This is a genomic window from Nocardia exalbida NBRC 100660, assembly GCF_000308575.1.
Taxonomy (GTDB): domain Bacteria; phylum Actinomycetota; class Actinomycetes; order Mycobacteriales; family Mycobacteriaceae; genus Nocardia; species Nocardia exalbida.
In genome coordinates this window covers 170785-226252 of record NZ_BAFZ01000089.1, presented here as the reverse complement: position 1 = coordinate 226252, position 55468 = coordinate 170785, and the positions used below count along the sequence as shown (strand labels likewise).

At 69.1% G+C, this 55468-nt stretch carries 57 protein-coding genes, 1 tRNA gene and 1 pseudogene (2 of these 59 running past the window's edge); 25 read left to right on the top strand and 34 right to left on the bottom strand.

From position 1 onward, the window contains the following. A protein-coding gene (locus tag ON29_RS21920; protein ID WP_040869089.1) for a UPF0182 family protein crosses the window boundary here: on the top strand, nt 1–95 show its 3' portion. The gene continues 2908 nt to the left of window position 1, outside the view; 95 of the gene's 3003 nt are visible here — the last part of the coding sequence; its start codon lies off the left edge, out of view; its stop codon occupies nt 93–95. A gap of 88 nt (nt 96–183) precedes the next feature. On the opposite strand, the gene ON29_RS21915 is transcribed toward ON29_RS21920, so the two are convergent. Next, on the bottom strand, nt 184–729 hold the full coding sequence (locus ON29_RS21915; RefSeq protein WP_040868953.1) for a transglycosylase family protein: 546 nt from the start codon (nt 727–729) through the stop codon (nt 184–186). A 526-nt stretch (nt 730–1255) separates the two neighbouring features. Here ON29_RS21915 and ON29_RS21910 point away from each other — a divergent pair. Beyond that, a tRNA-Met gene (locus ON29_RS21910) sits at nt 1256–1329 on the top strand. 95 nt (nt 1330–1424) lie between these two features. Here the strand turns inward: ON29_RS21910 and ON29_RS21905 are convergent. Genes ON29_RS21905 through ON29_RS37815 form a run of 4 tightly spaced genes read right to left on the bottom strand, consistent with a single transcriptional unit; the run spans nt 1425 to nt 3179 of the window. Then, complete coding sequence (locus tag ON29_RS21905; RefSeq protein ID WP_040868951.1) at nt 1425–1754, bottom strand: hypothetical protein; 330 nt, start codon at nt 1752–1754, stop codon at nt 1425–1427. After that, a complete protein-coding gene (gene scnC / locus ON29_RS21900) occupies nt 1751–2461 on the bottom strand; it encodes a thiocyanate hydrolase subunit gamma (protein WP_040868949.1) in 711 nt (236 codons plus the stop codon). The genes ON29_RS21905 and scnC overlap by 4 nt, the downstream gene beginning before the upstream one ends. After that, the gene (locus ON29_RS37820; protein WP_040868947.1) at nt 2458–2757 is read right to left on the bottom strand and encodes an SH3-like domain-containing protein; all 300 of its coding nucleotides are present in this window, start codon (nt 2755–2757) and stop codon (nt 2458–2460) included. The genes scnC and ON29_RS37820 overlap by 4 nt, the downstream gene beginning before the upstream one ends. Then, nucleotides 2754–3179, bottom strand: coding sequence for an SH3-like domain-containing protein (locus ON29_RS37815; RefSeq protein ID WP_040868945.1), 426 nt, complete (start codon nt 3177–3179; stop codon nt 2754–2756). The genes ON29_RS37820 and ON29_RS37815 overlap by 4 nt, the downstream gene beginning before the upstream one ends. A gap of 647 nt (nt 3180–3826) precedes the next feature. On the opposite strand from ON29_RS37815, the gene ON29_RS21885 reads away from it, so the two are divergent. Then, nucleotides 3827–4633 (top strand): VOC family protein, encoded by an 807-nt coding sequence (locus tag ON29_RS21885; protein WP_040868943.1) that lies wholly within the window; start codon nt 3827–3829, stop codon nt 4631–4633. Between the two features lie 103 nt (nt 4634–4736). On the opposite strand, the gene ON29_RS21880 is transcribed toward ON29_RS21885, so the two are convergent. Further along, nucleotides 4737–5393 carry a response regulator gene (locus ON29_RS21880; RefSeq protein ID WP_083863975.1) on the bottom strand — a complete coding sequence of 219 codons (657 nt, stop codon included), beginning with the start codon at nt 5391–5393 and terminating at the stop codon, nt 4737–4739. Continuing rightward, nucleotides 5390–6547, bottom strand: a complete 1158-nt coding sequence (locus ON29_RS21875; RefSeq protein ID WP_245549062.1) for a sensor histidine kinase — start codon at nt 6545–6547, stop codon at nt 5390–5392. The genes ON29_RS21880 and ON29_RS21875 overlap by 4 nt, the downstream gene beginning before the upstream one ends. A 223-nt stretch (nt 6548–6770) precedes the next feature. On the opposite strand from ON29_RS21875, the gene ON29_RS21870 reads away from it, so the two are divergent. Next, the gene (locus tag ON29_RS21870; protein WP_083863973.1) at nt 6771–7691 is read left to right on the top strand and encodes a sterol desaturase family protein; all 921 of its coding nucleotides are present in this window, start codon (nt 6771–6773) and stop codon (nt 7689–7691) included. A gap of 41 nt (nt 7692–7732) precedes the next feature. On the opposite strand, the gene ON29_RS21865 is transcribed toward ON29_RS21870, so the two are convergent. Continuing rightward, nucleotides 7733–8539 carry a nuclear transport factor 2 family protein gene (locus ON29_RS21865; RefSeq protein WP_040868939.1) on the bottom strand — a complete coding sequence of 269 codons (807 nt, stop codon included), beginning with the start codon at nt 8537–8539 and terminating at the stop codon, nt 7733–7735. A 115-nt stretch (nt 8540–8654) separates the two neighbouring features. On the opposite strand from ON29_RS21865, the gene ON29_RS21860 reads away from it, so the two are divergent. Then, on the top strand, nt 8655–9446 hold the full coding sequence (locus ON29_RS21860; protein WP_040868937.1) for a phosphatidylethanolamine N-methyltransferase family domain-containing protein: 792 nt from the start codon (nt 8655–8657) through the stop codon (nt 9444–9446). A gap of 148 nt (nt 9447–9594) precedes the next feature. Next, nucleotides 9595–10944 carry a TIGR01777 family oxidoreductase gene (locus ON29_RS21855; protein ID WP_040869085.1) on the top strand — a complete coding sequence of 450 codons (1350 nt, stop codon included), beginning with the start codon at nt 9595–9597 and terminating at the stop codon, nt 10942–10944. A gap of 319 nt (nt 10945–11263) precedes the next feature. Here the strand turns inward: ON29_RS21855 and ON29_RS21850 are convergent, their stop codons facing one another. Then, nucleotides 11264–12109, bottom strand: a complete 846-nt coding sequence (locus ON29_RS21850) for a MerR family transcriptional regulator (protein ID WP_040868935.1) — start codon at nt 12107–12109, stop codon at nt 11264–11266. A 167-nt stretch (nt 12110–12276) separates the two neighbouring features. Between ON29_RS21850 and ON29_RS21845 the strand changes: the two genes are divergently transcribed. Continuing rightward, nucleotides 12277–12900: a lipocalin family protein gene (locus ON29_RS21845; protein WP_245549059.1), complete on the top strand. Its 624-nt coding sequence runs from the start codon at nt 12277–12279 to the stop codon at nt 12898–12900. 160 nt (nt 12901–13060) lie between these two features. Continuing rightward, nucleotides 13061–14386 carry a cryptochrome/photolyase family protein gene (locus ON29_RS21840; RefSeq protein ID WP_040868933.1) on the top strand — a complete coding sequence of 442 codons (1326 nt, stop codon included), beginning with the start codon at nt 13061–13063 and terminating at the stop codon, nt 14384–14386. A gap of 13 nt (nt 14387–14399) precedes the next feature. Here ON29_RS21840 and ON29_RS21835 read toward each other — a convergent pair whose 3' ends face one another. Together ON29_RS21835 and ON29_RS37210 are read right to left on the bottom strand one after the other, a co-directional pair. After that, nucleotides 14400–14996 carry a hypothetical protein gene (locus tag ON29_RS21835; RefSeq protein WP_040868932.1) on the bottom strand — a complete coding sequence of 199 codons (597 nt, stop codon included), beginning with the start codon at nt 14994–14996 and terminating at the stop codon, nt 14400–14402. 378 nt (nt 14997–15374) lie between these two features. Beyond that, the gene (locus ON29_RS37210) at nt 15375–15821 is read right to left on the bottom strand and encodes an NAD-dependent epimerase/dehydratase family protein (protein ID WP_051175450.1); all 447 of its coding nucleotides are present in this window, start codon (nt 15819–15821) and stop codon (nt 15375–15377) included. Between the two features lie 196 nt (nt 15822–16017). Here ON29_RS37210 and ON29_RS21825 point away from each other — a divergent pair, with 196 nt between their 5' ends. From ON29_RS21825 to ON29_RS21815, 3 genes are all read left to right on the top strand, one after another. Then, on the top strand, nt 16018–16224 hold the full coding sequence (locus ON29_RS21825; protein ID WP_040869081.1) for a hypothetical protein: 207 nt from the start codon (nt 16018–16020) through the stop codon (nt 16222–16224). Between the two features lie 79 nt (nt 16225–16303). Beyond that, complete coding sequence (locus ON29_RS21820; protein ID WP_245549057.1) at nt 16304–16699, top strand: hypothetical protein; 396 nt, start codon at nt 16304–16306, stop codon at nt 16697–16699. 22 nt (nt 16700–16721) lie between these two features. Beyond that, on the top strand, nt 16722–17522 hold the full coding sequence (locus ON29_RS21815; protein WP_040868931.1) for a PIG-L deacetylase family protein: 801 nt from the start codon (nt 16722–16724) through the stop codon (nt 17520–17522). Nucleotides 17523–17642: 120 nt separating this feature from the next. On the opposite strand, the gene ON29_RS21810 is transcribed toward ON29_RS21815, so the two are convergent. The 5 genes from ON29_RS21810 to ON29_RS21790 form a co-directional block, all read right to left on the bottom strand. Beyond that, a complete protein-coding gene (locus ON29_RS21810) occupies nt 17643–19184 on the bottom strand; it encodes a sensor histidine kinase (RefSeq protein ID WP_051175449.1) in 1542 nt (513 codons plus the stop codon). Next, nucleotides 19181–19897 carry a response regulator transcription factor gene (locus ON29_RS21805; RefSeq protein ID WP_040868930.1) on the bottom strand — a complete coding sequence of 239 codons (717 nt, stop codon included), beginning with the start codon at nt 19895–19897 and terminating at the stop codon, nt 19181–19183. Before ON29_RS21805 ends, ON29_RS21810 begins: the two co-directional genes overlap by 4 nt. Before the next feature lie 484 nt (nt 19898–20381). Next, nucleotides 20382–22508, bottom strand: a complete 2127-nt coding sequence (locus ON29_RS21800) for an ArnT family glycosyltransferase (RefSeq protein ID WP_083863969.1) — start codon at nt 22506–22508, stop codon at nt 20382–20384. Nucleotides 22509–22633: 125 nt separating this feature from the next. Continuing rightward, nucleotides 22634–23290 (bottom strand): class I SAM-dependent methyltransferase, encoded by a 657-nt coding sequence (locus ON29_RS21795; protein ID WP_040868928.1) that lies wholly within the window; start codon nt 23288–23290, stop codon nt 22634–22636. 110 nt (nt 23291–23400) lie between these two features. Continuing rightward, on the bottom strand, nt 23401–23628 hold the full coding sequence (locus ON29_RS21790; RefSeq protein ID WP_157114249.1) for a hypothetical protein: 228 nt from the start codon (nt 23626–23628) through the stop codon (nt 23401–23403). Between the two features lie 433 nt (nt 23629–24061). On the opposite strand from ON29_RS21790, the gene ON29_RS21785 reads away from it, so the two are divergent. Together ON29_RS21785 and ON29_RS33960 are read left to right on the top strand one after the other, a co-directional pair. Further along, nucleotides 24062–24892, top strand: a complete 831-nt coding sequence (locus tag ON29_RS21785; RefSeq protein WP_040868924.1) for a mycofactocin-coupled SDR family oxidoreductase — start codon at nt 24062–24064, stop codon at nt 24890–24892. Between the two features lie 135 nt (nt 24893–25027). Further along, nucleotides 25028–25417: an STAS domain-containing protein gene (locus ON29_RS33960; RefSeq protein WP_083863967.1), complete on the top strand. Its 390-nt coding sequence runs from the start codon at nt 25028–25030 to the stop codon at nt 25415–25417. 79 nt (nt 25418–25496) lie between these two features. Here ON29_RS33960 and ON29_RS21775 read toward each other — a convergent pair whose 3' ends face one another. Further along, a complete protein-coding gene (locus ON29_RS21775; protein ID WP_040868922.1) occupies nt 25497–26561 on the bottom strand; it encodes a DoxX family protein in 1065 nt (354 codons plus the stop codon). Between the two features lie 191 nt (nt 26562–26752). Between ON29_RS21775 and ON29_RS36020 the strand changes: the two genes are divergently transcribed. Beyond that, the gene (locus ON29_RS36020; protein ID WP_157172852.1) at nt 26753–27037 is read left to right on the top strand and encodes a hypothetical protein; all 285 of its coding nucleotides are present in this window, start codon (nt 26753–26755) and stop codon (nt 27035–27037) included. A 7-nt stretch (nt 27038–27044) separates the two neighbouring features. Here the strand turns inward: ON29_RS36020 and ON29_RS21770 are convergent, their stop codons facing one another. From ON29_RS21770 to ON29_RS21745, 6 genes are all read right to left on the bottom strand, one after another. Further along, nucleotides 27045–27893, bottom strand: a complete 849-nt coding sequence (locus ON29_RS21770; RefSeq protein ID WP_040868920.1) for an alpha/beta fold hydrolase — start codon at nt 27891–27893, stop codon at nt 27045–27047. 84 nt (nt 27894–27977) lie between these two features. Then, nucleotides 27978–29729, bottom strand: coding sequence for an N-acyl-D-amino-acid deacylase family protein (locus ON29_RS21765; protein WP_040868918.1), 1752 nt, complete (start codon nt 29727–29729; stop codon nt 27978–27980). A gap of 4 nt (nt 29730–29733) precedes the next feature. After that, a complete protein-coding gene (gene casG / locus ON29_RS21760) occupies nt 29734–31380 on the bottom strand; it encodes a steroid-24-oyl-CoA synthetase (protein ID WP_040868916.1) in 1647 nt (548 codons plus the stop codon). A 28-nt stretch (nt 31381–31408) separates the two neighbouring features. Then, the gene (locus ON29_RS21755) at nt 31409–31600 is read right to left on the bottom strand and encodes a hypothetical protein (protein WP_245549056.1); all 192 of its coding nucleotides are present in this window, start codon (nt 31598–31600) and stop codon (nt 31409–31411) included. 8 nt (nt 31601–31608) lie between these two features. Continuing rightward, complete coding sequence (locus ON29_RS21750) at nt 31609–32766, bottom strand: EstA family serine hydrolase (RefSeq protein WP_040868912.1); 1158 nt, start codon at nt 32764–32766, stop codon at nt 31609–31611. Between the two features lie 7 nt (nt 32767–32773). Further along, the gene (locus ON29_RS21745; protein WP_040868911.1) at nt 32774–34141 is read right to left on the bottom strand and encodes a flavin-containing monooxygenase; all 1368 of its coding nucleotides are present in this window, start codon (nt 34139–34141) and stop codon (nt 32774–32776) included. Nucleotides 34142–34351: 210 nt separating this feature from the next. Between ON29_RS21745 and ON29_RS21740 the strand changes: the two genes are divergently transcribed. After that, complete coding sequence (locus tag ON29_RS21740) at nt 34352–34972, top strand: TetR/AcrR family transcriptional regulator (protein ID WP_040868910.1); 621 nt, start codon at nt 34352–34354, stop codon at nt 34970–34972. 338 nt (nt 34973–35310) lie between these two features. Then, nucleotides 35311–36072 (top strand): DUF6319 family protein, encoded by a 762-nt coding sequence (locus ON29_RS21735; protein ID WP_040869072.1) that lies wholly within the window; start codon nt 35311–35313, stop codon nt 36070–36072. 1 nt (nt 36073) lies between these two features. On the opposite strand, the gene ON29_RS21730 is transcribed toward ON29_RS21735, so the two are convergent. After that, complete coding sequence (locus ON29_RS21730) at nt 36074–37606, bottom strand: GGDEF domain-containing protein (protein WP_083863964.1); 1533 nt, start codon at nt 37604–37606, stop codon at nt 36074–36076. Between the two features lie 517 nt (nt 37607–38123). Between ON29_RS21730 and galK the strand changes: the two genes are divergently transcribed. The 3 genes from galK to ON29_RS21710 all read left to right on the top strand — a co-directional run bounded on the left by galK (nt 38124) and on the right by ON29_RS21710 (nt 41473). After that, nucleotides 38124–39248: a galactokinase gene (gene galK, locus ON29_RS21720; protein ID WP_245549055.1), complete on the top strand. Its 1125-nt coding sequence runs from the start codon at nt 38124–38126 to the stop codon at nt 39246–39248. 266 nt (nt 39249–39514) lie between these two features. Continuing rightward, on the top strand, nt 39515–41206 hold the full coding sequence (locus tag ON29_RS21715) for a sodium:solute symporter family protein (RefSeq protein WP_040869066.1): 1692 nt from the start codon (nt 39515–39517) through the stop codon (nt 41204–41206). 12 nt (nt 41207–41218) lie between these two features. Further along, the gene (locus ON29_RS21710) at nt 41219–41473 is read left to right on the top strand and encodes a hypothetical protein (protein ID WP_040868908.1); all 255 of its coding nucleotides are present in this window, start codon (nt 41219–41221) and stop codon (nt 41471–41473) included. Nucleotides 41474–41706: 233 nt separating this feature from the next. Here the strand turns inward: ON29_RS21710 and ON29_RS21705 are convergent. Beyond that, nucleotides 41707–42165 (bottom strand): annotated as a pseudogene (locus ON29_RS21705) (SRPBCC family protein); the annotation flags it as partial. Nucleotides 42166–42298: 133 nt separating this feature from the next. Then, nucleotides 42299–43495, bottom strand: coding sequence for a helix-turn-helix domain-containing protein (locus ON29_RS21700; protein WP_217999265.1), 1197 nt, complete (start codon nt 43493–43495; stop codon nt 42299–42301). Between the two features lie 314 nt (nt 43496–43809). Between ON29_RS21700 and ON29_RS21695 the strand changes: the two genes are divergently transcribed. Beyond that, nucleotides 43810–44106: a hypothetical protein gene (locus ON29_RS21695; protein WP_040868904.1), complete on the top strand. Its 297-nt coding sequence runs from the start codon at nt 43810–43812 to the stop codon at nt 44104–44106. A gap of 86 nt (nt 44107–44192) precedes the next feature. Here the strand turns inward: ON29_RS21695 and ON29_RS21690 are convergent, their stop codons facing one another. After that, nucleotides 44193–44552: an Rv2640c family ArsR-like transcriptional regulator gene (locus ON29_RS21690; RefSeq protein ID WP_040868902.1), complete on the bottom strand. Its 360-nt coding sequence runs from the start codon at nt 44550–44552 to the stop codon at nt 44193–44195. A gap of 98 nt (nt 44553–44650) precedes the next feature. On the opposite strand from ON29_RS21690, the gene ON29_RS21685 reads away from it, so the two are divergent. From ON29_RS21685 to ON29_RS21670, 4 genes are all read left to right on the top strand, one after another. Continuing rightward, nucleotides 44651–45175 (top strand): ArsI/CadI family heavy metal resistance metalloenzyme, encoded by a 525-nt coding sequence (locus ON29_RS21685; RefSeq protein WP_040868900.1) that lies wholly within the window; start codon nt 44651–44653, stop codon nt 45173–45175. A 69-nt stretch (nt 45176–45244) separates the two neighbouring features. Next, nucleotides 45245–45622 carry an ArsR/SmtB family transcription factor gene (locus tag ON29_RS21680; protein ID WP_040868898.1) on the top strand — a complete coding sequence of 126 codons (378 nt, stop codon included), beginning with the start codon at nt 45245–45247 and terminating at the stop codon, nt 45620–45622. Further along, a complete protein-coding gene (locus ON29_RS21675; protein ID WP_040868896.1) occupies nt 45619–46350 on the top strand; it encodes an aquaporin in 732 nt (243 codons plus the stop codon). Before ON29_RS21680 ends, ON29_RS21675 begins: the two co-directional genes overlap by 4 nt. A gap of 15 nt (nt 46351–46365) precedes the next feature. Further along, complete coding sequence (locus ON29_RS21670) at nt 46366–46776, top strand: arsenate reductase ArsC (RefSeq protein WP_040868894.1); 411 nt, start codon at nt 46366–46368, stop codon at nt 46774–46776. 112 nt (nt 46777–46888) lie between these two features. On the opposite strand, the gene ON29_RS21665 is transcribed toward ON29_RS21670, so the two are convergent. From ON29_RS21665 to ON29_RS21640, 6 genes are all read right to left on the bottom strand, one after another. Beyond that, the gene (locus ON29_RS21665; protein ID WP_245549054.1) at nt 46889–47623 is read right to left on the bottom strand and encodes a DUF8020 domain-containing protein; all 735 of its coding nucleotides are present in this window, start codon (nt 47621–47623) and stop codon (nt 46889–46891) included. 147 nt (nt 47624–47770) lie between these two features. Then, the gene (locus ON29_RS21660; RefSeq protein ID WP_040868891.1) at nt 47771–48529 is read right to left on the bottom strand and encodes a DUF8020 domain-containing protein; all 759 of its coding nucleotides are present in this window, start codon (nt 48527–48529) and stop codon (nt 47771–47773) included. A gap of 100 nt (nt 48530–48629) precedes the next feature. Beyond that, a complete protein-coding gene (locus tag ON29_RS21655) occupies nt 48630–50099 on the bottom strand; it encodes a PepSY-associated TM helix domain-containing protein (protein ID WP_040868889.1) in 1470 nt (489 codons plus the stop codon). A gap of 337 nt (nt 50100–50436) precedes the next feature. Continuing rightward, nucleotides 50437–51000 carry a hypothetical protein gene (locus tag ON29_RS21650; RefSeq protein ID WP_169332596.1) on the bottom strand — a complete coding sequence of 188 codons (564 nt, stop codon included), beginning with the start codon at nt 50998–51000 and terminating at the stop codon, nt 50437–50439. A gap of 74 nt (nt 51001–51074) precedes the next feature. After that, entirely contained in the window at nt 51075–52733 is a 1659-nt protein-coding gene (locus ON29_RS21645; RefSeq protein WP_040868887.1) for an acyl-CoA synthetase, read from the bottom strand. 176 nt (nt 52734–52909) lie between these two features. Continuing rightward, the gene (locus ON29_RS21640; RefSeq protein WP_040868883.1) at nt 52910–54535 is read right to left on the bottom strand and encodes an acyl-CoA synthetase; all 1626 of its coding nucleotides are present in this window, start codon (nt 54533–54535) and stop codon (nt 52910–52912) included. Nucleotides 54536–54785: 250 nt separating this feature from the next. Here ON29_RS21640 and ON29_RS21635 point away from each other — a divergent pair, with 250 nt between their 5' ends. Next, nucleotides 54786–55388, top strand: a complete 603-nt coding sequence (locus ON29_RS21635; RefSeq protein WP_051175442.1) for a carboxymuconolactone decarboxylase family protein — start codon at nt 54786–54788, stop codon at nt 55386–55388. Here ON29_RS21635 and ON29_RS21630 read toward each other — a convergent pair. After that, nucleotides 55356–55468: the final stretch of an ArsR/SmtB family transcription factor gene (locus ON29_RS21630; RefSeq protein ID WP_040868881.1), read on the bottom strand. Its footprint extends 388 nt past the window's final position; 113 of the gene's 501 nt are visible here — the last part of the coding sequence; its start codon lies beyond the right edge, outside the window — the gene reads right to left on this strand; it ends in the stop codon at nt 55356–55358. The two genes, ON29_RS21635 and ON29_RS21630, sit on opposite strands and share 33 nt — an antisense overlap.

Here is a 55468-nt window from a genome sequence, read left to right as displayed (position 1 = left end):
GAAATGCCATGCGCAGCGGGAACTTCCAAGAGTTCGGCCGGGCACTGGACGAGCTGGAAGCCGCCGTCAAGGCGTACCAGGACGCCGGTCGCTGAATAGCGACGCCGTCCGAACAGCCCTGAACACCGAAGACGCCGCCATCGTTCACGATGGCGGCGTCTTCGCGTTCGTGACGCGGGAGGGTCAGCGACCGAGAGCGTCGATCAGCGTGCTGTTCTGGCTGAGGATCTGCTGGAACTGGTCCTTCACGCCGTACTGCTCGGCGAGCTCGTCCGCGGCGGACCGGACCTGCTCGGCCGCCGACTGCGCGGCGCCGACGGCAGGCTGGGCGGGCTCGGGCACGGCGGGCAGTTCCTCGGCCTCGACGAGGGGCTCGGGCTCGGAGGTGCCCTGGCGCAGGTACTGGCCGCACACCGGCCACGCGCCGGCGCCCTGGGTGGCGAGCACGTTCTCCGCCACCCGGATCTGCTCTTCCTTGCTCGCGTTGTGCGCCGAGCCCCTGCCGCCGTTGGCGGCCCAGGTGCTCTGCGAGAACTGCAGGCCGCCGTAGTAGCCGTTTCCGGTGTTGATCCCCCAGTTGCCACCGCTCTCGCACTGTGCGACGCCGTCCCAGTTGTGGGACGCCGCGGAGGCGGAAGCGGTGGAGAATGCGAACGGGACGGCAACAAGTGCGCCGGTGATGGCGGCGAAGCCGAGGGCGCGGGTGCTGATCTTCCGGTTCTCAGTCATGGTCGTTTCCCTCCCTGCGCCCGCCGGCACGGCGATGGAACTCTGCCGCGTCCCTGTCCCCAGGTCGTCGGGGATCCTCGAACCGCGGGACAGGGTTGCCGGTGTTCGGCGGTTCGAGTTCGAGCCCGTCTCGGATGATCCGGGCCGTGGATTGACGGTAACGAAGAAATCTCAGCAGATCACATCTGGATAACGCCGGAATTGCATGAAGCGAATAACAGAAATATCCCCGTTTTTCCAGGTGGGAAACGGCATCAACACGCCAGAGCAGTGGTAAGTTATCGCATCGTTATGTGAGTGAGATCACGTCGAAATAGTGAAGTACGTCACGTTTGAAGTGGTCAACGTGTGGCAAATCTTGCGGGCGCGGTGTGGAATGTGCTTCTCGCCGAGTTCGCATCGCGCGTTTCGGGGTTGCTATAGGGTCCCGTCGACGGTTCCGATGGTCCGTCTATCGGGTCGAAACCGCTGCTGAGCTGGTGATTTGCAGTCTGCGTGAACCCGTGTGTAATGTTGTGTTCACCGACGCGGGGTGGAGCAGCTCGGTAGCTCGCTGGGCTCATAACCCAGAGGTCGCAGGTTCAAATCCTGTCCCCGCTACTAGCGAAAGGCCCGGAACCATGAGGTTCCGGGCCTTTTCGTTTGCGATGCTTCGGTTCGGCCGTCTCCGGGGCTCTCCGCCGGTTCTGGTTGGCCTACTGCCGGTGGAACCGCTCCCGGACCGCTTCCATGCGGGCGTGCAGTTCCTCCGGGCTGATCACGCCCAGGTCCATCAGCGCGTGCGCGGTGACCACCGCAGATCGGGTGCGTACCGGGAAGTCCCGGTAGATGGTCTCGCCGAGCTCGTCCTCGGCATGGCGGCGCTCCAGGTTGTCCAGGGCGCCGCGCCAGGAGAGGCATTCGCACGTGGCTTGCATGCTGGACTCCCACGGGTCCGGCTTGCGATCGAGTTCGGGCAGGGTGCTCTCCCGGCGCGACGCGGGACCCAAGGTTTTCAGCAGCACTTCGTACGGACCGCTCGTCACCGGCGTCCCTCCTGCCCCGCCGCGGTCTCGACTCGGTTCGGCGGCTGCTGCGCGGTCCAGTCGACCTGGGGCAGCGCCACTCCGATCATGGTGTCCCGGGTGACGATGGCGGCCAGCTGCTCCTCGGTCCAGCCCTCGGTGCCCTCTGGGCGCATCGGCAGCACCATGAACCGGGATTTCTGGTTCGAATCGTGCACCCGGATCTCGACGTCGGGCGGGAAGTGCAAGCCGAACTCGGCGAGCACCTCGCGGGGCCAGCGCACCAGGCGGCGGCGGTAATTGGGTGTGCGATACCAGTCGGGGGACATTCCGAGAACCGGTCGCGGATAGCACGAACACAGCGTGCACACGATGACGTTGTGCACCTGCGGGGTGTTCTCCAGCACGTAGAAGTAGGTGTAGTCGCTCGGCGTCCCGGAGCCGGTGGGATCGTGCCAGTCGATGCCGACCTCTTTGCACGTCTCGGTCCCGTCGGCGAGCAGGCGCGCCTTGAAGTCGGGATCGGTCCACGCCTTGGCGACCAGTCTCGATCCGCCGTGCGGACCGACCGATTCGGCCCACTCGGCGAACCTGCGGTGGTCTTCGTGGGAGAAGAGCCCCTTCTCGATGGCCAGTTCGCGGACCGCCGTCTCGAGCACTTCGAATTCGCTGATCTCGTCGCTCGTCCGGATCGGCGCGTGCGCGTCGTGATCGTGGGTCCGGCTCACTGGGCGTCCTCCTCTGCGGGCTCGAGCCAGCGCTCGGAGACCTCCGTCTCCAAGGTGTCGGCGTCGAAGCCGGTGTATTTGGGCCACAAATCCTTCTGATGGAATCGCACGACGTAGAACGGCTCGACGCGACCGTCCTCGCGTCCCCACGCCTCGTCCTCGGGGATGATCCACTCCGGCCGGTGCTCGACGACGACGCCGGTGTGCCCGCGCGTGTAGGCCTGGGTACGGGTGTGGAACATCGACGTAGCGTTGCGCACCCGGACGCGATCGCCGATCCGATACTTCCTGCTCATGGCCGCGCCTCCCTGCGGGCGCGCACTTCGTCCAACTTGGCCGAGAGTTCGTCGGGGGTGATCAGTCCTTTGGCGACCAGGGTCTTCGCCGCGACGGTCGCCCAGCGCGCGTAGTAGGGGAGACCGAAATACAGCGTCGCGCCGAGATCGTTCTCCGCTCGCCTGCGTTCCTCGGAGTTCCACACCCCGCGCCACCCGAGGCATTCGCACGTGACGTAGGTGCTCATCTCCCAGGGCTCTTCCTCCTTCTCCCGGTACTCGACCGGGATGTCCGGTTGGCCGCCCACGTCGTGCAGAACGTGCCGAAGTGCGGCGAACAACTCGTTGGAGATCTCGTAGGGCGAGTCCAGCGGCTCGCGGAAGACCGGTGCGAGGTCCGCGACGCGATGCTGCAACTCGTCGAATCGGTTCGGTGCGCTCATGATGACTCCGTAGCGACGGATCCGGTGTCCCCGGCGGGGCGGTTGCGGTGGATGTGCGCGCGCACGCCCGCACTCGTCGAGACGGGACCGAGGACGAGCGCCATGGGGACTCCAACGGGACGGTCTGCCCGGCCATCGGGCAGACGGGAACAGTCGGGCGACGGGGCTGTGACCCCAGTCACAATGGCATGGTTCGGATGCCAAGAGTACACGTCAAGATCGATTTGCTGAAGGATGTCTGGGGTGCGCGGCGCGGCCCGCGCACCGGCTCGGAGAATCGGCGGTTCGGCCTCTTGACTAGCGGAAAATGTGGAGGAGACTGGTCATTACACCGGAGCACCGGTAGGTGAGCGCACTGTCAGCCGAGACGTCGACAGGCAGTGAAGACACCGACCCAGGATCCGGCTAGGCCCCCGGCAAGCCAGTCGAAACACCGGAGTCGTCAGCGACGACCGACGCTCACGGTTTCGATAAGACTACCGGGGACTGATCTGTGTAAGGGGTCTTTCCCCTGAGTCCACAACGCTCGTGAACCCGATCGAGCGGTCGGCCGAATCGGCTCACTTCCACGGAGTGCTGGTGGTTGACTAGCCGTGTGCCGGCTGTCTCGGCCGCACATCGGCAACCCGTGTCAGGAGGCACTCGCAATGCCCACTCATGACGGAAGCTGGCCGCAGGGAACGCCGTGCTGGGTCGACTGCCAGGTCGACGATCCGGCGCGCGCCCGCGAATTCTACGGCGCCCTCTTCGGCTGGGAGATCCAGGACAGCCCGCCGGAGGCGGGTGGATATCTGATGGCGATGCGCAACGGCCGCGCGGCCGCGGGCATCGGACCCAAGCCGGAAGGCATGCCGATGCCGTCGGTGTGGACCACCTATATCGCCGCCGACAGCGCCGACGCGATCGGGGAGAAGGTCGGCGCGGCGGGCGGTGCCCTGATGATGAAACCGTTCGACGTGCTCGATGTCGGCCGCATGTTCGTCGGAGCCGACCCCACCGGCGCGGTGTTCGGGGTCTGGGAGGCCAAGGCCCATGCGGGCGCGGGCATCTACAACGAGCACGGCGCCTACTGCTGGAATGAACTGCACACCAGCGACTACAAGCGGGCGCAGGAGTTCTACGCCGACGTGTTCGGCTGGCACTACACCGAGATCGGTGACGGCGAGCACTTCGTCTACTCCACCATCAGCCTGACGCCAGACGGCGACGCCGTCGGCGGTGTCAACGACTCGACGAAGATGCCGGGCGACAACCCGTCGTATTGGCTGACCTGGTTCCAGGTCGACAACACCGACCAGGCGCTGTCCCAGGCGGGCGATCTCGGCGCCACCGTGATGTCCGGACCCGACGACAGCCCCTTCGGGCGTATGGGCATCGTCCAGGGCCCGCAGGGCGAGGTCTTCGGCATCATCGATCCCACGACCACCGTCGGCGAAGCGCCGAGCGGCACCTGAGCCGTGTCGGCGGAGCGGCGAGGTGGGCGCCGCTCCGCCGTAGTGGGCCGGCGTCGAGGAGTTGTCGGGTTGTCCCGCGTCTCAGAGGCCCGGGCGAGCGCGCCTATTCCGGCGTGACCAGCCCGTGCTGATGGGCGTAGACGACGGCGTGGATGCGATCGCGCACACCGAGTTTGGCGAGGATGCGGGAGACGTGGGTCTTCACCGTCTCCTCGCCGACGCCCAGTTGCGCGGCTATCTCGGCATTGCTGCGCGCGTCGGCCAGCAGGAGCAGTACCTCGAGTTCACGAGCGGTGAGCTGGTGGACTTCCTGTGGGGTGCGCGGCGGTGCGAGCGTGCTCGCGAAGCGGGACACCAGGCGGCGGGTCATCGAGGGATCGATCAGCGCGTCGCCGCGTGCCGCGATCCGGATGGCCGTGACCAACTCCTCGGGCGGCAGGCTTTTCAGCAGGAACCCGCTCGCACCCGCCTGCAAGGCGCGATACAGGTTGGCGTCGCTGTCGTAGGTGGTGAGCACCAAGACGTGCGTTCCGCCCGCGGCGACGATCGCACCGGTGGCGGCCAGCCCGTCCAGTTTCGGCATCCGGACATCGAGGATCGCGACATCCGGTCGCAGCCGGGCGGTCTCGGTGATGGCGGCGCGGCCGTCGCTCACTTCGGCGACGCAATCGAGGTCCGCCTGGCTGTCGACGACGGCGCGCAGGCCGGAGCGGAACATGCTGTGGTCGTCGGCGATCAGGACGCGGATGGGTGGGTTCACGATCCTCCGATCGGCACGGACACCGTGGTCTGCCACTGCGCGGCGTCGCTGCCGTAGTCCAGTTCGCCGCCGAACAGCTCGGCGCGGCGGCGGATCCCGTTGAGGCCGCGCGGGACCGAGGTGTCGGCGGCGGCCGGTTCGCGGGCGAGGGGATTGGTCGCCCGCAGCACCACCCGCTTCGGCAGGTACTCCACGTCCAGTCGCGCGTGCGTGCCGTCCCCGTGCCGCAGCGCGTTGGTCAGCATCTCCTGCACGATGCGGTACAAGGTGATGTTCAGCGAGTCGGGCAGTTCGACCGCGTCCCCGCGCACGGTCGTCTCGACCTCGAGCCCGGCCGCGCGGACGTGCTCGATCAGCTCGTCGATGTCGGCGAGTCCCGGCTGGCGCTGTCCGTCGTCGTCGCGTCCGTGCAACAGATCGAGCTGGCGGCGCAGATCGACCATCGCGGCCCGGCTGCTGGATTCCACCGCGGACAGCGATCGGGCGGCGGCAGGGGGCGCCGTGCCGCCCAGCGCCAGCCTGGCGGCGCCGGCGTGGATGCCGATCGCGCTGACGTGGTGCGAGATCACGTCGTGCAGGTCGCGGGCGATGGCCGCCCGCTCTTCGGTGACCGCTCGCTCCAGAGCCGCCCGGTGCTCCTGCTGTCGCAACCGGGCCCGCTGTTCGAGGTCGGCGATGTAGGCGCCGCGCGCGGCTGTGTAACGGCCGACCAGCCAGGGCACGCATCCCGCGGCCACCGTGGAGGCGAGCAGCAGCCGCCAGTCCTGGGCGGCATTGCTGCCGGTGAGCACGTGGGCCGTGGCCACGCCGCCGCACAGCAGCAGCATGGTCAGCACGGATTTCGGCCCGGCGAGCCATGCCCCCGCGCGATATCCGGCCACCAGGAAACCCACGTCGGCGAACCGCACCGGGAACCCGTGGCGGTGCAGCAACAGTGCGGCCAGCAATCGCACGAGCACCTGCGCCACCGCCACCACCCCGGCGGTCCGGGGCGGCGCGGCCAAGGCCAGATCGGCGGCGACGATCGCGGTGATCGCGGCGGCCGTCTGCCACGGTGCCACGGCGAATACGCCGCACAGCCCCAGCACCACCGCGTCGATCAGGGCCGCCGCGACGGCGACCACCACCGATTGCCGGGCCAGCGACCTGCTCACATCCAACAGTTCGCCACCGCCTCCGTCCGGTTCAGCGTCGAGTCACGCGGCGATCCTAGCGAGCGCGCCCGGCCGCGCCGGGGACGCCGACCACTCACTGTGCCCGCCGGCCGAGCCGCCCGCGTCCCCCGCGCGGGGGACGCGCGATCCCTCGTCGGCGCGATGTTCTCGCGGCCGCGCAGCCGTAGCGTCGAAGCCGACGGTGGACGATGAAGGAGAACTCATGGGCCGTGTGGAGTTGTTGAGCTATGCCATTCCCGCGTTCGCGGTGCTCATGCTGGTGGAATGGATCGCCTACCGGCGAGATCCCGACCGATCCGGCAACAGCGGGTCGGCCCGCGACACCGCGTCCAACATCGCGACGTTCACCCTGGGCCGGCTGGTGAAACCGCTGATGCAGTATCTGTTGCCGTTCTCGGCGGTGGTCGGCGCCGCCGCGATCACCCCGCTGCACCTTTCGCCGCGCTCGTGGTGGGTCTGGGTACTCGGCCTGATCGTCACGGATCTCTGCTACTACTGGGCGCATCGCGCCGACCATCGGGTGCGGCTGATGTGGACCGCGCACAACGTGCACCACTCGAGCGAGTACTTCAACCTCTCCACCGCGATCCGCCTCTCCTGGCTGCATCCGGTCCCGAACATCCTGCGCGGGCTGGCGTGGGTGCCCGCTGCGCTGCTGGGGTTCCCGGCCTGGATGATCTTCTTGTTGCAGGGCATCGGGCTGCTGTACCAGTTCCCGATCCACACCCAGCGCGTCCGGACGCTGCCACGCCCGATCGAGTTCCTGTTCAACACGCCGTCGCACCATCGGGTCCATCACGGTTCGAACAAGCCCTACATCGACAAGAACTACGGCGGCATCCTCATCATCTGGGATCGCATGTTCGGCAGCTTCGCCGCCGAATCGGAACCGGTCCGATACGGCCTCACCAAGAACATCGGTACCGACAACCCGCTGAAGGTCAACTATCACGAATTGGCCGCGCTGATCCGCGACGTGCGCGCAGCGAGCACCTGGCGCGGGCGGCTCGGATACGTTTTCGGTCCGCCCGGCTGGACCGAGCATGCGGCACCGGTGTCCGAGGTGGTCGAAGTTCCGGCAACCGGCCGCACGGTGGAACGCATGGGACAGCTCACGTCCTGAACGCGGTGCGGTAGCCGGGTGCGGCGGCGGATGATCCGGTGTCAGTCACCGTCGAGATATAACGTCACACTCGCGATGCTGTCGCTGCCGATCGCGAACTCCACGACAGCCACTCCGGCTACCGCGCCGAGCCGCACACTCGCCGTGACGGTGCGGCCCGCGGCGATCACCTTGCTCCAGCGCATGTTGCGCACCCGATTCGTGAATTCCTCCACCGATACCGGCGTGCCCGCGGGCAGCTCGAGAGCGGCCCGATCGCCGAGCAACTCGCGCACGCGGCTCAGGTCGGTGCTCGCCGCGGCGGCGAAAAGCCCTGTCGTGGCGCGCTTTCCGCGGCGACCCACGCCGCCGAGCGCCTGTAGCATGCCCAGCGCCCCGCCGACGCCCTGGTTGACGATCAGCTGCGGCCCGAGCTTCAGCGCGGCGGCGAATCCGGGCAGCCCGGTGCGCAGCAGTTGCCAGATCATGCCCGCCAGCTCCCAATGCGCGGCCAGGTAGACGATCCGCCACGCGCCGTCCCGCTCGACCAGCCGGTAGCGCAGATGCATGGGGACGGAGACGGTGGCGCCGGTGGACATCGTGGTGACGATGGTCAGATCGCGCACCACCATCGGCGGATGGACCAGGTCGCGGTCGACCCGGAATGCGATGGTGTTCGGCCCGATGAAGGTGTCGTAGAACCGTTCGATGGCGGCGCGGCCGACGTGCGGGCGGGATCCCACCGGGTCGTTGACCTCCGCGCCGGGGGCGAACAGGCCGACCCACGCGGACCTGTCGTGCGCGCCGACCGCGCGCGGCGACGCCTCGACGGCCGCGAGCAGCGCCGCGGCCGAGGGATCCAGCGGCATGGGCAGTACCTCCGTTGACAACGAGCCGGGACTGGATAAATGGTAGAACAAGTTCTAGTTTCGGCGTCGCGTTCCGGTCTTCGCGCCGGTCGCCTCCGCAGGGTAAGGGAATTCGATGGACTGGTATACCGGGAACACCGCCTACGACACCGTACTGACGATCGGCTTCGTGTTCGCGGCGTTCGTCGTCGTCGGCGGCTTCTTCGCGCAGAGTCCCTACGGGCGGTTCGCCTCGACCGCGATCGGTTTCGATCTCGATCCCAAGCTGGGCTGGTGGTTGATGGAGATTCCGGCGACGGTGATCTTTGCGATCTGCTACCTCGCGGGCCCGAACCGCTTCGAACCCACCTCCTTGGCGCTCGCCGCGATCTGGGTGTTGCATTACGGCAACCGCGGCTGGTTTTTCCCGCTGTCGATCCGGCAGATGCCCGGTAAGCGGAGCAGCTTCAACATCTCGGTGCTCGCCGCGGGCATGTTCGTCACGGCGCTGCACGGCTATCTAAACGGCACCTTGTTCGGTCACGATTATCTAGATCAATACGGACCGGAGTGGTTGGCCGATCCGCGGTTCCTGCTCGGGCTCGTCGTCTATCTGGGCGGGTTCGTGTTGCTGGTGCGCTCGGAATCGATCGTGCGCAACCTGCGGGACAAGGACGATCCGGGCGCCGCCGAATACCGGATTCCGCACGGCGCGGGGTTCCGATTCGTCAGCAGCCCGGCCTACCTGGGTGAGTTGATCGCCTGGGCGGGCTTCGCGCTGGCGACGTGGTCGTTGGCCGGCGTGGTGATCTTCCTGATCACGGCGGGCAATCTGATACCCCGTGCCTTCGCCACGCACAAGTGGTACCGGGAGAAGTTCGCCGACTATCCGGCGGACCGGAAAGCGTTGATCCCCTTCGTCATCTGACCTGCGGCCCTGCTGGTCGAGGGGTTTCGAGCCAGCAAATTGCATCGGACGACCCGTTCATCGACCGTTTCCTGTGGTTTATGAGATTGTGAGTCGAGGAACGATGCAGAAACGCTGCATCGGGTCGGTTTCGGGCTACAGTCGGGTCATGGGTATCGAGTACGCGAGCGTCATCGATCTACCCCGGTCCGAGGTGTTCGCCTGGCACGCCCGTCCCGGCGCGCTGACCCGCCTGGCGCCGCCGTGGCAGCCGGTATCACCGCGCGCCGAGTCGGACTCGCTGTCCGACGGGCAGGCGGTGCTCGGATTGCCCGGTGGCCTGCGCTGGGTGGCCCGGCACGATCCCGGCGAGTACGACCCGCCGCGCCGGTTCGTCGACGCGGTCACCGTCGACGGCGTCGGCTCGCTGCCTGCCGGACTGCTGCCGTGGCGGCACACCCACGATTTCGAGGTCGTCGACCGGACGCATACCCGGGTGGTCGACCGGGTGGACGCGCCGGTGCCCGCCACGGTCCTTCGGCCCATGTTCGCCTACCGCCACCGGCAGCTCGCCGACGACCTCGCGGCGCACGCGCGGGCGGCGGGGGAGGGTTTCGTGTCCAGGACCGTCGCGGTGACCGGAGCGTCCGGCCTGGTCGGTTCGGCGCTGACCGCGTTCCTGTCCACCGGCGGGCATCGTGTGGTGCGGCTGGTCCGGCACGCGCCGCGCGCCGCGGACGAAAGGCGATGGGACCCCGCGGATCCCGCGCCGGATCTGCTGGACGGCGTGGACGCGGTGGTGCATCTGGCCGGGGCCTCCATCGCGGGCCGATTCACCGCGGGGCACAAGCGCGCGATCGCGGACAGCCGGATCGGGCCGACCCGGAGGCTCGCCGAAGTGGCGGCGCGGGCGGCGGTGCCGGTCTTCGTGAGCGCCTCCGCGATCGGCTACTACGGCGCCGATCGCGGCGACGAGACGCTGACCGAGCGGTCGATGCGCGGTGACGGCTTCCTTGCCGACGTGGTGGAGGGGTGGGAGGCCGCGACGGTGCCCGCCGCCGAAGCGGGTGTGCGGGTGGTGCGCGTGCGTACCGGGATCGTGCAGTCCCCGCGCGGCGGCACGCTGCGGCTGTTGCGCCCGCTGTTCACGGCGGGGCTGGGCGGGCGCATCGGCGGCGGGCGGCAGTGGCTGTCGTGGATCGGGATCGATGACCTGATCGACGTCTACCATCGGGCGCTCTGGGACACCGGCCTGTCCGGAGCGGTCAATGCCGTTGCCCCGCAACCGGTTCGCAACGCGGAGTACACCAAGGTCCTTGCGAGCGTGCTGCACCGGCCCGCGCTGTTCCCGGTACCCGGGTTCGGTCCCGCGTTCCTGTTGGGCCGCGAAGGGAACCGGGAAGTGGCGTCCGCGAGTCAGCGCGTCGTTCCCACCCGGCTGACCGAAGCCGGTCACCGATTCCGCGCCCCGGCGCTGGAACCGGCGCTGCGTCATCTGCTCGGCAGGCCCGCGGGGTGACTCGGGAGGACCTGGTCCCAGCCGGGCCCTAGGTGCTCCCCTTGGGTAGCGGCTGTGGGATCCGGCGTCGGCGTAGGCGAGATAGCGCCATCTGCAGATCGGATCGGGGCCGAGTGAGGTGACGTGTGCCTGAACGTTGCGGATCACTCAAACGCAATGGTCTTCAAGTGGCATATGCATCGATTTCGCATCGAATATGGAGCGCGAAGCAAGCTGTTCGCCCGTCGGGCATGAGCTCGAAGCGCGTCGGGAGGGGATTCGTATGGGGTTCGGCGATGGATTGGCCCACGGCCGTTCGCGTCGAAGCCGAGTTGTCCGTTCAGGCGAGCCGATCGGCGGCGTCGAGCAAGCTGTCGACTCGTTCCACGCCTTCGGGGAGGAATACCGCCTCCCAGCCCGGGCCGCCGACGAGCACGCGCGCTCCCGCGCCGAGGCAGGCGCGCACGGCGGAGGTCAACGCCGTGGATTCCTGCTGCGACCACAGCAGAACGGCGGCGGGACGGTCGAAGCGGGCGAGGGTGTCGGCGAGCGCCGCGGCGGGCACGTCGGCGCCGAGCATTCGCGCTCCGGCGCCGCGTTCGGCGAGGGCCGCGCGAAGCACCTCCAGTGGAAGCGAATGCGTCTCTCCGCTGGTGCAGGCGAGCACCACCGGCGTCGTGCCGTCGGCCACCGACGGCGGGTTCGTGCGGTGCAGCACCGAGATGACGCACCAGGACAGCAGGTGCTCGACATCGATACATCCCTCGCCACCGAGCTGGCGGTCGACGATATCGGCGAAAGCGGGGCGGCACAGCAGGTCCCAGGTGTCCACCACCCCGAACGCGCGCACGTGCGCTTCGAGCTGGGCGGACACCGCGGTGGTGTCCAGCGCGAAAGCCGCGGCCAGCAGCGATTCCCGGCGGCCGAGCGTGGGCGCGGGTCCGCGCACCGCCGCCGCGGCGCCCGCCGGGCTCGCGCCCGCGCGGATCAGGGTCAGCATCCGCTCCAGCATGGCGATGTCGGCCTCGGTATAGAGGCGGTGTCTGCCCGGGCGGTGTTGCGGTGGACCGATGTCGTAGCGGCGATTCCAGCTGCGCAGCGTCGCGGTCGGGATACCGAGACGTTCGGCGACCGCGCGCACCGTGTATCCGGCCGCGTCGGACACGGGGACGGGACCGGCGGGCATCGCCCTATTCTGCCCGTCGCCGCCGACGGGATCCGTCCCGCCCGGGTTGTCGGTGGGTCCGCGCGCTGTCCTCCGCGTCATCGAGCCTCCGGGAAAAGAATAGGTTGCATCAATTATGCATCGTTCTGTGCTAGCGTGGACAGCGTCGCCGATTTCTAGGAGTTAGCGTGCATCGTCGCAATCTGCTGCGTAGGTCGACCCGCCTGCTCGCCGGGGTGGTATCGGCGCTGTCCGCGACGGCGCTGGCGGCGGGCGGTTCGGCCGCGGCGCCCAGCCCGGCCGACGGGCCCGCTCCGGTGCCGCGGCTCGAGCTGGAGCGGTACTTGGGCACCTGGCGTCAGCTCGCCGCTGTCCCGCAATACTTCAATCTGGACTGCGCGCGCGACACGCAGGCGAATTACGCGCTCGATCCGCAGGGCGACATCGCGGTGCGCAACACCTGCACCACGTGGGCGAACACGCGTAACGAGATCAACGGCACCGCGACGGTCAACGACCGGGAGACCGGGGCGCAGCTGCACGTCAGCTTCCCCGGCGTGCCCACCCAGGATCGCCGGGAAGGGCCGACCAATTACATCGTCACCGCGCTCGGCCCGGAGTATTCGTGGGCGGTGGTTACCGATCCGAGCCGGATTTCCGGGTTCGTCCTGGCTCGCGCTGCTTCGCTGGACGCGGATGCCTGGCAGCAGGTACGCACGGCGATCACCGCGGCCGGTCAGAACCCGTGCCTGTACCTGACCTCGCCGACGACGGGCGGTGAGTCGCGCATCGTCCCACTCTGCGCGGGGTGATCCGGGATGCTCGGCGCCCGCGAGGGTCGCGTCGTCGGCGGTATGGCTGAGCCGCCCGATGCCGCGCCGGCGCGGCCCTCACGGGTGCCGAGCGCGACCGCACCTTCCGGCGAGGAGGCCCGAGGATGAGAATTCGTGCCACACGACGGGTGGGTGCGCGATGACCGTCACGATCGCTCTGTTCACCCGCGACCTGCGGGTGCGGGACAACCCGGTGCTGACGGCCGCGCACCGGGAGGGCGCCGCGGTGGTGCCGTTGTTCGTGCTGGACGACGCCATCCTCTCCGGCCGCTTCGCCGCACCGAACCGCGCCCGGTTCCTCGCCGCCGCTCTGGCCGAGCTGGACGACGAACTGCGCGCCATCGGCGGCAATCTGGTCCTGCGCCGGGGGGACGTGGCCGCGGAGGTCGATCGCGTGGCCGCCCAGGTGCACGCGGAGAGCGTGCACGTAGCCGCCGACGTCAGCGGCTACAGCCGCCGCCGGGAACGCGCTCTGCGCGAACGACTCGCGCGCCGCGACTGTCTGCTGCACACGCATCCCGCCACGATCACCGCCGCCGATCGGGAAACGCTGCTGCCCGCCACCGGGCGCGACCACTTCGCCGTCTTCAGTCCGTATTTCCGGCGCTGGTCCGAAGCGCCGCGGCGCACACCGCTCGGCACGCCGCGCGGCCTCACGGTGCCGAGGGTGTCGAGCCTGCCGCTGCCGGACGCGGGGGAGCTGTGCGCGGGCCGGGCATCGCCGCGATTGGCGGTGGGCGGTGCGACGACGGGACGAAAGATGATGCGCGACTGGCTGTCCGGGCCGGTCGAGCACTACGCGCGTGACAACGACGACCTCGCCGCCGACGCCACCTCGCGGCTGTCGCCGTATCTGCATTTCGGCTGCGTGTCCCCGGTGGAGCTGGTGCACCGGGTCGACATGTCCACCGAGGGCGGGCGCGCGTTCGCCCGGCAGCTGGCCTGGCGGGACTTCCACCACCAGTTGCTGGCCGCCCGCCCGGCCGCGGCCTGGTCGGACTACCGTGCCCGCGACATCCGCTGGCGCGAGGACCCGCAAGCCGTCGACGCCTGGCGGGAGGGGCGCACGGGGCATCCGATCGTGGACGCGGGCATGCGGCAACTGCGCGCGGAGGGCTGGATGCACAACCGGGCGCGGCTGATCACGGCCAGTTTCCTGACCAAGTCGCTGCGCGTCGACTGGCGGCTGGGGGCGGAACACTTCTTGCGCTGGCTGGTGGACGGCGACTTGGCCAACAACCAGCTCAACTGGCAGTGGGTCGCCGGGACGGGGACCGACACCAGGCCGAATCGGGTGCTCAACCCGCTGCGCCAAGCCGAGCGTTACGACCCGGACGGCGCGTACGTCCGGCGCTGGATTCCCGAGCTGGCGCACCTGCCCGGTGCGCGCATCCACCGGCCGTGGCGGGAGCGGATCGATCCGGCGGACTACCCGGCGCCGATCATCGATTTCGTCGGAATGTAGTGGCCGAGAACGGTCACCTCGGTGGCTCACCCGGCCGGTCCGCGGCCACCGCGGCATCGGCGACCGACTCGAAGGCTCGCACCACGTTCTCCAGTTCGTCGCCGACCTCCCGCATACCGGCCACTGTCGTCAGGTCGTCGGTGTCGAAGTACCACCGCGCGAACAGGCGGCGGAAAGCGTCGTCGGCGTCGTCGGCCAGTCGCAGGATCTCGGCGCGGTAGTGCGCCGCCCACACCGAATCCAGCGGCGCCGCGAACGATCGGGCCGTGTTCTGCCCGCATTCCTGCACTATGCCGATGACCTCGACGAGCTCGTCGGCGAGCACTGTCACGCGGTGCCGGTTGGCGAGTTCGGCCGCCGTCCGGAGATGGATGACGACGCTGTGCAGCGCCCCGCCGAGCGCGCACCGGCCCGCCGACTCGCCGAGTAGTTCGCACGCGATGTCCGCACTGCGCTCGGCGAGCAGCGCCAGGCGCGCGGAGACCTCCGCGTGGTCGGCGGGGATTCGATGGAGCATGCCGAGTACCGCCGCGGCTTGCCCGACCGTGTCGGCCGCATGCCGAGAACAGTCGTGCGAGTCCTCCCGGACCAACGGTTGCGACGACGTCACCTGTGCTCCTGTCGATTGATCGAAATGGCCGGGCGGTGCGCTGATCCGCCCCGCTGTCGCGACCGGTCGCGCGACACAGATGATTCGAAGAGCGGGGCGCCGTGGATGAACCTCGCCGATCCACTCGAACGAGACCCGGCGCGAGCTTGGCGAATCGCGTTCGCGCGCGCTTGAATTGATATGTCGAGGATTTGCCATGTCCGAGGAAAGGGGCCTGTCGTGGGCACCGTCGAAATCGCGATCACCATCGGCCGCATCATGGACACCCTGCAGAAGGCGCTGATTCTGTTCATTCTCTGATCGACTCGCGATTCCCGGGCGCGCGAATGGAGGTTGCCCGGGACTTCGCAGAAATACGCCGAAACGTTGCTCGGTCGATCAGTCGCCGTACACCGACCGGTGGAAGTGCCATGCGTCGGAGACGATGTCGGCCAGGTCCGGTCGCTGTGGCTTCCAGCCGAGCCGGGCGTCCGCCTTGCCGCTCGCCGCCACGCAGACGGCGGGATCGCCCGGCCTGCGTGGGCCGTAGTGGACCGGGAAGTCGCGTCCGGTGTCCTCCCGCACCGTGTCGAGCACCTGCCGATTGGAGTAGCCGCTGCCGTTGCCGAGGTTGTACACCTCGTATTCGCTGGGGCGGATGGCCTCCAGCGCCAGCAGATGAGCGGCGGCGAGGTCGGCCACGTGCACGTAGTCGCGAATGCATGTGCCGTCCGGCATCGGATGGTCGGTGCCGTAGAGCGTGAACGAATCACGTTGTCCCGTAGCGGCTTGCAGCAGGATCGGGATCAAGTGAGACTCCGGGTCGTGCCGCTCGCCCAGCCGCACGTCGTGCGTGACGACGGCGCACGCGCCGGAGCCCTTTCTCGAAGCTGGGAGTTCGCTGTAGGAGCGGATTCGGGTTGCCAGGAGGTTCCCAGCACGGTATCGGGGTGTCTCGAGATCGCGCACCGAGGATTGTCTCCGCGGTCGAAGTTCGGCCGGGAGCCCGACGGGCCGGATCGAGGAGACAAGTATGAAGGTGTTGAAGTCCAAGGTGGCGAAGGCGGCGGTGGCCGGGGGTATCGCGTTGGCCGCGGTCGGCGCGGGCGCGGGTATCGCGAGCGCGGATCCGGGTCACGACGATCGCGACCAGGGCCGCGACCACGCTCCCGAGCAGCAGCACCACGGCGACCCGCAGCCCAGCCAGCACGGCTTCTGGTTCTTCGACCAGTGGGTTCCGCTGCCCTGAACCCGTTGCCCCTACCGTCGTCAGGTCGATTACCTCGCAGGTAATCGACCTGATCGGCGTTATGGGCGAGGCTCGGGACATGGTGACGAACAGCATGCGGAAAACCCGCTCCCCACTGGCCGGTGCGCTGCGCGGCTTGGCGCTCGGGCGGGTCGCGCTGGGGTCGGCTGCTCTCGTGGCGCCACGGACGTTGACCAAGGCGCTCGGCGTACGTCCTACGCCCGAACTCGACTACATGACCCGGATCTTCGGCGCACGGGCGATCGCGCTGGGCCTGGGGTATCTGACCGCCCCCGCCCAGGAACTGCCACGCTGGCAGCGTCTGGCGTTGCTGGTGGACATCCTGGACACCACGCACGGCGGGGTGCGCCTTCTACGCAGTGACGCCCCGCGCCCGGCCGCGGTCGCCATGGTCGCCCTGACCGGCGGCTACATGCTCGTCGGCGCGACCCGGCTGGCCCGGGATCTGTGGTGAATGCCTTTGGCACACTGGTGCGATGGCGACCGTTGTGGCATTCCACGCGCACCCGGACGACGAGGCCCTGCTGACCGGCGGGACCCTGGCCAAGCTGTCCGCCGCCGGGCACCGGACGGTGATCGTGGTGGCCACCGATGGCCACATGGCGGATCTGGATGGCCGCGAGCCGTTGCGCCTCGGTGAGTTGGCGGCCAGCGCCGCCGCCCTCGGCGTGCACCGGGTGGTGCACCTCGGCTACGCCGACAGCGGACACGGTGCGGTGCTGTACGCCGACCCGCCGGACCGGATGCGATTCGCCCGCGCGGATCCGGAGGAGGCGGCGGGGCGGTTGGCCGCGATCCTGCGCGAGGAGCACGCCGAAATTCTGCTCAGCTACGACCGCAACGGCGGCTACGGGCATCGCGACCACGTCCGCGTGCACCAGGTGGGCAAGCGCGCGGCAGAACTCGCCGGTGTGTCGCGAGTCCTGGACGCCACCTTGCCGCGCGAGGGTTACACGCGCCTCGTTCGTTCACTGGAGCGATTGCGGGTCCCTTTGCGTTATGACCCTTCGGTTCTCGTCTCGCTGTTCAGTCCGCGCTCGGCGATCACCCATCGCATCGACGTCGCCGCCCATGCCGCGCAACGCAAAGCCGCCCTGGCCGCCCACCGCTCGATCGTCGAGGGCTCCAGCCGCTTCGCCACCATCGCGAAAGTGCTCCTGCGCCTGCCCACCCCGATCCTCGCCCGCGTCATGCACTGGGAATGGTTCGCCGAAGAAGGCGCCACCCCCGGTTCCGGGGCCCCGCTCGACGACATCTTCCTAACCGCGCCGCGCTGAGCGTCGCCAGCGATCCGATGCGCACCGCCGAACCAGGCCATCCACCAGTTCGGCGACTCGGCGGCGCCGCGCATCCGCACGGCGCGGGTTCCGGCTGGGATCGCGCCGAGCGGACCCGTGCTACCCGGATCGCGCCCACTCTCCTGTGGGCCGCGTAGCGGCGGGTTCACGGGGCAACACCACGGTGAAGGTCGCCCCGCGGCCCGGTTCGCTGTCGACCGAGACACATCCGCCGTGGGCGGTTACCAGCGCTTGGACGATGGACAGGCCGAGGCCGGTGCCGCCGCTGGTGCGGGTGCGTGAGGCGTCCGCGCGGTAGAAGCGTTCGAATACCCGCGCGGCGGCGTCGGGCGACAGGCCGGGGCCCGTGTCGAGCACGTCGATGCGGACGCGATCGGGCGCGGCCGTGAGCCGCACCGTGATCGCCGCTTCGCGCGGGGTGTGGGTGAGGGCGTTGCCGAGCAGGTTGCCCAGGACCTGGCGCAGGCGCGCCTCGTCGCCGACGACGTCCATGGTTCCCTCGCCCTCGCCGATCACCAGGGTGATCGGGCGGTCCGGCGCGTCGGGCGACGGCTTCTGACGGGCGGCGATGGCCCGCGCATTGTGCACGGCGTCGCCGGCGAGCGCGAGCAGGTCGACGGGTCTGCGCTCCAGCGGGCGCTTCTCGTCCAGCCGCGCCAGCAGCAGCAGATCTTCGACGAGCACACCCATGCGCTCGGCCTCGGCTTCGATCCGGCCGACCACCATTCCCGCATCGGTGCTGGCGCCCTGCCGGTACAGCTCGGCGAAACCACGAATCGTGGTCAGCGGCGTGCGCAGTTCGTGGCTGGCGTCGGCGACGAAGCGGCGCATCCGCGCCTCCGAGCGGCGGGCGGCTTCCTCGGAGGCCTCGGTCGCGGCCACGCCGTGCTGGATCTGGGCGAGCATCTCGTTCAACGACCGCGCCAGATGGTCGACTTCGGTGTCGACGCCGCGCACCGGCACCCGCCGGTGCAGGTCGCCGCTCGCGATCGCCGCCGCGGTCTGCTCCACCTCGCGCAGCGGCCGCAGGCTGCGCCGGATCACCAGGTAGCCGACGGCGCCCAGGGCCAGCAGAGCCGCTGCCCCCGTGCCGACCTCGAAGAAGATCAGCCGCGAGACCGTCTCCTGGTTGTCGGTCAGTGGCAGGCCGATGGTGGTGGAACCGTATTCGTTGGTCGTTGTCAGGACCCGCCAGCGCACCGACGAATCGTCCGCGGAATCCACCGTTCTCGGCGTCTGGGCGCTCGAACCGCCCAGGTCCGGGGTCCCCGCGGCGCTGTTGCCGCCGGGTGGGTCCGGATACACCTGGCCGTCGGCTCCCGTGCGCAGTTCGAAGAACCGGCGTGGCTGCTCGCCCACCGATCTCGGCTGCACCGGCGCGGCCGGGAGATCCGCCGGAATCCATTGCGTGCGACCGTCAGGGGTGATCACCTGCCGCATCGGACGCGGCTGCGCCCAGGACCGCGCCGCGTCGTAGAGCTGTTCGTCGGTGCGCTGGGTCAGCGATCGGCTCAGCGCCGAGGTCACCGCCGCGCCCGACGCGAACAGCGCCGCCGCGGTGAGCAGCAGCAGCACGATCACCAGCCCCACCCGCAGCGGGACCGCCGATATCCGCCGCGCGAGTTCCGTTCGTACGCTCACCTCCGGCTCACCTGGGGTTCGCGCAGCACGTAACCGACGCCGCGCAGCGTGTGCAGCAGTTTCGGTTCGGTGGTGTCGACCTTGCGCCGCAGATACGACACATACGACTCGACCACGCCCGCGTCGCCGCCGAAGTCGTAGCGCCAGACGTGGTCCAGGATCTTCGGCTTGCTCAGCACCTTGCCCGTGTTGACCATGAAGTAGCGCAGCAGGGTGAACTCGGTCGGCGACAGCGACACCGGCGCACCCGCCTTCCACACCTCGTGACTGTCGTCGTCGAGCACCAGATCGCCCACCGTCATCCGGTTGACGCCCTCGGCTGTGGACTGTATTCCGCTGCGGCGCAGGATGACTCGCAGTCGCGCGATGACCTCCTCCAGGCTGAACGGCTTGGTCACGTAGTCGTCCGCACCGAGGGTGAGTCCGGTGAGCTTGTCGTCGACGTCGTCGCGGGCGGTCAGGAACAGCACCGGCGCGGTCACCCCGTCGGCGCGCAGCCGCCGCAGCATCCCGAACCCGTCCATGCCGGGCATCATCACGTCCACGATCAACGCGTCCGGCCGGAATCCGCGCACCCGATCCAGCGCCTCGGTGCCGCTGAGCGCGGTGGCCACCTCGAACCCTTGGAACCGCAAGCTCACGGCGAGCAGTTCGATGATCATCGGTTCGTCGTCCACGATGAGGACGCGGGCTTCGGGTTCGGTGCCGGTCATGAGTCCATGATTGCCTCGCAGGCACGGAGCAACCTGCGAGCAAGCTGGGTGTTTCCTGGGAGCGCGCCACCCGGGCCCGGCGCGCTGTCGCCCGCGTCCATCAAGCCTGGTGCGGCTGGTGTCCGATCCGGTGACCGGGCCCGTCGACGGCAAGCGAGGCGATCGTGCGTCAGCGAGGGGGCTTCGCCGATCGCCGCGCTGTGCGCAGCAACCGCCGATCATCACTGTCTACGACGGTGCGTGCCCTGGGTTGCGGCCCCATGGTTCGTGTCGATCGTCGGATCGGCGAGCTGAACATGGTCTCGCTATAAGCCTCGGCGTTCCCTCGCCGGGGCGATCTGCGGCGGCCGCCTCCGGCGTTCCCCAGTGCGGGGCGAACTCGAAGGGTCGTCGGCGGCGGTGTCGAGGCCCTGCGCCGAACACGGGCAGGAGTATCGCGGCACCCTGCGGTGCGGCGATACTCCTGCGGTCGGGATCCGGGCGATCAGCTGCTGGTGGGTGCGGTCAGGTCGTAGACGGTGATGTTGCCGACCGTCTTCGCGGTGAAGTGCGCCTTCACCCACTCGGTGATCTCGTCCGCCGCCGACTTCTCCCCGCTGGAGCCGGGGCGCATGCCCTGACCCTGCGCGACGAAGTAGCGCACCTCGCCATCGGCCACGTACTGCTGGAACCGCGCCAACGTCGGCGCGTCGTCGCCACCACTGAAGCCGCCGATCGCGATCACCGACGTGCCGGTGCGCAATTCCAGGCTCGACGCGGTGCCGGAGCCGATGCTGGCCGCCGACCATCGGCTGTCGGTGTTCTCCAGCAGGGCGTCCAGCTCCGCGTTACCCGCGCTTCCGCCCGGTCCGCCCGCGCGGCTCGCGGGAGTCGCGTCGCCGGTCGACCGTCCGCCGTCGGCGGCGGGCATGTCTCCGATCGGCAGCTCGCTGCCGGTGGGAGCCGCGTCTCCGGTCGGCAGCTCGGTGCCGTCCGTCGCGCCGGTGCGGCCGTCGGCAGGCGGACCATCCGCTCCTGCGCCTCCGCCGGGCCCGCCCATCGAACCCGCCTGCGCGGGCCCGGAGGTGGGGATGCCGCCGCTGTGCGCGTGCGTGACCGTCTCGACCGCGTAGGCCGTGGATCCGGCGAACCCGCCGAGCAACGCGGCCGCCGCGATCGTCACGGCGATCCCGCGCGACCGGTGCGCGCCGACCAGCAGGCCCATCGCCGCGAGCGCGGTCGAGACCAGCACCGTCCAGCGCAGCCAGGGCAACCAGTCCGGCGTGCGGTCCAGCAGGACGAAGGCCCAGACGCCGGTGACCGCCGACAGCAGCGCCAACGTCATCCTGGCCGCCATGTGCCCGCGCCGCCGCCACAACTGCGTCACCGCGATTCCGGCGACACCGGCGATGCCCGGCGCCAAGGCCACCGTGTAGTACGGGTGGATGATCCCGCTCATGTAGCTGAATACCAGGCTGGTGCCGAGCAGCCACCCGCCCCAGAGGATCATCGCCGCCCGCAGCCGATCGGTGCGCGGTGCGCGGCCGCTCAGCCACAGCCCGGCGACCAGGCCGATCAGCGCCGCCGGGAGCAGCCAGGACACCTCGGTGCCCATGCTGCCGCTGAACAGCCGGGCCGATCCGGTGTCGCCGCCGAACGCGCCGCCCATGCCGCCGCCTCCGGGGCCGCCCGAGCCCCCGCTCGGATTGCCGCTGCCGCCCAGCAGTCGGCCCATCCCGTTGTAGCCGAGCGCCAGCTCCCACAGGCTGTTGTCGGTCGACCCGCCGATGTAGGGGCGCGAATCCGCGGGCCACAGCTCGACCAGCAGCACGTACCATCCGCCCGCGACCACCATGGCCGCGCACGCGGTGATCAATTTGACGATCCGGGACCAGAATCCTCCCGTCGCGGCGACCAAGAACACCAGCCCCAGCGCGGGCAGGACCAGGAACGCCTGCATCATCTTGGTCAGGAACGCGAAACCGATGACCGCACCGGCCAGGGCGAGCCAGCCGGTACTCGTCGAACGCCAGCGCGGCCCGTGCGAGTCGATCGCCCGCACCGTGCAGTAGGCCGCCGCGACCAGCAGCAACGTCAGCAGGGCGTCGGGGTTGTCGAAGCGGAACATCAACGCGGCCACCGGAGTGGCCGCCAACGCCGCACCGGCCAGCAGGCCCGCGCCGGGGCCGCTCCACCGTCGCACCGCGCCGTACAGCAGGGCCACCGAGCCGACGCCCATCAATGCCTGTGGCGCCAGCAGCGACCACGAGCCGAATCCGAACAACCGCCCCGACAGCCCCATCACCCACAGCGACGCGGGCGGCTTGTCCACCGTGATCGCGTTGCCCGCGTCGTGCGCGCCGAACAGCAGCGCCTTCCAGCTCTGCGTCCCCGCCTGCGCTGCCGCGGCGTAATACTCGTTCGCCCAACCGGAGACCGTCAGATTCCGGAAATACAGCACCGCGGTCGCGATCAGCAGCGCGCACAGCGCCGGGCGCGCCCACCGCGGTTGGGTCGCGGGCCCGAATAACGCGCGATCCGCCCATGATCGCTCGTGGGTGGAGGCGCGATGGGCGCCGACGGGTCTCGCGACGGCCTCCACGCCCGGCGGGACGCTCGTAATCGACGCCATGATCTTCGCCTTCCTTCCGTGTGAAATCCACTTCGAAGGCTAGGAAGGCCGCCTGCCCGCAACCTGGAGCAAACCTGGGAGTGCGCTGTGTGGGGCGACGGTGCCGAGCGGGTTTCCGGCTCGGGTCAGCGGCGGCGAATTCGTAGGATGCTGTCTTTCCGCGTGCCCGGCTGCCCCTCCGGGCCCGCGTGCTCGCGCTCGACCACGTCCTCCACTTCCACCTGCCACTCGGCCGGGTCGAGCGCGAGGTCGGCGCGCACCTCGGCGGTGGTCGGGAAGTGCACCTCGGCGGGCGGTTCCAGCACCCAGCTGGGCCACTCCGCGTGCCCGACGATCAGCAGCAGCCCGCCGGGCGCCACCGCCTCCGCGGCCCGGCGCAGGATTCGCGTCCGTTCACCGTCCTGGGCCGCCGGTGAGTGCAGATACTGCGCCGTGACGAGGTCGTAGCTCCCGGACGGGAAGGTGTGGTCGAGATCGTGCCGCTGCCAATCGATTTCGCTGGGCAGCTGCTGTCGTGCGGCCCGCGCCCTGGCACGGGCCAGCGCGGTCTCCGAGACGTCCACCGCCGTCACCCGCCAGCCGCGCTCGGCCAGCCAGATCGCGTCGGCGCCCTCGGCGCAACCCAGGTCCAGTGCCGTACCCGGGGCGACCGCTTCGATCTCCCGCACGAGCAGGAAGTTCGGCTGTCCCGACCAGATCTGGTCGCGTTCCTGGTAGAAGGACTCCCAGAACTCGACCGTCGTGGGCGTGGTCGCGTTCCGATGGTGGTGTGTCGCACTCATGCGTCCCACCATCCACCGGACCGGACGTATCGGCAAATATCGTTGCCGGTTCGGCAACCACCTCGGGCGGCCGCGGCGGGGCGCCGGGCCCCGGCCCGCCCGCCCGGGTGTCAGCAGTCGTCGAGCGGGTCGCGCAGGATCATGCCCTCGGCGGCACGCAGGCGCGTGGTCATGGTCGTCAGCAGATCCACGGAATCCTCGGAGAGGCCGATGGCTGTGTGCAGCAGCTTGCGCAGCCGCGGGCTGGTGAGCCGGGCGGCCAGGGTGCTGTCGTGCTCGGTCGGTTCGGTGTCGAGCTGTCGGTCGAGATTCACGGGAAGGTACTCACAATCGGTCATCGGGCCCCCTGGAACCACTGTGGATGCGCCGACCGTGCCAGGAACGATGGGTAGGCACGGGCGAAATCGTTCCGGGGCGCAGCGTACATCGCACCCAGTTGGTCGCTGGACCGGGTCGGAAAGGTTGCATGTGGCCTCCGTGCCGCAGCCGGGTCGGTTCGTGCGCGCCGTGGCCGTGCCCGCTCCGGCGCCGAGACCGCACCCATTGTTCCACTGTCCCTGGCGATTTCGGCAATACAGCCGGTCGGCGCAGGTCGCGGACGTGGCGCTGCGCGTACCGGTGGCCACGCGCGGGCGCGCCCACCGCTCGTTCCCATCGGCGGGAAATCGCTCGACGGTGGCCCGGCCTGCCGGAAAATCGGGAGCCCGCGCCGTCCGCACGTGACACGATGGGTGGCGGCCGAAGCAGGTACCGACCTATGAAGGGCCAGTGATGGGGCATCTCGACGATCGGGTGGCGGTGATCACCGGCGGAGCCCGTGGACAGGGGCGCGCGCACGCCCTCGCGCTGGCGAACGCGGGCGCGGACATCGTGGTGTGTGACATCGCCGCACCGTTGTCCGGCCTTCCCTACGAGCTGAGTACTCCCGACGATCTGGCCGAGACCGCCGCCCTGGTCGAGCGCACCGGCCGCCGCTGCGTCGCGGTGCGGGCCGACGTGCGCAGCCTGGAACAGATGCGGATGGTCGCCGAGCGCGCGCTGGAGGAATTCGACCGCATCGACATCCTGATCGCCAACGCGGGCATCGCCTCCAACTCGCCCGTCGCGGAGATGGACGAGCAGTTGTGGCAGGACATGATCGACACCAACCTGACCGGCGTGTTCCACAGCTTCCGCGCGGTCGTGCCGCACATGATCGAGCGTCGCTGGGGCCGCGTGGTGGCCACCTCGTCCATCGTGGCGAAGATGGGCGTGCGCAACGCGGCGCACTACGCCGCGAGCAAATGGGGCGTGCTGGGCCTGGTGAAGTCGCTGTCCCTGGAGGTGGCGGAGTACGGCATCACGGTGAACGCCCTGCTGCCGTCCGGGGTGGACACCGACATGATCCAGAACCCCGCCACCTGGCGGCTCATGGTGCCGGACAAGGAGAATCCCACCAGGGAGGACTGGATGGCGATCATCGAATCCGGCCCGCCCAACGGCGATCTGATCCAGCCCGCCGAGGTGGCCGAGGCGGTGCTGCTGCTGGTCTCCGAGCACGGCCGCCACTTCAACGGGGAGGCCGTCACCATCTCCTGCGGCGGAAGCGCGAATACGTCCTAGAGTCCGAGCGCTGACCGGAAAGCGTAGTCCGCGAACACAGTTCGCGCCGTGGCGCTCCTGTACAGACCTCGCGCACCATGCTTCACTGGAAGCGCAAAGTCTGTGCAGTGCCAGCTTCCGGCCAGGAGTCAGCGCATGTCCCGACACGCCGAATGGACTGACCCGCTTCGTTTTTCGGTGTGCCGCCCGCGCCGCGACGTCATCCTGCTGCTGGTCGAGGGCGAGATCGACGCCGCGACCGCGCCCCGGTTTCGCGCGGAGCTGGCGGTCGCCTGCCTGCGCCCCGCGACCACGCTCGTGCTCGACCTCTCACCGGTCACCTTCCTGGCGGCGGCGGGACTGAGCGTCTTGGTCGAAGCGCAGGCCGAAGCCACGCGCTCCCGCCGCAGGCTGGTGCTGATCACCATGGTGCGGCCGGCGGATCGCGCGATCGAGGTCACCGGCCTGGCCGGCCGATTCCATCGGGTGCCCTCCCTCGTTGCCGCCCTCGTCGGTCCAGCGCCCGGTTACGACGAGACCGCCTGACCGCCACGGCCGGAGAAGGGTCACCGACGCGCCGGCGGTGCGCCCCAGGGCGAGGCGCCCGCCGTGCTCGCCCGGAGCCTCAGTGGCGCCGCGAGTCGATGGCCTCGCGGGCCGCCTGCGCTTTCCGGGCGCCCCGCTCGCGAGCCAGCTGCGCCGTGTGCGCGCTGCGTTCCCGGGCGGCGTCGGCGATCTCCGGTCCGCGCTCCTTGGCGACCTCCGCCCATTCGGCCCCGCGCTGCTTGGCGAGATCCGCGAGATGCGCGCTCCGCTCTTTGGCGATCTCCGCGAACTCGGCGCCGCGCTCTTTGGCGACCTCCGCCCACTCCGCGCCGCGCTCTTTGGCGATCTCTGCCCAGTCGGTGCCTCGTTCTTTGGCGATCTCTGCCCAGTCGGTGCCTCGTTCTTTGGCGACCTCCGCCCAGTCGGCGCCGCGCTCTTTGGCGATCTCGGCCCACTCCGACCCGTGTTCCTTGGCGGTACCGGCCAGCTCACTGCCGTGTTCCTTGGCCGCCTCCGCCCATCCCGGGCCGTGACGCTGAGCCGTCTCGGCGAGTTCCGCGCCCTTGCTCGCCGCCACCGCTCCGAGCGCACGCGCCCGTTCCGCGGCTTCCTGCGCGTGCTTGCGCAACGCCGCGCCGGTGGCGGTATCGGAGGTAGCGCCGAACGGCAGTGCGGCGGTGACCGCGGCGGCGGCGTCGCGGGCGGCCCGGCGGCCGCGCCAGCCCAGCGACGGCTTGCCCTCGGTGTCGGCCGCGGTGATCATCAGCCCACCGAGGAGGCCGAGGTCCTTGAGGAACGCGGTCCGCTTCGCCGATTTGCGGGCCGGATCCTGCTCGTTCCAGAAATCCTGCTCGGTGACGGCCGCGGGCACGACGGTCGCCGCGAGCACCAGCGCGGCCAGTCGTGGCGCCTTGCCCAGCGCCAGCAGCACGCCGCCGCTCACTTGGGCGAGGGCGTTGACCTGGACGACCGTTGTCGGATTGGACGGCAATTTTGTGGCAATTTCTTCGGGCAGCTGCCGGTGCCCCCGTTCGAGCAGTGCGTTCGCGGCCTTGACCCGCTCATCCGGGCGCCGCAGCGTATCGACCCCGTCTACTACGAACGCGGTGGCCAGTAGCGGCCGGGCGAGTCGGCGCAACAACATGACAGAACCCCTTCCCTTGATGTAGTCACGAATCGGATTCCCGCCCGCTTCGTCACCAAACAAGCCGGTCCGCCGCCGTGTGAAAGCAGCCTCATCCGGGTAACAGCTAATCGAGAGAGATCGATTCAGGGGGAAAGGCGCCGCGGCTGACGCTCCCGCCTCCCGCCCTGCTCCGCTGGAAGGTATCCGCTGTGAACACCTATACGGCCACAACGGCTTTCGAAGCCGTTGTCGCCGAGCTGCCCGCTGCACCGAGGTGCACGTTCCGCTTCGACTCCGTCCCGTGTCGTCATCGCGCCGAATGGTTCATCCGTAAACGGTCCTGCTGCCACCCGGCGGGTGTGGACTTCCTCTGCGAGACCTGCCATACCCGCATCCATTGGATGCTGGATATCGGCATGGTGTTCGAATGCGCCGGATGCGGCGTGCACTCGGACAGTTTCGCCGAACTCTGCCCGACCGCGGCTCCGCTCTGAGCGCGGCTCAGCGCTCGCCCGCCCGCTCCCGCGCGCCGGTATCGGCGAGGAAGCCGGTGATGATCGAAGTCACCTGCTCCGGGGCCTCCACCATCGGGAGATGACCACAATCGGCTAGCTCCACCGCCGTGCGCGGACGCAGCCTGTGGTTGAGCCGCCCGCCCGCCTTCGCCGACAGAATGCGATTGCGCCGGCCCCAGATCGTGCAGATCGGCGGGAATCCGGCAGGCGGATCGAACGTGTCCAGCGCGCGGTAGGACGGGAAATCCTGCACCAAGCCGTGCAGGGCCAGCAGCCTGCCCCGATCCGTCCAATGCGCCCGCACGCGCGGCTCGTGCCGGATGTTCCGGTTTCGGCCGCGAGGGCCGAGCTGATTGCCGACGATCAGCGAGACCACGGGTTCCGGCAGCCTGATCCGGCGGGCCAGCGGCGCCAGGGGCAGCCGCGCGTCGAGCCAGGCCAAGCCCGCCGATTGTCCCGAACTGACCGTGTCCAGGGTGAGCGGATTCATCAGCACGAGCGCGCGCACCCGCTCCGGATGATCCATGGTGTAGCGCAGCGCGGTGGCGCTGCCGAGGCAGTTGCCGATCAGCACCACGTCGGTGCGCCGGTGGGTGTCCAGGAACGCCGCGAGCATGTCGACGTAATCGGTGAGGCGGTAGCCCGTGGCGGGCTGGTCGGATTGCCCGTAGCCGGGCAGATCGAGCGCGAAGACCTCGTGCTCGTCGCGCAGTGCGGCGACCTGGTCGTCCCAGATCCGGCGTTGCGTTCCCGCGTTGTGCAGGAACACGATCGCGGACCCGCTGCCAACGCGGTCGTAGACGACGGCCCTGCCCCGATGCTCGAAAACGTCCACGCCGACTCCCTACGAACAACCGGCGACCGAGCCGCCGGTCCCCGCGATTCTACCGGCGGGCACGGCCGCGCAGGGGCGTTCCGATCACCGGACGGCGGTCGTCGCGCGCAGGAACCGGCCGGTCCGTCGGGTGCCGAGGACCTCAGCGGGAGCGCCGTCACCGAAGACCCGCACGCCGCCGACGAACACCGCGGTGACCGTGTCGTCGTTGCGGTTCACCATGCGCGGCAGGTTGTCGAACGGGGCGATCGGCGATTCCTGGTAGGTGTCGAGCGAATCGTCCAGGCGGGCCGGATCGAGGACGACGACGTCGGCTCGGTCGCCCGCCCGCAGATGCCCGGCGTCCAAGCCGTACCAGTCCGCGAGTTCACCGGTGAGCCGGTGCACCGCCTGTTCCACCGACAGGAACGGGCGACCGGCGTCCGCGGCGTCACGCACGCGGCGCAGGAAGCGGAGCCCGAAGTTGTAGAACGCCATGTTGCGCAGATGGGCCCCCGCGTCGGAGAAGCCCAGCTGCACGCCCGGATCGGCGGCGAGCCGATCGAGCACCTCCGGTCGATGATTGGAAATCGTCGTGCGCCAGCGCACCTTGCTGCCGTGCTCCACCACGAGGTCGAGGAACGCGTCCACCGGATGCACGCCGCCGCGCTCCGAGCCCACCTGGCCGAAGGTCTTGCCGATCACCGCGGGGTCGGGGCATTCGACGATCTGCGCGTCGAAGAAGTCGCGGTGCCATACCCGTGGACCGAACTTCTTGTCGTAATCCGCGCGGAAGCGGCGCCGATAGTTCTCGTCGCGCAGCAGTTCCCGTCGTTCGTCCACCTGATCGGCCAGGTGCAGCGCTTCGGCGCCGGAACCGAACTCCTCGAACACCACCAGGTCGATGCCGTCGGCGTAGACCTCGAACGGCACCGGAAGGTGCTGCCAGCGGAAATTGCCGCCCAGCTTGTTCAGCACCCGGGCGATCAGCGGAAACAGGTGCACGACAGCGGGAATCGCCTTGATGTCGGCGGCCGAGAGCAGGCTGACCTTCAGCGGCCTGCGGAACAGGCCGAGGCTGCTTGCCGCCATGGTGACCAGGCTGTGCGGCCGGGACACGTCCGGCCCGCCCTGCAACGCCCCGCCGCGCCGTCGCAGCACGGTGTTGAGCCGGTGCCGTTCCCGCGTCGTCGCGTAGGTGGATGGCAGCGTGCGCGACCGGCACACCTCGCCGTCGAGTTTGTCGAACAACAACTGCTGAGAGGACATGCCGACGAAGCCCGCGTCCAGCGCCTCGGTCAGTTTCGCCTCCATCCCGGCCAGTTCGGCGGCATCGGGCCGGACGTCCTTGCGGGTGGCGCGCTCCAGACCGAGTTCGGCGGCACGAATATCCGAATGCCCGATGAACGCGGCGACATTCGGGCCCAAGGGCAGCCGGTCGAGGGCGGCGGCGTACTCGTGCGCCGAGCGCCAGGTCTTGTGTTCGTCCACCGCCGCGACGACGTGCTTGCGCGGAATCGCCTCGACCCGCGCGAACAGGTCGCCCGCGTCGGAGGCGTCGACGTGCACGGTCGACAACGAACACGAGCCGAGCAGCACCGTGGTGATGCCGTGCCGCAGCGATTCGGTCAGCGCCGGATGCTGGAGCACCTCCACGTCGTAATGGGTGTGGATGTCGAGCATCCCCGGGATCACCCACTTCCCGGTGGCGTCCACAACGTTCGGGCAGGCCGGGTCGTCGATCGGATCGGCCGAGATGGTCGTGATCCGCCCGTCGTGGATGCCGAGGTGCCTGATCGCCGAGGGCGCGCCGGTGCCGTCGAACCAGCGGCCGTTGGCGATGATGGTGTCGTACATGGATTCACACCTCGAGTTGGGCGCGTACGACCTTGCCGGTCGCATTGCGGGGGAGTGCGGTGGTGGTGAGCCGCCAGCGGGCGGGCACCTTGTAGTAGGCGAGCCGCTCGGCGGTGAACGCGCGCAGCTCGTCTTCGCTGGTGGCCGTACTGTTGTCGACCACGACCAACGCGGCGACCTGCTGACCCAGGTCGGCGTCGGGCACGCCGAGGACAGCGCATTCGCGCACCGCGGGATGCTCCTCGAGGCACTGCTCGATCTCGGTGGGATAGACGTTCTCCCCGCCGCGCAGGATGAGATCCGAACGGCGCCCGGACAACCGCAGCCTGCCGTCCTCCAGGATCCCGATATCACCGGTGCGCAACCAGCGATCCGCGGTGATCGCCGCCGCCGTCGCCGTCTCGTCCTGCCAGTACCCCAGCATCACGTAGGGGCTGCGCACCCAGATCTCGCCTTCCGCGCCGTCGGGGACCGCGTTGCCCGCGCTGTCACGGATTTCCAGCGTGACCCCGACGACCGGTCGTCCCACGGTGTCCGGGAACGCCGCCAGTTCGGCCGGACTCGCCAGCGTCGCGGCGGTGCTGCATTCGGTGAGCCCGTAGCTGGTCACCAGCGCGTTGCGGGCGACGGGCAGTTGATCGCGCAGCTTCTGTTGCAGCGCGGCCGACGACGGCGCCGAGTTCAGTGAGAACGCGGCCAGCGAGGACAGGTCGTAGCCGGACAGGTCGAGGTCCAGCATCCTGGTGGCCATGGTCGGCATGGCGCCCCAGTTGGTGACCCGTTCGGTCTCGATCAGTCGCAGCACCCGGTCGGCGTCGAACGAGCCTTGGTGGATCACCGCCGCGTCGCCGCTGACCAGCCGGGGGACCGCCAGGTTGTGCAGGCTGGCGATGTGGAACAGCGGCGAGGTGAGCAGGAAGCGCCGACCGGTGGGCAGTTCGGTCGCGCCGGTGAGCGCGGCGGCCAGCGCATCGCCGAAGAGGTGATAATCGGTGACGGCCACCAGGTTCCGGTGCGAGTGCACCGCCCCCTTGGGCCGTCCGCTGGTGCCGCTGGTGTAGAGGATCACCGCGGGGTCGTCTTCGTCGATATCGGCGTGTGGCAACTCGTCGGTCCGGTGTTCGGCGATGAGCGCTGGTACGTCGTGCTCCATGGTGAGCAGGGGAATCCGGATGTCCAGTTCCGCCGCCGCGGCGCGCTTCGCGTCGACGACGAGCACGGTGGGGCCGGTGTGCTCGACGCCGTAGGCGATCTCGCGCGGCGCCCACCACGCGTTGTAACCCACCGCGATCGCGCCGAGCGCCTGGGCCGCCCAGAAGGTGATGACCCACTCGGGTGTGTTCGCCGCGAGAATGCCGACGCGGTCGCCCTTGCCGACGCCGAATCGGTCGCGCAGGGCCGTGGCCAGTGCCGCGACCGCGGCGGCATGCTCGGTGAACGATATCCGGCGGTCCGCGGTGACCAGGTAGTCCCGGTCGCCGTGCGCCGACGCGGCGACGAGTACCTCGCGCAGCGAGGACTTGCGGTGGCGTACCACCGGCATCGGTGCGCCGAGCACGTCCTCGATCACCATCTCGAATCGTCCGCCGGGGCCGGTGAGCCTGCCCGCGGCCTCCGCCACGAATGCCTGCTGGTCGAAGGGCTTTGTCATATCGGGTACTTCCTAGGGGGTCGATGAGTCACGGCTGGGGGATCAGGACCGCTCGGCCGGTGATCAGGCCGCGTTCCAGCCGGTCGAGGGCGGCGCGACCCTCGGCCAAGGGGTAGCGCTCCACCTCGACGCGTAGCTTGCCCGACGTGGCCAGTGCCACGGAGTCGATCAAGTCGGATCTGGTGTCCCCGTATGTCTTGCCGGGGTCGGTGAGCTGCAACGCCCGCATCATCCGCGTACCGCCGCGAACGTCGCGCGCAGATAGGCGTCGGCACGGTCGGAGCCGATCAGGCCCGGCGCCATCCGGTTCATGGTGTAGGCGAACGTGGTGCGGTGGTCGAGGTCGTTGACCACCATCGCGCCTCCGTACCCGGCCCACCAGCACACCCGGCCGTCGGGCACCTCCGGGGCGGTCTGCCGCTGCGGCAGACCGTAGCCGATGCCGAACCGCAGCGGCGTCGCGAGCGCGAGATCCACGCCGTCGGACTGCTGCCGGAAGATCAGCTCGATCGTGTCCTCCGACAGCAGCCGCCGTCCGCCGAGTTCGCCGCCGCAGGAAACCAGTGATTGCACTCGCGCCACCGAACGCGCGTTGCCGTGACCGTTCACCGCGCCGATCTCGGCTTGCCGCCATGCCGCGCTCGCGGTCTCGGCGATGTCGAGCAACGGGCTGGTGAGCGTCTTGACCAGCACGCTGTCCTGGTCGAGCGCGACCATGTCGAACTCCGGCATGGTGGGCGGGACCAAGGTGGCGATCCGCCCGTGGTGCTCGGGCGCGGTGCCGATGTGGAAGTCAGCGCCCAGCGGCCCGGCTAGTTCCGCGGCGAAGAACTCGCCGAGCGAGCGTCCGGTGACGCGGCGGATCACCGCGCCGATCAGGTGGCCGTAGGCGAGCGCGTGGTACCCCGAGGCGGTGCCCGGCTCCCACCACGGCGGTTGGCTCGCCAGGCGGGCTGCGGACGCTTCCGCGTCGTAGATGTCGGCGAGTTCGATCGGCGGCTGCCACCCCGAGACGCCCGAGGTGTGCGCCAGCAGATGACGAATCTCGATGTCGCCCTTGCCGTTCGCCGCGAACTCCGGCCAGTACTCGGCCACCTTCGCGTACACGTCCAGCTCCCCGCGCTCGACCAGCAGCAGGGCGCACAGCGCCGTCATGGTCTTGGTGAGGGAGAAGACGTTGACCAAGGTGTCCTCGGTCCACGGCGCGGTGCGGCCGGGGTCGCGGTACCCGCCCCAGAGGTCGACGACCGGTTCGCCGTCGACGGTGACGCAGATCGAGGCGCCGAGTTCGTCACCGGAAGCGAGCCGGGTCTCCAGTTCCGTTCGGACCCGCGCGAATCGTTCGGCGCAGAAGCCCGATGTGGCGGTTCCCGTGGTAGTGGTCATCGCCGCCTCACACCTGTTCGAGTGCCCGGCCCCGCACCGGCAACGCGTTTCCCGCGGCGGTGGCGCGTTTCGCGCCACGCGCGAGTTCCCGCCGCAGGTCCCGCACGTACGGTTCGAATTCGATCTGGATGGTGTGCCGGGGCGAGTCGTAGTAGCGGCCCGTCCTGGCCGATTCCGCGGACCGGATGGCCGCCCGCATCTCCTCCGCCGTCGGCAGGTGATAGCGGCCGGTGAGGTAGGCGGCGACCAGCTTGCTCTGCTGCTCGGCGAAGTTCACCAGCGTGGGCAGCGGCTGGGCCAGCCCGAGGAAGAACAGATTGTCGATGCCGGGCTTGATCATCTGCTTGAACAGTGGGAAACGGTTGTCGCGGTCGGGCAGCAGCTCGGGGTCGGAGAAGAACGGGAAGGAGATGCGGTAACCGGTGGCGCAGACGATCACGTCCACCTCTTCGACGCTGCCGTCGGCGAAGCGCACCCGCGAGCCTTCCAGCGCGGTGATCGCGGGCTTGAAGGCGATGTCGCCGCAGCCCGCGCGGTGCAGGAATTCCTCGCTCGCGGAGGGATGGGCCTCGAACGGCAGATGGTCCGGCTCGGGCAGGCCGTAATCCCGCATATTGCCGCGGAACTTCCGGACGAATCGCTGCTTGAGCTTGAGACCGAGCTTCGGCGGCATCCATCGTGGCATCGAGCGCTTGTCGCCGACCTTGCCGTTGACGTACTTCGGCAGCACCCAGACCCCGCGCCGGGCGGAGACGTAGAGCTTCGCGGCGATGAATCGCTGCGACAGCTCGGAGGCGATATCCAGTCCCGAATTGCCCATGCCGACCACCACGACCCGTTTGCCACGCATGTCGACGGGGTCGAACGGGTCGTTGTAGGCGTGGCTGTGCAGCAGCGTGCCGTCGAATTCGCCCGGGTAGTCCGGCAAACGCGGATCCCAATGGTGCCCGTTGCAGACGACGAGCGCGTCGTAGTCCTTGGTGTGCCCGTCGCTCGTCGTGATCAGCCAGCGACCGTCCGGCCCGCGCTCGGCGGCGGTCACCCTGGTGCCGAACACGATCCGGTCGCGGATGCCGAAATGGTCGACGTAGTCGCGGAAGTACTGGAACAGCTGCGAATGATGCGGGAAGTCCGGCCACTCGTCGGGCGCCGGATAGTCCTCGAAGGCCAAGCGGAACTTGGACGTGTCGATGTGCAGGCTCTGATAGCAGGCCGACATGCCGTTGGGGTTCTTGAAGTACCAGTTGCCCCCGACTTCGTCGGACGCCTCATAGCAGTCGAAGGGGATGCCGTGGTCGTTCAGCCGTTTGGCGGCGGTGATCCCGGAGGGGCCCGCCCCGATCACGCAGACGCGGGGGAGTGCGGTTGACGTCATTCACTGTCCTCGTGCTGAAGGGCCGTCGTCGATGACGGCCGAACAATCCGGCGCGGGTGGCGCCGGAGTGACGTAGGCAACAAAATAACACTCGCTAGACACCGCGTCCAGTGAATGACGCACTGTCTATCAAGACCGTCCATGCGTAGACTCTCTCAGCGGAAGCAGCACGTCAGCTCGGCTTTTACGGAGACGGGGTACCGGTTCACCATGCGGACGAACGCGAACACGAACCTGCGGGACGAGCAGAAGCAGCAGACCAGGACCCGCTTGCTGGAGGCCGCCAAGGAGCTGTTCGCCACCCGCGGCTACGCGGCCGTGCGGGTGGACGAGATCGCCGCCGCGGTCGGTTGCAGCCGCGCCACGTTCTACCTGCACTTCGCGGGCAAGCTGGAGATCCTGCGCGCGATCGCCGAGCAGGGCAGCGCGCCCACCGCGCTGCACTTCTATCAGGACCTCGACCGGGTGCTCGAGACCGGTTCACGCGCCGAGTTCGCCGGCTGGATGACCCGCGCGATGGAGTGGTTCCACGAGTACAAGGACATGCTGCTCGCCTGGGACGAGGCGACCGCACTGGAGCCGGAGTTCCGCGAGATCGCCCGCAACGGCATCCTCGCGCTGCCCAACGCGATGACCGCCTACCTCGCCGGGTGGCCCGCCGATCGGCACGACGAAGCGAGGTTGCGGGTGGAATTGCTTGTCGCGCAACTGGAACGGTTCTTCACCCGCTGGGCGATGCAGGGCACCATCGATGTCTCGGCGGACCGAGCCGTCGAGGTGCTCACCGACATCTGGTTCCCCGCGCTGCGCGCGCCGACGGCGCCGAGCTGAGCGCGCCGCGGGGAATCCGGTGTGCGGTGGCGCCTTCGCGAGCAGCGTCGTATGCCGCGCATCGCTGATGTCGCCCGTTGCCGGATACCGGTTCGAGGGAACGGCGCTTGATCACCGGTGCTGCATACCGATTCGCCGGAGCGGATCATGTCGCGCATGGGGTACCGGAGTCGACTGCCGAGTCACCGCTCGCGCATGCCGGAAGCTGTTGCCAGATATTCGCTGATTGCCCGGATCGGACTACCCGCGGCCTCGATCCGACGGTGGCCCGCAAATCTGTCGGCGGCGTGGGGCATCATCTGTGCACGCAGCCAACCACGAAATCGCTCGGAGTCACCATGCCCTCCCCACGAACCAAGCCGCAACCATTGTCGGACAGCGAGATTCAGCAGATCGCCACGGACATCGCCGGTGGCCGCCCGCCCATGGTGTGGTTCACCGCCGCCGCGGTCGGCGTTCCGGAGGGGCGCTCGGGCAAGGTGATCGCCCTCGGCGACCCTGCCGACGGTGACTTCCTGCAGGTCCGCCCGACCGGATCGAAGGATGTACTGTCCTTCTCTCCCATCGAGGTGACCTTGACCAAGCCGCCGCGAGGGGCGGCGGGCGCCACCGCACAGCCGAAGTCGACCCCTAGGAAGGAAACCCCTGTGACCCAGCCGTCGACCACGACGAGCACCGCGACTCAGCCCGCGCAGGCGAGCGCACCCCAGCCCTCGGCAGGCGCGAAGCCCGCGGAGACCACCGCGGCCGCGAGCCGTGCCGAGAGCGCGGGCAAGCAAGCCGCGGCGGCGACGGCGCCGAAGCCCGCCAAAACGGCCGCCGCCCGCAAGACCAAGGCGCCCGAGGTCACCGTGACGCTCACCGGCACCGCCGACGGCGAGTGGTCGATCGACGTGGTCAGCGGTAAGAAGCGCACCCTGCGCGGCCTTCCGGTGGCCGGATCCACCGTGGCGCAGGCGGCGAAGATCCTGCATCCGGAGGTGGCCGAGGTGGTCGCCGGGGTCCTGGACGCGTTGCGCGGTGTGCAGGAGGCCAAGGTGCAGCAGTTACAGGCCGAGCTCGAGGAGGCCAAGCGCCTGCTGAACGAGCTGAGCGACTGAGTCACACTGCGGGACTGGCGGATCGGGCGGCCGCGCGCCAGATCCGGCGCTCGGCGCCGGGAGTCTCGCGCCGCACGTCGTCGTGGAACGCGTAGCCGAGCGAGTACTGCTTCGCGTGGTACATGGCCGCGTCCGCGTCCCGCAGCAGGCTGTGCGCGTCGGTGTCCGAGCTGCACGGACCCACGCACGCCACGCCGACGCTCGCGGTGATCGGGATCTCGCCCGCGCTCAGCCCGAACGGCCGGACGAACGCGCCGAGCAGCCGTTCGGCCAGCACGGCGGCCTCCGGCCGGGCGAGCGGGGCGAGCACGACGAACTCGTCGCCGCCGTAGCGGGTCACCACGTCCTCCCGGCGCACCACCCGCCGGATCCGGCTCGCCGCCGTCGCGATCAGCTCATCGCCGACGGCGTGGCCGTAGCTGTCGTTGACCCGCTTGAAGCCGTCGAGGTCGATGAACAGCAGGCAGATCGGTCGCTCGGCCCATTGTTCGCCGCGCTGCCGCAGCGCGCGCAGCAGCGCGGCCCGGTTCAGCAATCCGGTGAGCATGTCGTGGTCGGCCTGGTACTGCGCGCGCCGCTCGCTGCGGGCGCTGCGCACGATCGCGCGCTCGCTGCGCACCAGCATCCCGATCAGCAACAGCGCGAACAGCGACGACCCCACCACGCGGTCGAGCGGGCGCAGGCTGGACCCGACCACCGGCACCAGCGAGGCCACGATCAGCGCGATCGCGATGAGGCTGGCGCGCTGCCGGGAGTGGTGCGGGTGGATGCGCCGCGGCATGCCGAGCGCGGCCATGGTCGGGTGCAGCGCCGCGACGCCCACGGTGGCGTAGGCGGCGAGCAGGGGAGCCAGCAGCACCTCGCGCCCGAACGTAGTCGCGCCCGCGGTCTCCAGGCTGTAGCCCAGGTCGCCGAGCAGCACCGCGATCAGCCCGGCGTGTAACAGCCACAGCGAGGTCTCCGCGCGCGTGGAGGTGGCCATCGAGTGCGCCACCAACGTGAGCAGCAGTGCGTCGAGCACCGGGTAGGTCGCCGCCACCACCGCGTCGAGCCCGGTCTCGGTGGACCGGAGGATCGGGGAGATGAGGAAGGTCCATGAGGCCAGCAGCGCGCCGAGCCCGATGAGGGCGGAGTCCAGCAGCAGGTCGTAGTTGCCGTGCACGTGGCGCGGCCAGAACCAGATCAGCGCGGCGAGCCCCACGCCGAGATAACCGAGCAGGGTGAACGCGTCGTCGAGCGGATGCAGCGCATGGTCGCCGAGGTCACGCAGCGTGGTGCCGGTGGCGAACAGCACCGCCGAGCCGGACAGCAGATACCACGGCAACGGGTGCGCGGGCCGGTGGATGTGCACGCCGACGGCGATCATGGCGAGGGTCTCGCCGACGATGACGGCCATCGTGGTGAACGCCACCACCTGTGAGTCGAGCGTCAGGTGGACCGCGATCGCGGCCGCGCCTCCCCCGAGAAGCACCACGTACCAGCCCGATCCGATACCGCGCCGACAGCCGGGCTGTGGCTGTTCACTGGGTGTCATCAGCCCCCCTTGGTCGCTCCATCCCCGGTGCACCGGGCCGCGTAACAGATCTGGGAATCCTCCACCGCGACTTCGACGTTCGCCTGTTCGTCGAGCACTGCCCGGATGCTGCCGGCGAACGAGAACCGAGTGTTGTTGTACGAGCAGATGTCCCAACCGACCGCAGCGCGCTCGGCAACCAATGCCCTGGACAACTGATTTGATCATGGCATGGAATGCCGCCCCCTCGCGGGCAGTTGGCGCAACAAGAGTGAAACGTGTGCGCCACGTACTCCCGCACGCGCGGATCCACCATCTCGGCGCGCGAAACTCCTCGGGATGCAGCACCTGCCGTGCGATGAAATCGCCGCGGGTGTCGTGCGTCATGACGCCCTCCCGATCCTGCGCGGCCACCGAATCCGCAGGCCGGTCTCGCATCGGAATCGACTGCGTCAGGAGCGCCGATCGCGGCGCGAACAACGGTCGGGCGGCGTGTCTCGTACCCTGGCACGACCGACGAGGACAGCGAGGGACGAGCTTGCGGACATGGGTGGCGCCGGGGCGGGTCAACATCATCGGTGAACACACCGACTACAACGGCGGTTACGTCCTGCCGATCGCGTTGCCGCTGGTGGTGCGGTGCGCGGCGGCGGCGCGCACCGACGGGCTGGTGCGGGTGGGCTCGCGGCAGCGGCCCGGCGAGCCGGTGCTCGTCGCGGTGGCCGATCTCGCCCGGCAGCGGGCACTGGTGCCCGGGTGGGCGCGCTATCCGCTCGGCGTGGTCGCCGAGTTCACCAGGCGCGGTCACCGGATTCCCGGCGTGGATCTCGACCTCGACGGCGCGGTGCCGATCGGTGCGGGGCTGTCGTCCTCGGCGGCGCTGTCCTGCGCGGTGGCCGTCGCGCTACGCGACCTGTTCGCGCCCGGCCTGACCGACCGGATGTTGATCGACGTGGCCCGTGCCGCCGAGAACGACTACGTCGGCGCGCCGACCGGCTTGCTCGACCAGTCGGCCGCGCTACTGTGCACGGCCGGGCACGCGCTCTTGCTGGACGTGCGGGCATTCGCCGCCGACACCGCCGCGCCGCGCGGGACCGGGCACGAGCAGATCCCCTTCGACCTCGCCGCGTTCGGACTCGAACTGCTGGTGATCGATACCGGGCAGCCGCACGAACTCGTGGACGGCCGCTACGCCGAGCGTCGCGACCAGTGCGCCGCGGCGGCCGATGCGCTGGGCGTCACCGCCTTGCGCGATGTGGCGGCGGCCGGCGTGGACCGGATCGCCGACGACGTGCTGCGCCGCCGCGCCAGGCACGTGGTGACGGAGAACGCCAGGGTGCTCGCGGTTGCCGAGAAATTGCGAGAAGGCGTCGACCCCCGGGGAATCGGGCCGATACTCACCGCGGGGCACGCCTCGCTGCGCGACGACTTCGAGGTGTCCACCCCGGCACTCGACGCGGCGGTGGAGGCCGCGGTGGCGGCGGGAGCGCACGGCGGGCGCATGGTCGGCGGCGGGTTCGGCGGAAGCGCCATCGCGCTCGTCGACCGGGAGGGCACCGAGGCGGTGGTGGCGGCGGTGCGGCGGCGTTTCGCCGACGCGGGTCTGGCCGCTCCGCGCACCTTCGCGGTGGTTGCCGCCGCCGGAGCGCACCGGGCCCGCTGAACGAGCGACCTGATTGTGCGCGAATGTGCCGCGCCGGTAGGGCATGATCACGCAGAGTGGTGTCAGCCGACACCATTCGGCGGGCGACGAGGAGGTCGCGCGACGCCGGGCAGGACCAGCACGACGCATGCTCTCGCACGACGGACGATCTCACTCGCCGCCCCGGTTTCACCGCCAGGAGGAACGCTGTGCCGCTCGCCGATCCGTCCGTTCTCGCCGCCGTGCCGATCGTGTCCGACCTGCACCCGGCCGCCCCACCCCCGCACCTGGTAGCCGCCGAGACCCTCCGGTTGGACGCGCAGCCGGTCGATTACGCGCTGGTCGCCCTGTATTTCGTGTTCGTGATCGGCATCGGCTTGCTGGCCAGGCAGCGCGTGTCCTCCAGCATCGACTTCTTCCTGTCCGGCCGCTCGCTGCCCGCCTGGGTGACCGGCCTGGCGTTCATCTCCGCCAACCTCGGCGCGGTGGAGATCATGGGTATGTCCGCCAACGGCGCGGAGTACGGGTTCCCGACCTTCCATTACTTCTGGATCGGCGCGGTACCGGCCATGCTGTTCCTCGGCGTGGTGATGATGCCGTTCTACTACGGCTCCAAGGTGCGCAGCGTGCCGGAGTTCATGCGCCGCCGCTTCGGCACCGGCGCCCACCTGGTGAACGCGCTCAGTTTCGCCGTCGCGCAGATCCTCATCGCCGGGGTCAACCTGTATCTGCTCGGGTCCATCGTGAACGTGCTGCTGGGCTGGCCGCTGTGGGTCTCGGTGATCGTGGCCGCGGTGATCGTGCTGTCCTACATCACCCTCGGCGGTCTGTCGGCCGCGATCTACAACGAGGTGCTCCAGTTCTTCGTGATCGTGGCCGCGCTGCTGCCGCTCACCCTGGTCGGCCTGCACAAGGTCGGCGGCTGGGACGGTCTGCGCGACAAGATCGGCGCGTCACCGGGCGGAGCGCAGCAGTGGGAATCCTGGCCGGGCAACGCCCTCAGCGGGTTCGGCAACGACTTCCTGTCGATCCTCGGCATCGTGTTCGGACTGGGTTTCGTGCTGTCGTTCGGATACTGGACCACGAACTTCGTCGAAGTGCAGCGCGCCATGGCGACGCATTCCATCTCGGCGGCGCGGCGCACCCCGATCATCGGCGCCTACCCGAAGATGTTCATCCCGTTGATCGTCGTGATCCCCGGCATGATCAGCGCGGTGCTGGTGCCGCAGATGTCGGAGTACAAGGCGGCGGTGACCGCGAACCCGGACTTCGAGAGCGACACCACCTACAACCAGGCGCTGCTGTACCTGATGAAGGACGTGCTGCCCAACGGCCTGCTCGGGGTGGGGCTGGCCGGCCTGCTCGCGGCGTTCATGGCGGGCATGGCGGCCAACATCTCCGCCTTCAACACGGTGTTCAGCTACGACCTGTGGCAGCAGTACGTGCGCCGCGACCGCCCGGACGGCTACTACCTCGGCGTGGGCCGGTTGGCCACCATCGGAGCGACCGTGGCGGCGATCTTCACCGCGTTCATCGCCTCCGGGTTCAGCAACATGATGGACTACCTGCAAACTCTGTTCAGCTTCTTCAACGCGCCGCTGTTCGCCACATTCATCCTCGGCATGTTCTGGAAACGGATGACGCCGACCGCGGGCTGGATGGGGCTGGTCTGCGGAACCGGTTCGGCCATCCTGGTTTTCCTCCTGCACAAGACGGGTGTGTTCGAGTTGTCCGGGCAAGGCGCGAGTTTCGTCGCCGCCGGTGTGGCCTTCGTGGTCGACATCGTGGTCAGCGTCCTCGTCACCCAGGTGACGCGGCCGAAGCCGGCGTCCGAACTGGTCGGGCTGGTGTACTCGGAGACGCCCAAGGCGGTCCGCACCGATCCCGAGGCAGGCACACTGCCCTGGTATCAGCGCCCGGTCCTGCTGGCGGGCATCGCGCTCGCGCTCGTCATCGCGCTCAACGTTGTCGTCGGATAAGGAGTCGCCACAATGCTTTTCGATATCCGCACCATCGTCGGCGCGTTGCTCGGGTGCTACGCGGTCGTTCTCGTCGTCACCGGCCTGGTACACGACACCGCGGCGGAGCAGGCCAAGACCGGCGGGATCAACGTGAACCTCTGGGCCGGGCTAGGTATGGGGGCCGTGGCGCTCGCCTTCGTGGCGTGGGTCTTGCTGCGCCCGGTCCAGGTGCCCCCTGAACCGCGCCCGGCGGACGGTGCCGATGAGGAGCGCGACTCCGCCTGACACGACGGTGCCCCCCGGGAAAACCCGGGGGCACTGGTTGTCGCACGGATCAGGCGTCAGGGGCGGGTGGTTCCGCCGGGCCAGGTGCCGGTTCCGCCGGTGCCCGGCGTACCACCGACGCCCGGCGTACCGGTTCCGCCCATTCCCGGTGCGCCGGTCCCGCCGACACCGGGGGTGCCGGTCTGGCCGGCGCCGGGGCGAGGAGTCGCGCCGCGTTCCGTGGCGGTGTCCGCGGCTCCCGGTCGCGGAATATCACCGCGCCAAGCGCCTGTTTCGCGGCCTCGTTCTTCGACGAAGTGCTTGAAGCGCTCGAGGTCACCGCTCACGCGGTGCTTCAGCACTCCGAGCTTGTCGGCCACGTTCTCCACGAACCCTTCGGGGTCGACGTCCATCTGCGCGGTCACCCGGGTGTGGGTGTCGTCGAGCCGATGGAAAGTGACGACGCCCGCGTGTTTGGGTCCGCTGTCGGACTTCCAGGCGATCCGTTCGTCGGGATGCTGCTCGGTGATCGTCGCGTCGAACTCACGCGTCGACGGGCCGACATGGACACGCCAGTGCGTGTGCCGGTCGTCGAGCTGGTCCACTGCTTCAACACCCTCCATGAAATGCGGAAACGATTCGAACTGCGTCCACTGGTTGTAGGCGGTACGAACCGGAACCTCGACGTCCACCGTGGCGGCCATTGTGCTCACTTGCTACCCCTTTCCTCGCCCACCCACACCATCTCGCGTGGACGGGCGTCTTTCGGTTGACAAGCGCTCCCTTGGGGGCGACTCGGGACATTCATCGCTTACCCGAGGGGTGGGAGGGCAAACAGGGCGAGGCTTACACCAATACGGTCGCCGCGTAAAAGTCCAGCTCCCGGACCGGTTTTGTGGTGGCCCACGGTTCGAATCCCGCCCGGGTTTCGGTGTATGCCCGGCGCAGCCGCGGCGAGGTGTGCCGCGCGGCGAGATCGATGGCATGCCTGGCGGCCGCGCACGCACGGTCGACGTCACGTGGCGCGGTGAGTTGCGCGAGGCTGAGATTCCACAAGGCCCGGTCGCGGGCCGCATGGGCCGGAATCAGTCCCAGCACGCCGTCGATCGTGTCGGCCGCCGCTTCGAGCTCGCCACCCGTTTCCAGGCAGCGGGCGGTCATGGCGCCGGTCGTCCACGCGCTCTGGTAATAGCAGTACGACTCGTCCGGAGTCGTCTGCTCGGTGAATTCGTCGCGTACTCGAAGCAGCTGTCGCCACGCGTCGAAGTTCCGTCCGGCGGAGGCGAATGCCTGCGCGGCGCACAGCTTGCGAAAGTCGTCGACGCGACCGTCCTTCACCTGCGGCCGCAGCATTCCGTCCGCGAGGGCGGCGGCAGTTCGGAATTCGCGCATGTGGACCGCCAGTTGGGTCCGGTGACAGAGGATGCCGGTCGCGATATCGGGGTCGCCGGATTCGTCCGCGTGCCGATAGGCGATTCGAAACTGCTTGTCCGCGTCAGCCAGATCGCCCTGATCCCACGCGGACCACGCGCTGCTGGCCATGGCCTCCGCGGTCAGCGATTGCAGTGCCGGGCGCAGACTCGGCGGACAGTCGCGCAGCAGCGACACGCATGTCCGCGCTTGGGCTTCGATGATCGGTCGCGCCGCATCCGACCCCAGTTGGTCGTCGAGGAGTTGTGCGGAGTGCACGGTGTTGCGCAGATGGCCGATCGCGTCGGACGTGACGGTCGGACAACCACCGCTTCTGCTCGTCGTCGCCACGCCGATGACCGCGCTGGTGGCGGCGATGAAGTGCCGCCGGTTCACGTCCGGGTCTCCGATCAACGCCCGGAAACGCTCCTGCGCCCCGAGGTCCGCATCTTTCAACACCCTGTCCAGCCGCGCTTGATGGCCGATACCGACGTGGCGGTTCGGTCGGCTCTCCCAGAAGCTCACCGTCCGTTGACCGCAACGCAGCAGCTCCGCGAGTTCGCTCTGCGTCAACCTGCACGCGCGGCGGAGGGTCTTCACATCCGTGCCGGTCCACATCGTCACTTCTGCCACGGTTCCCCCTCGGCCCGCTGAACGGTCGTTGCTGCCGATTGCTCGAACTTGCGTGTCCGTTGCCTTCCACCAGGCATTTTGCCCGGGCATTGTGGCCTGTGTACCTGGAACCGGGAAACCTTGTCGCACAATCGAACCCTGTGTGACGGGACGTCCGAATCGTGCACGACACCTCGTGCCGGGGTGGCGTCGCGTCCCCGGTCCCGGCTCGACCGACGATCGCGAAGGGCCTGTCAGTGCAGAACATTCCTGACGGGGACGCTCAGTCGCCCCGCCGCGGTCGACGACCACCAGCGCGACCCAGAGGCGACCGCATGATCTACGACGAACGCGCCGAAGCCGAGATAGCCGTTCTCACCGACGTCATCGTCGCCGTCGACGCGGCATTGGCGGTCGCCGCGTGCCAGGGCCGCCACCCCGGCGATCAACGCGCTCACGTGGTCGCGATCGTGCTCTACGAGTTGATCGCCAGTGCCCGAACGGTGGCCGGACCCGATACCGGCCGCCTCTACGCCGCCCCCCTTCTCGATCACCCCCTCGAAAACGCGGCCCCTGAACTGTCCCCGCTGGATCTCTTGATCCCTCTCCTCGTCAACCGCCACACCTCCTGACGCCCCCGCCGGCGGCGGATCGAAGCGCAGCCCCTACGCCTCCGTCGACGGCCAGATGCGTCAGCTCTTCCCGATAGCGCACGAGATCAGCGGCAGCAGTTCGGGTCGAGGACTACGCAGAGTGCTGCCAGGGCGTCGCGGCGGGCGCGGTGGAAAGTGTTCATGCCACGGCGTTCGGAGTCCACGAGACCGGCCTTGCGAAGTTGGCCGAGGTGGTGGCTGACCGTCGACTCCGACACTCCGACGGCTGCGGCGAGGTCGCCGCCGTTCTCCTCGCCGGGAGGGCTGGTCAGCAGCAGGGACAAGAGCTTCACGCGCACCGGGTCGGCGATCGCCTTCAGGCGCAGTGCCACTTCGAGCGCGGCGGCGTCGTCGACCGGTCCGGCGGCGACCGGCGGGCAGCAGACCGGGGCGGACATATCGATCACGGGCAGCGTCTTGGGCATGACTTCAACCCTACCGACTCTGTTGACATATGTCGAAAAGGTGGCAGACTCAGCACCGGAGAAGTTCTTCGATATATGTCACACAAGTGGAGGTAGTCATGTCCCGCATCCAGCTCGCCCTCAACGTCGACGACATCGACCGGGCCGTGCAGTTCTACTCGACCCTCTTCGCCGCCGAGCCCGCCAAGCGCAAGCCCGGCTACGCCAACTTCGCCATCGACGAACCGCCGCTGAAACTCGTGCTCATCGAGAACCCCGGCCACGGCGGCAGTGTCAACCACCTCGGTGTGGAGGTCGAGACCTCCGGCCAGGTGCACGCCGAGATCACGCGCCTCTCGGAAGCGGGATTGTTCACCGAGGAGCAGATCGCCACCACCTGTTGCTTCGCCACCCAGGACAAGGTCTGGGTCGCCGCCCCGGACGCCGAACGCTGGGAGGTCTACACCGTCCTCGCCGACAGCGACACCTTCGGCGCCGCCCCCGCCGGTGCGGCCGGGCTCACCGAAGCCGAAGCGGTTCAGGCGTGCTGCGGCACCGCCGAGGAAGCTGCCGCCGAAGGCGCTTGCTGCGGCTCGAATGCGAAGAAAGCGGCGGTCGCCTCCGGCGCCACCTGCTGCAACTGATCCGGCACGGCGCACGGGTTCACCGAGTGTTCGCTTGCCCGTGGATTCGATATACATCAATATCGACGAGTGTCGAAATCGAAGTTACCGCTGATCGGCGTGACCTCACCGTCGTGTGAGGTCACGCCCCTGGTCCGTCGACCGCTGACCACCGGCGCCGCCGTGGAGCTGGCGGGCATTTTCAAAGCACTGTCCGATCCGGTCCGGTTGCGGCTGCTGTCGACGGTCGCCAGCCGCGCGAGGCAGGAGGCCTGCGTCTGCGAACTCGCGGAGGGCTTCGATGTCGGTCAGCCCACTATTTCCCACCACCTGAAAGTGCTGCGCGAAGCCGGACTGCTCAGCAGTGAGCGGCGCGGATCGTGGGTGTACTACCGCGTCGAACCCGCCGCGCTGCGTCAGCTGTCCCAGTTATTGGATATCGCCGCTCCCGAAGCGGCGGCGCGATGACCGCGCTGACGCGCAGGCTGCTGGCCGAATACCTCGGCACCGCCCTACTGGTCACCGTCGTGGTCGGCTCCGGCATCGCCGCCCAGCAGCTGTCCCCGAACGACACCGGCGTGCAATTGCTCGAGAACTCCACCGCGACCGTGCTCGGACTCGCGGTGTTGATCCTGGTCTTCGGGCCTGTCTCGGGCGCCCATCTCAACCCGGTCGTCTCCCTCGCGGACTGGCTGCTGGGACGCCGCCACGGGACCGGTCTACCTCCCGGAGATCTCGCCGGTTACATCGCCGCCCAGCTCGCGGGCGGCAGCACCGGCGCGATCCTGGCGAACCTCATGTTCGACCGACCCGCGGTGCAGATCTCGACGCAGCACCGCGTCACCGGCGGTCATCTCCTCGCCGAGGTGATCGCCACCGCCGGACTCGTCGCGGTCGTCTTCGCTCTCGCGCGATCCGGGCGCGCCGCGCTGTCGGCGGCTGCGGTCGCCGCTTACATCGGGGCGGCCTACTGGTTCACCAGCTCCACTTCTTTCGCCAACCCCGCCGTGACCGTCGGCCGCGTCTTCTCCGACACCTTCGCGGGAATCGCCCCCGCCTCCGCGCCCGGCTACATCGCAGCCCAGATCATCGGCGCGCTCATCGGCCTCGCGCTCGTCACCGTCCTCTACCCCGCCACCGCCGCGACAGCCGCCGACAACGCCGTCGTTCCCGTCGACACCACCGCGGCCCACTGAAAGGCATCTAGCCGAATGTCAGCCGAACCGACCGTGCTATTCGTGTGCGTCCATAACGCGGGGCGTTCACAAATGGCCGCCGCCTTGCTCGCTCACCTCGCGCACGACCGAGTGGAGGTCCGCTCGGCGGGCTCCGCGCCCGCCGACCGCCTCAATCCCGTCGTCGCCGATGTCATGCGCGAGATCGGCATCGATATCACCGACCGGAAACCGAAGATCCTCACCCCCGAAGCCGTCGAATCCTCGGATGTCGTCATCACCATGGGTTGCGGTGACGCCTGCCCCTACTATCCGGGAAAACGCTATCTCGATTGGAAAATCGACGACCCCGCCGGACAAGATCACGATACTGTGCGTGCCATCCGCCGCCAGATCGAACGACATGTACGCACCCTGCTCGCCGACCTCGCGATAGCGACGATATGACGTAGCCCGCCGCATATCGGGACCCCCAGGCGCATTTTTCACAGAGAGAGCCGGGTGGGTTCGTGACCCGCCCGGCTCGTGTAGATACTCGGAATTCGGTCCTCCGTATCGATCAGAACGGCGTGAAGAAGAAGCCGAACCACGCACCGACGGCTGCGCCGACCGCGCACCCGATGACGGCGCCGACGATGAAGAACCAGATGCCGATGGCGATGCCGATCGCGCAACCGATCGCCGCGCCGAGGATGGCGCCGCCGAACAGGGCGTCGTGCATCAGGCCCTGTAGCTCGGGTGCGACCGCGCCGGGTGACGGCACACCGGCCGCCGGTGTCAGCGTCAGTGTCCTAGCCGACGGGTCGACCGATGGTATGACGCTGAAATTCTGACCGGTCTCCATACGCAGTGTCGTCGGGATCGCACCGACGATCGCGCCATCGTCGGAGAGCACGTTGACCGCTGCCGGTGTGACTTCGAACCGTCCCGAAGCCAGATCGACCGTAGCGGTGCGGTGATCCGCCGCGAGCGTTGTCGTGTAGGAAATCGGCCCATCCACCCCGTTCATCGTGAGGTCTGCCAGGGTGCCCTCACCGTGTGCTGTGGCCATTGCTATGCCCGTTGACGCGACGGCCAACAGGGCGGTAGCCACCAATTTCTTGATAAACATTGGAAGTCCAATCATCGGACGATGTTGTTGGATTTCCCCCGGACGGGCGACAGTGACCGTCGCGTATGATCTTTCACCCTCGACCTGAGCACTGTCGAGAGGTGTCGGGTATGAGACATTTTCGTTCTCGCGGTCGGATTTCTCCCCTGAACTCGACGCTGCCGCGCTGCTCCGATGGGCCACTCGGCGGTCCTCGAATCGGCGAAGCGCTACGCCGGAACGTCCTTCGATATTTCCTGACCGGAAATAGCCCGATGACCGGGTCGGAAATAAGTAATCACGTCCGACCCGGCTCAGCCGAAGCCCCGGCACCGGAGCAGCGGCGAAGGGTTACTTCTGGGGTTCGGGTGCCTTGGGCATGGGCGAGTTGATCGTGCTGAAGTACATGATCGCCGCGCCGACGGCGACCGGGGCCGTCACGAGGATCTGTCCCGCGACCGTGCCGAGGGCGCCGACGGCGACGATGCCGCCGAGGCAGCCGACGGCGGCGGCCGGGATGAACGGGCCGAACATGCCGACGATGGTGGCGGCGGCGACCGTTGCTCCGGCGATGCCGCCGAGGATGCAGCCGACCGAGGCGCCGCCGATACCGCCGACGAGCGTGCCGATGGTGGCGCCCATGCCGACGGTGCTGGTCAAACGGGACCAGGCGGCCTGCTCACGGTCGTACTCGGTCTTCCACGGCGCCTTGTCCTCGAACGGCAGGGCGACCGGCTTGTAGGTCGCGTGCGCCAGATCGAACTGTGGCGTCAGCGTCGCGGTGCGCTCGGAGATCTCGGCGGCGATGGGGAATTCGAACTCGTCGAGGTGGAAGGTCAACGGCGCGCCCGCGACGACGGTGCCGTCGGCGGCCTTCAGCTTCAGCACCTGGTCCTCGACCACCAGCGAGCCGGAATCGGTGGTGATGATGCTGGAGGTCTCGGTGGCGTGTGCGGTGAAACCGACACCCGCGGCGGCGGCCTCGGTAGATGTGGCCTTCGCTGACGCGGTGTTCGCGGGACCGGCGGGCGCGGCGGAACTCGTGCCCGCGCAGATGCTCACGGCAGCCGTTGTGAACGCGGCGGCCAGGGCGAGTTTCGTGATGTGCATGGAAATCCTTGGTTTCGGAGGCATGGCGAAGCGACGGCCATACCTTGTGAGGTTCGGTAGGTCGTGGAAGAACGGGCGTTCGCCCGCGGATATGTGGGATCTACGCGGTGGCGCGCCCGCGTCCGGCGACGCCGATCAGCACGTCGATCGCCAGGAAGACGAGCAGGCTCCATCCGACCAGCGGGACGAACCACCCCACCACCAGCGCGGCGGCCGCCAGTGGGATGACCAGCCACAGCGAGGACGTGCGCAGCGCGCCGCGCCGCGGAGCCCGGCCGAGGGCGAATCGGCCCGCGTCGCGGGTCGGCCGTCTGCGCCACCACATCAGGTAGCCGCGCACGATCACGGTGATCAGGCCGATCATCGCCGCGAGCAGCAACACCTGATTGAGCAGCCCGAACATCAGCCCCATGTGGAACTGGATGCCCCAGTTGGTGAGCTTGGCCATCAGCGGCCACTCGGCGTAGGGCAGTCGATCGGTGACCGCGCCGCTCGCGCCGTCGACGGCCACCGAGTCCACGGTGTAGACGCCGGGCATCCGGCGTTCCTTCACCGCGAACGCCTTGCCCGGTACGGCCGGGACGGCGATCTCGGCCGCCTGCGTGATGCCTTCGGCGCGGGCGCTCGCGTACACCCGATCCAGCTGGGCGATCCGCTCGGCCGGGTCGGCGGACGCGTGCTCCGCGTGGCCGCCGCCGTGGTGGTCGGAACTCGAATCGTGCTCGGACGCAACCGCTCCCGGCAAGGCGGTGCCGACCGCGGGTGTGGTCCAGCTGAGCTGCTCACGCAATTCGGTTATGTTCTCGCCCGCGTAGGTCGACCAGGTCATGCCGGTGGCCGACAGCAGCAGCACGAGCGGAAGCACCCACATGCCGACCGCGCCGTGCCAGTTCAGGGTGCGGCCTCGCGCGCGCTGTGAGCGATCGGCCGCCCAGAGCCATCCCCAGCCGTCGCGGGCCCGGCGGCCCCGCACCCGGCGCACCCAGATGACCAGACCGGCAAGCGCGACGATCCACAGCCAGGACGCGGCGAGCTCGCTGTAGAGCCGGCCGGGCTCGCCCAGATGCAGGTCGCGGTGCAACCGATCGATCCAGGTGCGCATCGGCAGCGCACCGGAACTGCCGTACACGACGGCATCGCCCACCGGCTGCGCGGTGTACGGGTTCACGAACACCGCCCACCGCTCGGATTCGCCCAGCGACGGGTCGCTGAACAGCACGCGAGTGGTGTCTTCGGCACCGGCCGCCGGGGCGACGGCGACGAGCGGCAGATCCGGCCGGGTGGCGACGGCCGCGCCGACCTGGTCGGCCAGCGGCTTCGGCGTTCCGCTCTCGGTGACCGTCAGCAGGTCGCGCGACGCGATCGACTCGAGCGTCGGCGAGATCGCGTAGAGCGCGCCGGTGACGGCCGCTATGAGGATGAACGGCCCGACGAACACTCCTGCGTAGAAGTGCAGCCGCATGGCCAGCGCGTACAGGCTGTTGCGCGCGGTGGTACCGCGGGCGGCGGCGGGGGAGTCCGACGGCTCCGGCAAGTCGGCGTCGGAAGTGATGGTTTCTGTTGTATTCACGGTCGTTTCGTTTCTCACGGCGGGGACCCCGGACGGGCGCACACCGCTTCCCGGTGGCCGTGGACAAGCGGCCACTGCGGCGACAGCCGTACCTTGCGGACGCTGGTCGCGGAATTACGTGAAGCGGCGTCCTTTCGGCCTACGGTGAACGCGCTCATCAGAGAAAGCGTGATCGCAGCGCGGCTCGGAAGGATGGTTCGCGACCCGGACTGCACATCGCGTCGGCACGCTCAGGTATGGGCACGAGAGTGCGCGGCGATACCGTGCTGCACGGGAAAGCCATGACGGTGAGCGGTACTCGCGCCACGGCGCCACGTGCACCGGGTGGGGGAGGAAATCAGAGAACGACCGCGAAGGGCGGAGCCCGCGTGCGCAACGCCTCCGCGGCGAACACGCGCAGGACGACGCGATCGCGGTGGAGCGTCCGCAGAGTGGCGCGATCCGCGACGAGGGGCGGGGTGTGGCGCAGCGGGAGCACGCGGCGCAGCACCGCGGTCCCGATCCGGTACGCGGCTTCCGCGCCGCGGATCACGATGGCCGCCGCGAAGGCCGCGCACAGGTGGGCGGCGAGCATGGCCGGAGTCAGCTGAGCATCACCGTGATGCAGGTGTCCCGAGCTGATCCCCATGGTGAAGTGCCCGAGCAGTTGCCCGGCGACCAGCGCCGCGATCAGCCCGGACGACGTCTCGCGCAGCGGGGCCAGGCTCGCCACCAGCGCCCCGATCACGGCGGACGCGGCGGCGAGCAGCGCCACCGCGGTGGTGTCCGGCAGCATGCCGCCCGAAGCCGAGCCGTGCGCCGCTACGGAAATGGCCCCCGAGATCGCACCGGCCGAACCACCGCGCAGCCGCGCGACGGCGCCGCGACGTCCTGCGGCAGACCGGTCGAACTCATAACTCACCCGCTGATGATAGCCGACCGATTGCAGGCGCCCGGCCGCATCGGCAGGCGCCCATAGGCGACGTGACGTGCGCCTCAGCCCGCCTCGACCTCCATCTCGATCAGCGGCTTGCGCAGCAGCTTGCCGGTCGCGTTGCGGGGCAGCTCGTCGAGGAAGACCACCTCGCGCGGAACCTTGTAGCGGGCCAGGTTCGCCTTGACGTATTCCTTGATCTCCTGCGGGTCGCGCTTGGAGTCGGGACCGGGAACGACGAAGGCGCGCAGCCGCTTGCCGAACTCACGGTCGTCCACGCCGACGACCGCGGCTTCGAAGATGTCGTCGCGGCCCGCGATGAGGTTCTCCACCTCGAGCGGGAAGACGTTCTCGCCGCCGGAGACGATCATGTCGTCGTCGCGGCCGTCGATGTAGAGCAGGCCGTCGGAGTCGAAATGTCCCACGTCGCCACTGGACATCATGCCGTCGACGACCTCTTTGGTGCGGCCGTCGGTGTAGCCGGTGAAGGCGAAACCGTTGTCCACGAAGATGGTTCCGGTGACGTTCGGCTCGGTGATCGGCTTGCGGTTCTCGTCCAGCAGCACGATCCGGATACCGACCGGCGCCTTGCCCGCAGTGGTCGGCGCCTTGCGCAGATCCTCGGGGGTGGCGACCGTCATGACGGCGCACTCGGTGGAGCCGTACAGGTTGTAGAGGCTGTCGTTGAAGTGGTCGAGCGTGCGGGTCACCACGTCGGGCGCGATGGCCGAGCCCGCCGCGAAGATCACCTTGACGCTGCTGACGTCGTACTTCGCCAGCACGTCCGCATCCAGGTCGAGGATGCGTTGCAGCATGGTCGGGACCACGACCAGCGAATCCGCCTTGTAGGTCTGGATATTCGCCAGCGTCTGCTCGGGATTGAAACGGCGCTGCTGGAAGACCACCCGATTGCCCAGCGCGAGACCGAGGGTGAACTGGGACAGGCCGGTGCCGTGGAAGATCGGCGCCGCCATGAGCATGGTGCCGTTGTTGGGCAGCGGCACCCGGTCGATGAACTGAGCCGAGGCGAAGGGGCTGACCCGGTCGCGCGGCGCACCCTTGGGGGTGCCGGTCGTGCCGCTGGTCAGGATGACTATGCCGCCCGGCTTGGCGGGCGCGGGCAGCGCGGCGCCGGACTGCCCGGTGATCAGCGAGTCGATGGTCGGTATCGCGGGATCGGCGTTGTCCTTCTCGTCCACCCAGGTGAGGATGCGCGGGATCGCGGCGGGGATGGCGCTCATCAGGTCGATGAACTCGCTGTCGTGCAGCACCGCCTTGACGTTCTCCCGCTCGGCCACGTCGGCGAACTGCGGCTTGGCGAACCCGGTGTTCATCAGCACCCCGCGCACGCCGAGCTTGCCGGTGGCCAGCAGGCTCAGCACCATGCCGCGGTGGTCGCGGGCCAGGATCGCCACCACGTCACCGGGATTGATGCCTTTGTTCTGCAATCCGCGGGCCAGGGCGTTGGACTGCTCGTTGAGCTGGCCGAAGGTCAGCTCCCCGCCTTCGTCGACGATGGCCACGGCGTGCGGCCTGGTCTGCGCGGCGTGCATGACGACACCGGCGAACGGGCCGAACTTCAAGATATTGAACGCCGACCGCGCCGCGTGGTCGGGGCGAAGCGGATTGAACAGCCGCCGCTTGACCATCACGTTCACGCCAAGGGCCAGATCGCCCGCCTTACGGGCGGTGCCGCCCAGCGCGGGGAGGGAAAGAGACATCGACGACAACCTTCCGGCGGTGTCACCCGGTGGTCCTCCGGGTGGTGCGGACCGCAATTTCGATACCCAGTGCTGGCGCTAACAGTAGCAAGCTCGTGTAACCGGCTGTGTCATGTATCTCAGCGGGTGTTACCCGCTGGTAGCGGGCCGGGCGGGGAAGCCCGGCCCGCTGCGGATCAGGCCTGGACCTCGTAGTCCACCAGCACGCGGCGCAGCAGTTTGCCGGTCGCGTTGCGCGGCAGGTCGTCGAGGAAGACCACCTCGCGCGGCACCTTGTACCGCGCGAGGTTGTTCTTCACGTACGCCTTGATCTCCTCGCCGTCGGGGGAGTGGCCCGGCTCGGGCACGACGAAGGCGCGCAGGCGCTTTCCGAACTCCACGTCGTCCACGCCGACCACCGCCACGTCGAAGACGTCGGGCCGCTCCAGCAGCAGGTTCTCCACCTCCTGCGGGAAGACGTTCTCGCCGCCGGACACGATCATGTCGTCGTCGCGGCCGTCCACCATGAGCAGGCCGTTCTCGTCGAAGTGGCCGACGTCGCCGCTGGACATGTAGCCGTCGATGATCTGCTTGTGCCTGCCGTCGGTGTAGCCCTCGAACGGCGCGCCGCTGCGGATGAAGATCCGTCCCGTGGTGTTGATGGCGGTGACGCGCTGGTCGTTCTCGTCGTAGAGCCGCACTTCACAGGTGATCGGCGCGCGCCCGACGGTGCCGGGGGCGAGCGCGAGATCCTCCGGATTCGCCACGGTCGCCACGGCGCACTCGGTGGAGCCGTAGAGGTTGTAGAGCACCGGGCCGAACGCCTCGGTGGCCTTGATGGTGAGTTCGGGCGACAGCGCCGAACCGGCCAGCACGATCGCCTTCAGCGAGGACGTGTCGTACTTCGCCCGGATCGCCGGATCGAGTTCGACCATCCGGTGCAGCATCGTTGGCACCGCCACCAGCATGTCGGCCTTGTGCTCGGCGACCAGGGCGAGCGTCGCCTCGGCGTCGAACCGGCGGCGCACCACCACCTTGTTGGACAGGGCCGCGCCGACCAGCCAGGTGGCCAGGCCGGTGCTGTGGAAGATCGGCGAGACGATCACCTGGGTGCCGCGCTGCGGGAACGGGATCCGATCGACCATCTGCGCGGTGGACAGCGGAGTGACCTTGGTGCGCGGCGCGCCCTTCGGCAGGCCGGTGGTGCCACTGGTCAGGATGATGAAGCCACCGGGCTTGCTCGGCGCGGGCAGCGGATCGGCGGAGTTGGCGGCGACCAGGTCGTCGATGGTCTGCGCGCCCTCGGGCAGCGCGGTGCCCTCGTCGACCCAGGTGAGGTAGCGCGGCAGGTCGGTGGGCAGCGCGTCGAGCAGGCCGAGGAACTCGCTGTCGTGCAGCACCGCCCTGACCTTCTCGCGCTCGCACACCTCGGCGAACTGCGGTTTGGCGAACCCGGTGTTCATCAGTGCCACCCGCACGCCGAGCTTGCCCGCGGCGGCCATGGCGATGATCAGGCCGCGGTGGTCGCGCGCGAGCAGGCCGATCACCATGCCCTCCGTGATGCCCGCCGCCTGCAATCCGCGGGCGACGGCCGTCGACCGGTCGTCCAGTTCGCGGTAGGTCAGGGCGCCTGCCTCGTCCACGATGCCGGGCGCGTCCGGCGCCACCCGCGCGGAGTGCCTGATCAAGGTGGCCTGGGGGCCGAGGATGCGTGATTCCTTCATCGTCCGCAGCGTTTCCAGTGGCTTCCGGGGATCGGTGACACCCCGGGAGCGCAGCACACCCAGCGCCTTCACGGCCTCCAGCGTGTGGGCCAAGTTCATGTCGAATTACCTCCACAAAACCCTCGCGTCGGTCCTCGACCTAGCGAACCGGTACGGCGTGTTGACTTGCCACCGTAGCAGTGCGGAGTGTGACAGGTCACAATTGAATCGGACAAACCAGTCTCGGATCCGGGGTGTCCGTCGCTGGTAGGAGCGGTGCGCGGCCCGATTCCGGTTTTCGGCTAGTGGCTACCGGCCGGTAGCGATACCCTCGCAACGTCCCGAGCCCGCTCGAAGGGAGACGCGGCCGATGTCCGATCCGCAGGACCGCAAACCGTTCATCGATGTTCCCGGCGATCTGCCCGGCATCCGGAGTCTGTTCGCGTTCAAACCCGAAACCGGAGCGGCGCTGAGCGAATTCGCGCAGACCTTGTTGCGCGGGTCGTCTCCGCTGACGCCGGGGGAGCGCGAGACGATCGCCGCGTACGTGTCCTCGCGCAACGAGACCTATTTCTGCACACAGTCGCACGCGGCGACGGCGGCGGTGCTGGTGGACGGCGGTCGCGACGTGATCGATGCCGTCATCGAAGACGTGGAATCCGCCGCCATCGATCCGAAACTCCGTGCGCTGCTGCGGATCGCGGACAAGGTGCGGCAGTCGGGGCTGGCGGTGACCCCCGAGGACGTCGAGCAGGCGCGCGCGGCGGGTGCGAAAGACGAGGACATCCACGACGCGGTACTGGTAGCGGCCGCGTTCTGCATGTTCAACCGCTACGTCGACGGCCTCGCCACGATCGCGCCCCGCGAACGCGCGGCCTACGAGCAGATGGGCGCGGTGCTCGCCACCGCCGGATACGTCGCCGCCGGGGCGGCGCCCGGATCAGCGCCTGGCGCTGGCGAGGGCGACCAGTAACGGAACCACCCTGGCGGCCGGGACCTCGAACCGGCCGCGGCCCGCGGTGTGCAGCCAGCCCACCGCGGCCAGCTGCCGCA

What these genes read in the sequence shown, in the direction of transcription:
- ON29_RS21775 (WP_040868922.1), bottom strand. Translation starts at nt 26,561, where the DNA reads ATGTTGTTGCGCCGACTCGCCCGGCCGCTACTGGCCACCGCGTTCGTA.
- ON29_RS21815 (WP_040868931.1), top strand. Translation starts at nt 16,722, where the DNA reads ATGGCGACCGTTGTGGCATTCCACGCGCACCCGGACGACGAGGCCCTG.
- ON29_RS37820 (WP_040868947.1), bottom strand. Translation starts at nt 2,757, where the DNA reads ATGAGCAGGAAGTATCGGATCGGCGATCGCGTCCGGGTGCGCAACGCT.
- ON29_RS21645 (WP_040868887.1), bottom strand. Translation starts at nt 52,733, where the DNA reads ATGTCTCTTTCCCTCCCCGCGCTGGGCGGCACCGCCCGTAAGGCGGGC.
- ON29_RS21860 (WP_040868937.1), top strand. Translation starts at nt 8,655, where the DNA reads ATGGACTGGTATACCGGGAACACCGCCTACGACACCGTACTGACGATC.
- ON29_RS21710 (WP_040868908.1), top strand. Translation starts at nt 41,219, where the DNA reads ATGCTTTTCGATATCCGCACCATCGTCGGCGCGTTGCTCGGGTGCTAC.
- ON29_RS21640 (WP_040868883.1), bottom strand. Translation starts at nt 54,535, where the DNA reads ATGAACTTGGCCCACACGCTGGAGGCCGTGAAGGCGCTGGGTGTGCTG.
- ON29_RS21850 (WP_040868935.1), bottom strand. Translation starts at nt 12,109, where the DNA reads ATGCCCGCCGGTCCCGTCCCCGTGTCCGACGCGGCCGGATACACGGTG.
- ON29_RS37815 (WP_040868945.1), bottom strand. Translation starts at nt 3,179, where the DNA reads ATGAGCGCACCGAACCGATTCGACGAGTTGCAGCATCGCGTCGCGGAC.
- ON29_RS33960 (WP_083863967.1), top strand. Translation starts at nt 25,028, where the DNA reads ATGTCCCGACACGCCGAATGGACTGACCCGCTTCGTTTTTCGGTGTGC.
- ON29_RS21800 (WP_083863969.1), bottom strand. Translation starts at nt 22,508, where the DNA reads ATGGCGTCGATTACGAGCGTCCCGCCGGGCGTGGAGGCCGTCGCGAGA.
- ON29_RS21820 (WP_245549057.1), top strand. Translation starts at nt 16,304, where the DNA reads ATGGTGACGAACAGCATGCGGAAAACCCGCTCCCCACTGGCCGGTGCG.
- ON29_RS21635 (WP_051175442.1), top strand. Translation starts at nt 54,786, where the DNA reads ATGTCCGATCCGCAGGACCGCAAACCGTTCATCGATGTTCCCGGCGAT.
- ON29_RS21885 (WP_040868943.1), top strand. Translation starts at nt 3,827, where the DNA reads ATGCCCACTCATGACGGAAGCTGGCCGCAGGGAACGCCGTGCTGGGTC.
- ON29_RS21695 (WP_040868904.1), top strand. Translation starts at nt 43,810, where the DNA reads ATGATCTACGACGAACGCGCCGAAGCCGAGATAGCCGTTCTCACCGAC.
- ON29_RS21840 (WP_040868933.1), top strand. Translation starts at nt 13,061, where the DNA reads ATGACCGTCACGATCGCTCTGTTCACCCGCGACCTGCGGGTGCGGGAC.
- ON29_RS21735 (WP_040869072.1), top strand. Translation starts at nt 35,311, where the DNA reads ATGCCCTCCCCACGAACCAAGCCGCAACCATTGTCGGACAGCGAGATT.
- ON29_RS21915 (WP_040868953.1), bottom strand. Translation starts at nt 729, where the DNA reads ATGACTGAGAACCGGAAGATCAGCACCCGCGCCCTCGGCTTCGCCGCC.
- ON29_RS21745 (WP_040868911.1), bottom strand. Translation starts at nt 34,141, where the DNA reads ATGACGTCAACCGCACTCCCCCGCGTCTGCGTGATCGGGGCGGGCCCC.
- ON29_RS21690 (WP_040868902.1), bottom strand. Translation starts at nt 44,552, where the DNA reads ATGCCCAAGACGCTGCCCGTGATCGATATGTCCGCCCCGGTCTGCTGC.
- ON29_RS21660 (WP_040868891.1), bottom strand. Translation starts at nt 48,529, where the DNA reads ATGCACATCACGAAACTCGCCCTGGCCGCCGCGTTCACAACGGCTGCC.
- ON29_RS21855 (WP_040869085.1), top strand. Translation starts at nt 9,595, where the DNA reads ATGGGTATCGAGTACGCGAGCGTCATCGATCTACCCCGGTCCGAGGTG.
- ON29_RS21865 (WP_040868939.1), bottom strand. Translation starts at nt 8,539, where the DNA reads ATGCCGCTGGATCCCTCGGCCGCGGCGCTGCTCGCGGCCGTCGAGGCG.
- ON29_RS21730 (WP_083863964.1), bottom strand. Translation starts at nt 37,606, where the DNA reads ATGACACCCAGTGAACAGCCACAGCCCGGCTGTCGGCGCGGTATCGGA.
- ON29_RS21765 (WP_040868918.1), bottom strand. Translation starts at nt 29,729, where the DNA reads ATGTACGACACCATCATCGCCAACGGCCGCTGGTTCGACGGCACCGGC.
- ON29_RS21790 (WP_157114249.1), bottom strand. Translation starts at nt 23,628, where the DNA reads ATGACCGATTGTGAGTACCTTCCCGTGAATCTCGACCGACAGCTCGAC.
- ON29_RS21740 (WP_040868910.1), top strand. Translation starts at nt 34,352, where the DNA reads ATGCGGACGAACGCGAACACGAACCTGCGGGACGAGCAGAAGCAGCAG.
- ON29_RS21750 (WP_040868912.1), bottom strand. Translation starts at nt 32,766, where the DNA reads ATGACCACTACCACGGGAACCGCCACATCGGGCTTCTGCGCCGAACGA.
- ON29_RS21670 (WP_040868894.1), top strand. Translation starts at nt 46,366, where the DNA reads ATGTCAGCCGAACCGACCGTGCTATTCGTGTGCGTCCATAACGCGGGG.
- ON29_RS21870 (WP_083863973.1), top strand. Translation starts at nt 6,771, where the DNA reads ATGGGCCGTGTGGAGTTGTTGAGCTATGCCATTCCCGCGTTCGCGGTG.
- ON29_RS21675 (WP_040868896.1), top strand. Translation starts at nt 45,619, where the DNA reads ATGACCGCGCTGACGCGCAGGCTGCTGGCCGAATACCTCGGCACCGCC.
- casG (WP_040868916.1), bottom strand. Translation starts at nt 31,380, where the DNA reads ATGACAAAGCCCTTCGACCAGCAGGCATTCGTGGCGGAGGCCGCGGGC.
- ON29_RS21795 (WP_040868928.1), bottom strand. Translation starts at nt 23,290, where the DNA reads ATGAGTGCGACACACCACCATCGGAACGCGACCACGCCCACGACGGTC.
- ON29_RS21785 (WP_040868924.1), top strand. Translation starts at nt 24,062, where the DNA reads ATGGGGCATCTCGACGATCGGGTGGCGGTGATCACCGGCGGAGCCCGT.
- ON29_RS21685 (WP_040868900.1), top strand. Translation starts at nt 44,651, where the DNA reads ATGTCCCGCATCCAGCTCGCCCTCAACGTCGACGACATCGACCGGGCC.
- ON29_RS21805 (WP_040868930.1), bottom strand. Translation starts at nt 19,897, where the DNA reads ATGACCGGCACCGAACCCGAAGCCCGCGTCCTCATCGTGGACGACGAA.